This window comes from Allosphingosinicella sp. (assembly GCF_046295735.1).
Lineage (GTDB): Bacteria > Pseudomonadota > Alphaproteobacteria > Sphingomonadales > Sphingomonadaceae > Allosphingosinicella.
This window is the reverse complement of sequence record NZ_JBKBMQ010000008.1, coordinates 53946-107507: the sequence shown is the minus strand read 5'-3', so window position 1 is coordinate 107507 and position 53562 is coordinate 53946. Positions and strand designations below refer to the sequence as shown.

The following is a 53562-nucleotide window of genomic DNA, read 5'->3' as shown; positions in this document are numbered from 1 at the left end:
CGGTCAGGCCGTAAGCGGCGGTGGAGATCATCGCGCCCTCCGCGGCGGACCCATGACCAGCAAGGCGAGCGTCACCGCGATCGACAGCGTCAGCGCGAATTCGATGGCGAGGATCAGCTCCTTCGCCGCGCCGGGCGGGTAGGAGAGGAAGGCGCCGTGCGCGATGCCGTAGAGGCCGGCCATGACGAAGACGGCGGGTCCCAGCACCAGCGCCCAGCGCAGGCCCGCGCTGGAGACGCGCGGCGGCTCGTCGAGCCCCGCCATCATCGCCAGCAGCCAGACCGCCGCGAGCACCGTCCCGCCCTGGAAGGCGCCGCCGGGCGCGCTGGCGCCCGTCCAGACCAGATAGACGCCGATGACCAGCCCAACCGGCGGCAGGAAGCGGCCGAAGGTGGCGAGCACGCCGTCGGGCCGCACATGCTGGCGAAGACCGGGCCGGCCGCCCCACAGATCGTCCGGCGCCAGCGCCCAGACGCCCACTAGGGCGATGAGCAGCACCACCGCCTCCAGCAGCGTGTCCCAGCCGCGGAAGTTCAGCAGCACCGCCGTCACCGGATTGTCGGCGCCGGAGACGGCGAGATTGGCCGCGACCTGTGGCCGCAGACCGACATCGGGGCGCACCAGATCGACCACCACGACGGCGAGGCCGGCTGCGAGCGCGACGCACAGGATCAGGGCGGCCGGGCGGAAATCGAGCCGGTGCGGCGACTTGCCCTCCAGCCGCGCCGCCGCGCCGAGCAGCAGCACGCCGGTGAGGCCGGCGCCGATCGCGGCCTCGGCGAGCGCCACGTCGACCGCGCCGAGCCGCACCCAGGCGATGGCGAGCAGCAGTCCGTAGACGACGAACAAGGCGACGCCCGCGAACAGGTCCCGCCCCGCGATCGCCCCGAGCGCGACCGCGACGATGATGAGGCACAGGAGGATGTCGAACGCCTCGCCCACGTTCATGGCCGCGCCTCCGGCGGCAGGGCGGTGCGGGCGATGAGCTGCGCCACCGTCGCCGCCGCGATCACCGTCAGCAGCCAGACGAGAAGCAGCTTCACCACCGTCCAGCCGTCGCCCGCCTGCAGGACCGCGCCGAGCACGATGAAGCCGAGGCCGAGATTGTCGGCCTTGGTGAGCGCGTGGAGGCGCGAATGGACGTCCGTGAAGCGCAGCAGCCCCACCGTCCCGGCGACGAAGAAGAAGAGGCCGGCCGCGATCAGGACGGCGGAAGCGAGGTCGAGGATCATGCCTCCGTCTCCGGATCGCCGGCGCCGTCGCGGCTCTGGCTCTTGACGAAGCCCACCGCCGCGAAGGCGGCGAGCAAGGCGAGCAGCAGCGCGACGTCGAGCACGCCGGGCTGGCCGTGGACCAGCGACAGGAGGACCAGCATCGCGACGCCCGCGGTGCCGATCAGCTGCGCGCCCATCATCCGGTCGGCCCGCGTCGGCCCCTTGAGGACGCGGGCGAGGCTGGCGGCGATGTTGAGCAGGATCACCATCGCCGCCGCGTAGAAGAACAACGTCATGGCTCCACCGCCTTGCCCAGACGCTCCTCTTCCTCCGCGATCTGCGCGGCGACGGGAAGACCGGCGTCGAGGCAATGGACGAGCAGGCGATCGCCCTCCTCGCCCGCCACCAGGGTACCGGGAAGCAGACTGATCTCGCCGCCCAGCACCACGCGCGGCGCGCCGGCCGGAAGGCGCGGTCGGTAACGAATCCAGCCGGGGCGGAGCGGAAGCTTCGGGTGAAAGGCGCGCCAGGCGACGTCCGCCCCACCGGCCAGCGCCCGGCGGAAGAAGCCGGGCGCGAGCATCAGCAGCCGCAAAAGGCGGAGCGGCCGCTCGGCCGGCGGCGCCAGCCGAACGCTGACCCATACACCGGCGGCCGCGGCGGCGAGCCCGAACGGCAGCCCGCCCGGCGCCGCGCCGGTCAGCACCAGCCACAGGCCGAAGAAGATGGCGAAACGCTTCGCCATCAGCAGCATTTCAGTTCGCATCCGCATCGATTCCGACAACGTGAGCGATGAAGCTTGCGTTCCGGCTTCGCCACCGAGAATCATGCGTAATTTCGATATTTTTGGAATAGTCGTTGACAACCCGGTCCGACTCACATATTTCGATATCATTCGAAATGAGGTTGCGATGAACTCCACCCAGGCCGTCGAAGCGCTCTCCGCCCTCGCGCAGGAGCATCGGCTCGCTCTGTTCCGCTTGCTGGTGCAGGCGGGGGAGGAAGGAATGGCGGCAGGCGCGATCGCCGCGAAGCTCGGCGTTCCGAACAGCTCGCTCTCCTTCCATCTCGCCCAGCTCAACCGCGCCGGCCTCGTCCGGCAGGAGCGGCAGGGCCGGTCGCTCGTCTACCGCGCCGATTATGGCGCGATGAACGGGCTTGTCGCCTACCTCATGGAGAATTGCTGCGCCGGCGCCGACTGCGGCCCCGCGCCAACCGAAGGGAATTGCCGATGAAGCGCCTGCACGTCCATGTCGGGGTGAGCGACCTCGACCGCTCGATCGCTTTCTACTCCACCCTGTTCGGCGCGGCGCCGACGGTGACGAAGCCCGATTACGCCAAGTGGATGCTCGACGATCCGCGCGTCAACTTCGCGATCTCGGCCGCCAACGCGGCGAAGGGGATCGAGCATCTCGGCATCCAGGCGGAAAGCCCGGCGGAGCTCGGCGAGGTCTATGGCCGGCTGAAGGCCGCCGACCGGCCGGTCCTTGAGGAAGGCTGCACCACCTGCTGCTACGCCAGGAGCGAGAAGAGCTGGATCGCCGATCCGGACGGAGTCGTCTGGGAAGCCTTCTTCACCAGCGGCGAGGCCACTTATTATGGCGACAGCCCCGCTCTGTCGGCGGTCTCGGAAACGGCGGCCGACAGCTGTTGCGTCCCGGCGGGAGCGCAGGCGGCCTGACGAAGAAGGGGCGGTCTTCGACAAGTTCAGGCCGAACGGCGTGTGGGTGAACCCCGCACTGGGAGCGCACCCACACCCCCCCACCCGTTCGGCCTGAGCCTGTCGAAGGCCGCGCCTCCTCCCCTTCAACACGTTGCGGCATGGAGCGGAAATGCTTGTCTCGTCACGAAAACCGAACCTCGCCGCCGGCCTCGGCCTGTTCGAAAAGTGGCTGTCGCTGTGGGTGGCGCTCGCCATCCTCGCCGGTCTGCTGCTCGGCAATGTGGCGCCCGGGGTCTTCGCGGCGCTGGCGGCGATCGAATATGCGTCGGTCAATGTCCCCGTCGCGCTGCTGATCTGGGCGATGATCTTCCCGATGATGGTGGCGGTCGATTTTTCGAGCCTGCGCCGCGTCGGCGAGAAGCCCAAGGGGCTGGTCCTCACCGTGGCGGTGAACTGGCTGGTGAAGCCGTTCACCATGGCCGGCCTCGCCGTGCTGTTCTTCGAAACCGTTTTCGCCGGCCTCATCGATCCGGCCGACGCGCAGCAATATATCGCCGGGCTCATCCTGCTCGGCGCCGCGCCCTGCACGGCGATGGTGTTCGTCTGGTCGCAGATGACCAAGGGCGATCCCAATTACACGCTGGTCCAGGTGTCGGTGAACGACGTCATCATGGTCTTCGCCTTCGCGCCGATCGTCGCCTTCCTGCTCGGCGTCACCGATATATCAGTGCCTTGGGAGACGTTGCTTCTATCGGTTCTGCTCTACGTCGTCGTACCGCTGATCGCCGGCGCGCTCACCCGCCGGGCGCTTGTCCGGCGCGGCGGCGCGGTGGAGGAATTCACCGCGGCGCTGAAGCCGCTGTCGGTGATCGGCCTGCTGCTCACCGTCGTCCTCCTGTTCGGTTTTCAGGGACGGGTGATCGTCGAGGATCCGCTACTGATCGCGCTCATCGCGACGCCGATCCTCATCCAGTCCTACGCCATCTTCGCGATCGCTTATGCCGCCGCCTGGGCGTGGCGCGTCTCCTTCCCCGTCGCCGCCCCCTGCGCGTTGATCGGCACGTCCAATTTCTTCGAGCTGGCGGTCGCGGTGGCGATCGGCCTGTTCGGCCTCGGCAGCGGCGCCGCGCTCGCCACCGTGGTCGGTGTCCTGGTCGAGGTGCCGGTGATGCTCTCGCTGGTCGCCTTCGCCAACGCGACGCGGAGCCGCTTCCCGGAGTGACGCCCGCCGGACGTGGAACAGGCGCAGGAGCCGTTCCGACAAGGCGTCCGCGTCGCGCGCGTCGAGATCGACGATGGCGGGGTGGCGCAGCGCGCTCGCGCCCGCCGTGTCGATCCTGATCGTGGCGAGCCGCAGCCACCGCTGCAGCGGCGAGCGGCTGAGCTCCAGCGTCTGGAGCTTTTCGAACGGCACGATCCAAAGCCGTCGCCGCAGCAGCCCGTCGGACACGAACAACGCCCGCTCCCCGATCGCATAATGATGCTTGCGCAGCCTGAGCGCCGCGCCGATCGCGAGCGCGAACAGCACCAAGGCGGGGATGGCGGCGGCGGGCTCGATCACGGCGGCGGCGATCCCCGCCAGCGCGGCGGCGAGCAGGAGCGGCGCGGCCCGCCGGATCAGGGCGCGGCGCGGCATGCCGATGAAGTCGGCGCGCGGCGGAGGCGGCGGAAAGCCCGGTTCGGCCAGGATCGGCAGGATCTCGCCCAGCCGGGCGAACGGCGCCGCGCTCTGCAACCCGCCTTCCTTCCGGTCCGCGCCGAGCGTCTGGAAGGACAGCTGGAACCAGCCGAGCGCGCGCATCAGCAGCCCGCTGTCGATCGCCGCCACCTGGGTGCGCCGGACCGGGATCACCGTTTCGGACAAAGTGAACAGGCCGCGCCGCCGCCTGAGCCCCGTCTCCCCCCGGCTCAAGGTGAAGCCGAAGTCGCGCGCCACCGTCCTCAGCACCCCTGCCACCATCCCCGCCAGCCAAAGCAGGAAGGCGAGGATCAGCGTGATCTGGAGCGTCACCGCTCCCGCCGCCGCTTCGGCCGGAATCCGCCAGCGTTCGGGGTTGTAGAGGTCGAAGCCGAACAATTGCTCCAGATACTGAACCGCGCCGAAGATCACGGCGAGGAAGACGAGCGAGAAGTTGAACAGGCCGGAGAAGAACACCCGCCGCAGCGACATGCGGAACAGCACCGGCTCCTCGCCGACGGTGGCCGCCGCCGGGCCGTCCGCGCCGGCCTTGTGCCAGCCGCGCACGATGTCGCGCATCCGATGGGCGTCGGCCAGCGAGATGGCGTCGAGATCGCCCTCGTCCTCGCCCGATCCGCCGGTTTCGATCCGCACCCGCGCCGTTCCGAACAGGCGGTAGAGGAGGCCCTGCTCGATCGAGATGTCCTGCACCCGATCGAACGGGATCACCCGCCGTTCCCGCTTCAGCACGCCCTGCTCGATCACGATCTCGCCGGGGGCGACGCGATAGGTGAAGCGCCACCAGCCGATCAGCGCCACGACGACGCCGATCCCCATCGCGATCGCCGCGACGGTCAGCACGCGACTCATGTCCTGCCGTTCGATGATCGCGACATAGCCGGCGCCGCCGGCGGCGAATTGCGGGATGAGCTTCAGCGAGCGGCTGATGAGGGTCGCGGGATGGAGCCGCGTCGGCCCGCTTTCGGCCGCGGTCACACCAGGTCCTGGCGGATCTTGGCGCGAATCCGGTCGCGCATCCGTTCGGCCTCGGCGACCGGGAGGCCCGGCAGCGCCACCGCGCTTCCGCGCGTGCCGGCGGTGTGGAGGATGAGGGTGGCGAGCCCGAGCGGCCGCTCGATCGGCCCCTGCGCCACGTCGATATGCTGGACCCGGCCGAACGGCACCGCCGTGCGCAGACGGATCCAGAGGCCGGAGGCGATGTGGAGTTCGTCCTCCTCCTCGCGATAGCCCCAGGCCCGGTAGCGGCGGATCGGAAGCAGGAAGGCGGCGATGAAGGCGATCGCCGCCACCGCGCCGGCCGCGATGCCGGGACCCGGCGCGGCGGGAAGGTCGCGCAGCGGCCCCATGTCCAACGCCGCCGCCGCCGCGGACAGCGCCGCCGCGACCATGGCGGCGCGGATCCGCATCGCCCAGATCTGGTTGGGATGGAGCGGCGTCATCGCCGCCGCCGTTTCGGCGACCCGTCGCTGCCCGTCATCCGCCCCTCCCCGATCGGCGTCCATCCACCGACTATGGGGATGCCGCCGCCGCTCGGCAAGCGCCGCGGCCGGCGAGCAGCTCCGCCAGCGTCACCGGGCGGAAGTCCCACACGTCCACGCCGACATCGATCTGGCGCGTCAGCGGCTTCATGCGTCCGTGGCTGTGGCCGTGGAGGTTGATCGCGCCCTTGTGCTGCCCGTTCCAGGTTCGGAACGGATAATGGCAGAGCACCAGCCGCCGCCCCTCGATCTCCAGCTCCGCATAATCCTGGACGCTGTCCCATCCGGGCGCTGAGGCGGTGCCGGGCGGATCGTTGTTGCCGCGCACCAGATGCTTGCGTCCGGGGAGGCGGGCGAGCAGCGCCGGCACGTCCGCCGCCCGCCGCGCGACGTCGCCCAGGTGCCAGACCTCGTCCTCCGGAGCCACCGCCGCGTTCCAGCGGGCGACCAGCGCCGCGTCCATCTCGGCGACCGACGCGAACGGCCGCCGGCCGATGTTCAGCGTGCGATGGTCGCCGAAATGGGTGTCGCTCGTGAAGAAGACGCGCAACGGCCCGCTATTTGACCTTTCGGTAGACGGTGAAGCCCAGCACGAACAGGATCACGAAGATGATCACCGCCAGCCAGAACAGGATGCGCGCGATCTCGATGAAGGCGCCGGCAAGCCCGCCGAAGCCCAGCACCGCGAGCACCAGCGCGATCACCGCGAAAATCAGGGCCCATCTCAGCATGTCGTCACTCCCTCTCGTTCGGGAAGTGTAACGGACCTGGCGGCCGGAAGGTCCCTGCGCGGCTGCGGCCTAGAAACGGACGCCGACCGATCCGACGATGCCGCCGCGCTGACCCGGCGCGCTCGGCAGGTTGGTGTCCACATAGCGCACGCCGACCTGGGCGACGCCGAGCGCGAAGCGGCCGCCGAGCGACCAGTTGGTGTAGCTGCCGTAGCGGCCCCAGTCCTGCCGACCGGCATGGGCGGTCAGCGTCAGCGGAGTGAGCGGAATGCCCGCCTCCAGTTCGCCGAACAGATAGAGCATGTCCTCGTCCCCGGTCGCGCGCTGCGCCGGGGCCCAGTTGGCGCCGACGGTCGCCTCGACCGGGCCGAGCAGATAGGAGGCGGAGGCATAGGGCTCGAAATAGTTGGTGGCGCCCTCCCCGCCGACGAAGGCGAAATAGCGCACGCCGCCGTCGACGCTCAGCCCGGCGCCGACATCGGTGCCGTAGCCGCCGTACAGCTCCAGCTGGACGTCGCCCAGATCCTGGAGGCGCGGATTGCGGAAGCGGAAATTGTCGATCCCCTTCAGCGTCGTCGCGCGCACGCCGGTATAGATGCCAGTATCGCTCGTGACGGTGAGCGCGCCCTGCAGCGCCGGATCGCCGTCGGAGCGGGAGAGGCCGCGGAAGCGATAGTCGCTCATCAGCGTCGCCTCGGCCGAAATGTCGAGCCCGGTGCCGGGCAGCGGCAAAGCGGCGGCCGGCGCGGCAGCCAGGAGGCCGGTGAGGAACGCGGGCACAATCAACAGCTTCATCGAACAATCCCTTCCGCTACCGCCCCTGCCCGATCCGGGCGCGGCTGGCAAATGTTAGCGCTTCCTTAGGCATGACGCCCCTAGGGTGAAGGCGCGATGACCCACCAGGCCGCCCCCGATCCAACGCCCGGCCGCAACGAGGCCGGCCGCCAGGTCGCCCAGCTGCGCGAGCTGCTGGGCCTGGTCGAGGCGGTGGCCGGACGCGGCGCACCCGAACATGCCGACGGCGCGCTCGACGAGGCGGCGCTGATCAGCGCGGCCTACGAAACCGCCTCGCCGCTCGTGCGCCGGCGCTTCGACGCGCTCGCGGCCGAGACCGCCGCTTGGGCGGCTGCGGGCGTCGAGGCGCTGGTCGCCGCCGAAGCGGCGGGCCCGCGCGGCGCCGCCGCCCGGCTGGCCGACGAGCTCGAAGGCGCGCTTTACGACCTGTCGCGCACCGTCGGGGCCTCTCCCACCGCGCGCTGACGGCGCGGCTTCAGGCCTTGCCCGGCCACTCCTTCACATGGACGTCGCGCTGCGGGAACGGGATCTCGATCCCATGTTCCTTGAACAGCACCCACAGCCGGTTGAGGATTTCCGACTGGACGTTGCCGACGCCGGCTTCAGGGTCCGTGATCCAGACGAGGATCTCATGGTCCACCGAGCTGTCGCCATAGCCGCGCAGCCAGACGTTCGGCTTGGGCACCTTCAGCACGCGCTGCGACGCCACCGCCGCCTCGATCATCAGCCTCTGCGCCAGCGCGATGTCGCTGTCGTAGGAGACGCCCACCGGGATGTGGATGCGGACGTTTTTGCTGGAATAGGACCAGTTCTCGACCTCGCGGGTCATCAGATCCTCGTTCGGGATCAGATGTTCCTTGCCGTCGCGGGTGATGACGGAGACGGCGCGCACGCCGATCTTGCTGACCTGGCCGAAGCTGTCGCCGACCACGATCACGTCGCCCGGCTTGATCGAGCGGTCCATCAGCAGGATGATCCCGGCGAACAGATTGCCCACCGTCTTCTGCAGCCCGAAGCCGACGGCGAGGCCGAGCGCGCCCGAGAAGACGGCGAGCGCGGTGAGATCGATGCCGACCAGATCGATGCCGATGAAGAAGGCGGCGGCGATGATGGCGATGGCGGCGAGCTTCTGGACGAGCAGCTGCTGCGCGGGATCGAGGCTGTCCGCCCGGCGGATCGAATGGCCGACGATGCGATTGAGCAGCCGCACCACCGCATAGAGGGCGAGCAGCATCACAGCGATCTGGATCACGGCCAGCAGGGTGAAGCGCCGGTCGCCCACGGTGAAGCCGATCGAATCGAGCGTGGCCGCGATCGGGCCGAGCCCGCCCAGCGCGTCCGACAGCACGGTCACGAAGACGAAGCCGCCGAGCAGGATGGCGACCCAGGGCGGGAGCTGGATGCCGCGCACGATGTTGACGACCAGCAGCGCGCCGCAGGCCGCCGCGACGAGGCCGAGGATCAGGCTGGCGCCGGGCGGCCAGGGATAGACGCGCAGCGCGATCGCGATCAGCACCCAGACGATGAGGTAGCGGACCATGTCGCACATGCGGCTAGCCAGGCCCTCGGTCCGGTCGCCGGCATGACGCCCCCAGAGATCGGCGAGGCGCGGCCCCGCCGAGCGGCCGACCAGCCAGGCGACGGCCGCTGCGGCGACGACCAGACCCGCGGCGATCCCGGCGGCGATCAGATCGACCGTGGCGGGAATCTCGATCCCCTGTTCGCCGAGCCAGCCTCTCACGGTTCGGCTCCGAAGCGTTCGAGACCGGCGGCGAGGTCGGCGATGAGATCGTCCGGGTCCTCGAGACCAAGATGGAGGCGCACGATCGGCCCTTCCCATTCGGAGCGGGTCGCGCTGCGCAGCGGCCCCGGATCGGCGGGAAGGGCGAGGCTTTCGAAGCCGCCCCAGCTGTAGCCGATGCCGAACAGTTCCAGCCCGTCGATCAGCCGCGCCCGCGCCGCCTCGTCGCCGCCGTTCAGGACGAAGGAGAACAGGCCCGACGCGCCCTTGAAGTCCCGCCGCCAATGTTCGTGGCCGGGGCAATCGGGGAGCGCCGGGTGGAGGACGCGCGCGACCTCGGGCCGGCCCTTCAGCCAATGGGCGACCTTGAGCGCGCTCTCCTCGTGCCGCCGCAGGCGCACGCCGAGGGTGCGCAGGCCCCGGCTGGCGAGGAAGCAATCGTCGGGGCTCGCCGTCTGGCCGAGGCCGCGCCCGGTCTGGTCGAGCCGCTGGAGATGGTCGGCGGTGGCGGTCACCGATCCCATCATCACGTCGCTGTGCCCCACCACATATTTGGTGCAGGCGAGGATCGACAGGTCGACGCCCGCGGCCAGCGCCGGGAAGAGGAGCGGCGTCGCCCAGGTATTGTCCATCAAGGTGACGAGCCCGCGCGCCTTAGCCGCCGTGCACAGGCCGGGCACGTCCTGCACCTCGAAAGTGAGCGAGCCGGGGCTTTCCATGAAGAGGGCGCGGGTCGACGGGCCGATCAGCGCCTCGATCCCCGATCCGATCAGCGGATCGTAATAGACCGTCTCCACTCCGAACCGCTTCAGCACCGTGTCGCAGAAGAAACGGGTGGGACCATAGGCGCTGTCGGTCATCAGCAGCTGATCGCCCGCCTTCAGCACCGACAGGAGCGCCGCGGCCACCGCCGCCGATCCGGACGGGTAGAGCCGGGTGCCGGCCGCGCCGGGCTCGAGCCCGGTCAGCGCCTCGGCCAGCGACCAGTGGGTCGGCGTGCCGTTGCGCCCGTAATGGAGCGTTCCCTCGCGCGGGGGATTGGCGGCCTTCATCGCCGCCACGCTGTCGAACAGGACGGTCGAGGCGCGCCACACCGGCGGGTTGACGATGCCGCTCGTATATTCCGGCCTTCGCCCGGCACCGACCAGCCGCGTGTCGCGTCCCTTCCCGCTCACGCCGCCCCCGTGGCCTTCGGCGTCGTCGGATCGGCGCCCCATTCCGACCAGCTCCCGTCATAGAGCATCACATCCTCCTTGCCGAGGAGATGCGCGCCGAACAGCAGCACCGCGGCGGTGACGCCGGAGCCGCAGGTGGCGATCATCGGCTTGGCGAGATCGACCCCCGCTTCCTCGTACAACCGCCTCAGCTCCTCGCCTTGTTTCCAGCTGCCGTCGGGGCGGAACAGCTCGGACTGGGGCAGGTTCTTCGCGCCCGGAATGTGCCCGGGCTCGACGCCCGGACGCGGCTCCGTCTCCTCGCCGCGGAAGCGGGCGGCGGGCCGGGCATCGACGATCTCATGTTCGGCCGAATGGACGATACCGCTCACATAATCCTTGTCGGCGACTCCCGCGCGGTCGGCGAGCGGGGTGAAATGGCCGTGGCGGACGCGTGGTCGGCCGCTTTCGGTCGGCCGCCCCTCCGCCTGCCACTTCGCCAAGCCGCCGTCGAGCAGCGCCACATAATGGGCGCCGAACAGGCGCAGCATCCACCAGGCGCGCGCCGCGCTGTGGAGCGGCGAATTGTCGTAGACGACGAAGCGGTTGCCGTCGCCGAGGCCCAGCGACTGCATGCGGCTCGCGAATTTGTGCGCGGGCGGCAGCATGTGCGGCAGCCCGCTCGCATCGTCGACCACTTCGTCGAGATCGAGGAAGACCGCGCCCGGTATGTGCGCCGCTTCATATTCGGCGCGCGCGTCCCGACCGGCGCCGGGCAGGAAGATGGTGGCGTCGATCACCCGCAAATCGGGCGCGCCGAGCTCGGAAGCCAGCCATTCGGTCGATACCAGCGAGTCCATCTTCTCTCCCTTCCTCAGGAAATGGGCCGCGCCGCCGCTTGGTTCCCCCTGCGTGCGGGGCGCTTCAGCCGCCGCCTGAGGTAGAATTCGCTGTAATAGGCCGACACGAAGGCCGCGGCCGGCGTCGCGACGATCGCGCCGAGCAGGCCGAAGGCGAGCGCGAAAGCGAGCGTGAAGAAGAGCAGCATGACGGGGTGCAGCTGCATGGTCGTGCCGCGGATGCGCGGCGCGAGGAAGCTCCCCAGGATCTCGTTCATCGCCAGATAGAAGAGCGCGACCCACACGGCCGTCATCGGCGAGATGGTGAGCGCCACCACCACCGGCGGAAAGGCCATAATATAGCCGCCGATCCGGGGGATGAATTCGGCGAAGAAGGCGAGCGCGGCCCAGACGAGCGCGGCCGGCACGTTCATGTAGGACAGATAGACGAACACCAAGACGAACTCGATCGAGCCGATGATGAGGCTCGCCTTGGTCCAGCCGACCACCGCCCGCGCGGCGCGGCGATAGGCGCGCAGACCCGCCGCCCGGTGCCGCAGCGGCAGGCTGCCGAGATAGCCGCGCAGGATCGGGCGCGGCTCCAGCACCACATACATCACCGCGGACAGGAAGATGATCAGCAGGGCGATGGCCCCGAGCAGCGACAGCGAGATGTCGCCGACGCCGCGAAACAGGTTCATCGCGGTGGCGCCGAGCTGCTGTTCCCAGCCGCCGGGCGCGTCGGCCCGCACCACCGCCTGGAGCTCGGGATAGCGGGCGAGCAGCTGGATGAGCTGGTCGTTGATCCGGAAGATGAGGTCGGGAAGACCGTTGAGGAGGAGCACGACCTGGCGCGCGAGCTGCGGAAAGACCAGCCAGCCGAGCAGCACCAGCGTCGCGAAGAAGGCGACCAGCGTCAACGCCGCGGCAAGGCCGCGCCGCATGCCCCGCCCCACCATCCAGTCGACCGGCGCCGACAGCGCGATCGCCACCACCAAGGCGAAGAAGAGGAGGAGGATCGCGGTGACGATCTGCGACAGGAACCACAGGACGACGATCGCCGATCCCGCCGCCAGCATGACCCCCAGCCAGGATCCGGGGGCGGCCCTGCTCGCTCTCGTGGCTTCGCGGTCCATGCCTCTCGTGCGTCTCCCTCAGAACGGATGCTTGCCGGCTCTAGACCAGCGGCGGTCTGCGGCGGCAAGGATTTTCAACGCACGCGCTCCAGCACGCCGAGCCGGGCGAGCGTGTCGAGATAGTCCGCCACCTCCTCGACCGGCGCGGGGCCGACGCTCGCGAACAGGTCGTCGCGGATGCGATGGACGGTCCGCCGCCCGTCGACCAGGTTCAGCGCCTCGTAGCCGAAGCTCGGCCCCTCCGCCTGGGCGGGCGCCCGGGCGAGCAAGGCCGGGCGGGGAAGGCCGGCGCGCTCCAGATGGTCGGAGAGCCAGGAATAGCCGAACGCGTCCATCGGCCCCTGCAGCGACGGGTTGCGACGGTAGACGGCGGCGAACCGCCGGTCGGTGACGGCGGAGACGCCTTCCCACCGGACCGGCGGCAGGCCGGTGGCGAGCGGCGCGCCGGTAAAGCGCGCGACCGAGGCGGCCCGCCCCTCTTCCTGCTCCGCCAGATGCCGACGCAGCAGCCCGGCCTCGCCCGGCGCCATCCGCGCGGTGCGGCGTTCGACCGCCGCCCGCCGCTCCAGCGCCTCCGCCCGCATCGCCGACGCGAGCGCCGGGTCTGCGTCGGTGAGATTGGCGAGGTACCAGGCCGAGGCGGCGGCGATGAACATCGCCCGCTTCATCTTGGTCGGATCGAGATTGGCAGGAACGTCGCGCTGGGTGTGGATGTAGCGGTCCGGCCAGTCGGCGATGTAGACGACCGGCACCCGCCACGTGCCCTCCGCCCAGACCTGATGGTCGCTGCCTTCGTTGAAGCCGCCGATCTCGGCTTGCAGCGCGCGCCGGCTGCCCTCGGCATCGGTCAGCGGATAGGAGGCGCTGCCGCTGCTGGCATAGGCAAGCGTCTCGGCGTTGACGAAGCGCCCGATCGCGAAGGCGACGTCGCCGACGAAGCTCGGCAGCGAGGGCGGTGGGCCGTAGACGCGCAGGATCGACTTGGTGATCTCCGTATCGCCGCCGATCATGTCGAGATGGACGGTCGCGCGGGTGCGCCGGGCCTGGTCCGGCCAGGCGACGAGGAGCGCGATCGTCGCCTCGATCTCCGCGGGCCAGATGAAGCGGATGGTGCGCTCGGGCGGCGGCAGGTCTCCGTCCGCGACCAGCCGGTTGAGGCTCCGCGCGATTTCGAGGATGCCGGCGCAGCCGCTCGCATCGTCGTTCGCGCCGGGGCTCGGATGGTCGAGATGGCACGAAAAGACGATCTCCTCGTCGCGTCGCCGGCCGGGAATGACGGCCGTCGGGATGAGATAGGCGCCGGGCGTGCGCCCCGCCTCCACCCGCGCCGAGAGCCGCACCGCCTCCCCTCTCCCCAACCGCTCGCGCCACGACGCCGCCTGCGCGGGAGAGACCATGAAGGCGAAGGTGCCGGGCTCGGCGAAGCTGTCGAGATGGCCCCAGCGGATGAGGCTCCGGTCCTCGCCCCACCAGGCCGTGCGCTGGTTCTGCGCCCAGGAGACGATGCCGGCCGCGCCGCGCCGCCCGACCGCTTCCGCCTGAACCGCGGAGGGCTGGGCGGAGGTGAGGACGAGCTTGCCGGCGAGATCCTTGCCCGCCATCTCGGCGGGCGTGCCGCCGCCGATGTCGACCAAATCGGCCTCGGCGGCGCCGCTGACGCTGTCCTGCGCGAGGACGATCGGCTGGTCGGCCCAGCTCGCCACCCGCACCCGCCCGCCGTCCGACAGGTCCCACAGCTCGGCGAAGCTCGCATTCCAGGCCTGGCGCGAGCGCTGGGTTCCGTAGAAGATCTGTCCGTCGGCGGGCAGCGAGATCATCTCCACGTCGCTCAGGCCATAGTCGGCGAGGCGCGCCCGCACCGCCTCGGCGGCGGCGTTGAAGCCGTCCGATCCGCGCATACGGTGGTGGAGCGACAGCGCCTGGACGAAACGCAGCGCGCCGCTTCCGGACAGCTCCGACGCGATCGCCTGTCCCTCGACCGGCGGGAGGAGCGGCGGGTGGTTGCCGGCCGGCTGCGACGCCGCTCCGGCGGCCGCCCCGCAGGCGGCGAGCGCCGCAAGCATCTTCAGTCTCATGTCGCGCTCCTTCGCCTGCGGCCGGGCGCCACTATCGGCAAAGCCGCGGCTGTGGACAAGCCGTGCCGCCGCCGCCATGTGTCCGGCATGATTGGCGGCGGCGACGACATCGTACCGGACAGCGAACGGCGCGGGCTGATCGGCGCGCTGCCCGCCCCGGCGCGGCCCTTCGCCTCGCTCATGCGGCTCGACCGGCCGATCGGCGTGTGGCTGCTCTTCTGGCCCTGCGCCTGGGGCGTGGCGCTCGCCGGCCTCGGCCCCAACGGGGTGGTGCTGATCCTCTGGCTGGCGCTCGGCGCCTTCGCGATGCGCAGCGCGGGCTGCGTCTACAACGACATCGTCGATCGCGATCTCGACGCGCGGGTGGAACGCACGCGCCTGCGGCCGCTGGCCAGCCGCCGGGTGTCGGTGCGGTCGGCCTGGGCGCTGCTGTTCGTGCTGTGCCTGATCGGCCTCGAAGTGCTGATCCAGCTCAATCTCGTCGCGCAGCTGATCGCGCTCGGCAGCCTCGCGCTCGTCGCCGCCTACCCGTTCATGAAGCGGATCACCTGGTGGCCGCAGGCCTGGCTCGGCCTCGTCTTCTCCTGGGGCGCGCTGGTCGGATGGGCGGCGGTGGCGGGCACGGTCGGGCCGGCAGCCTTTCTCCTGTACGCCGGCACCGTCTTCTGGGTGATCGGCTACGACACGATCTACGCTCTTCAGGACCGGGAGGACGACGCCCTGGTCGGCGTCAAGAGCTCGGCGCTCGCGCTCGGCCGCCATGCCCGGCTCGGCATCGCGATTTTCTACCTTGTCGCCCTGCTCTTCTGGGCGGGCGCGATCCGCGCGCTGAGGCCGGAGGCGCTGGCGCTCGCCGCGCTCGTTCCCGTGGCGCTGCACCTCGCCTGGCAGGCGCTGGCGCTGCGGCCGGCCGACGGTGCCGACGCCCTCGCCAAGTTCCGCTCGAACCGCTTCGCCGGCCTCCTCATGTTTCTCGCCTGCCTGGTCGTCGGCAACGCCTAAAGCTTTGCTTTTGCGGGTAGGCGGGCTTAAGCGCCTTCCCCCATGCTGACAGTGAAAGATGCCGAAGCCCGCGCGGCCGCCCTGATCGCCATGGCGGCCAAGGCCGGCGCCGACGCGGCCGACGCCCTCTATATCGGCGATGCCTCGACCGGCATCCACGTCCGCTTGGGCGAACTCGAGGATGTCGAGCGTTCCGAGGGCGAGACGATCGGGCTGCGCTTCTTCCTCGGCCGTCGCTCGGCGAGCGTGTCCTCCTCCGACCTGTCCGACGACGCCCTCGCCGCTCTGGTGGAGCGCGCCGCCGCGATGGCGCGCGAGGCGCCGGAGGACCCCTGGGCCGGCCTCGCGCCGGAGGACATGCTGCTGAAGGGCCGCGGCCCGGACGTGGCGGGCGACGACGGCCGCGACCCCTCGCCCGCCGAGCTCAAGGAACGGGCGCTCGCCGCCGAGGACGCGGCCCGCGCCGTCGCCGGCGTCACCAACAGCGAGGGCGCCAATGCCAGCGCCGGCCGCACCGTGGTCGCGCTCGCCACCAGCCACGGCTTCGTCCAGGGCTATTCCAGCAGCAGCTACGGTTCGGCGGCCAGCGTCATCGCCGGCACCGGCGGCGGGATGCAGCGCGATCACGAACATGCCTCCACCCGCCATTATGAGGATCTCGACGACCCCGCCGACATCGGGCGCCGCGCGGCCGAGCGGGCGGTGGCGCGGCTCGATCCGGGCAAGCTGCCCAGCGGCCGCATGCCGGTGGTGTTCGACGAGCGGGTGGGCGCGAGCCTGCTGTCCCATCTGATCGGCGCGATGACCGGCAGCGCGATCGCGCGCAAGACGAGCTTTCTGCTCGGCCGCGAGGACCGCCCCGTGTTCGGCGAAGGCATCACCATCCTCGACGACCCGCATCGCCCGCGCGGCCTGCGGTCCAAGCCCTTCGACGGCGAGGGGCTGCCGACCGCGCCGCGCGCGCTGGTGGAGGCGGGACGGCTGACCGGCTGGCTGCTCGACAGCGCCTCGGCCCGCCAGCTCGGCCTCCGCCCGACCGGCCACGCCACCCGCGGCGTCGGCGGCTCGCCGGGGTCGGGCGCGACCAACGTGCATCTCGCCGCCGGGACGGTGTCGCGGGACGAGCTGATCGCCGACATCGGGCGCGGCCTCTACGTGACCGAGCTGATCGGCCAGGGCGTCAATCCGGTGACCGGCGACTATAGCCGCGGCGCGTCGGGCTTCATCATCGAGAACGGCGCCATCGCCGGCCCGGTGGCGGAGATCACCATCGCCGGAAATCTGGTCGACATGTTCCTCCAGCTGACTCCGGCGAACGACCTCGCCTTCCGCCGCGCGATCAACGTTCCCACCCTGCGCGTCGACGGGATGACCGTCGCCGGTGCTTGAGGCGGTCGCCCGCATCGCCGAGGAGGCGGGCCGCATGGCGGCGGCCCGGCAGAGCGGCGGCTTCCGGCAATGGGAAAAGACGCCCGGTCACCCGGTCTGCGAGGTTGATCTCGACATCGACGCCTTCCTGCGCGAGCGGCTGTCGGCGCTCGATCCCGAGGCGGGCTGGCTGTCCGAAGAGACGCTCGACCAGTCCGACCGGATCGAGCGGCCGCGTTTGTGGGTGGTCGATCCGATCGACGGCACCCGCGACTATCTGCGCGGGCGCGCCGGCTGGGCGGTGTCGGTCGCGCTGGTGGAGCAGCGGGTGCCGGTGATCGGCGTCCTCGCCGCGCCTGCGCGCGACGAGCTGTGGACCGCCGAGCGCGGCCGCGGCGCCTTCCGCAACGGGGCGCGCCTGCGGGTGAGCGGGCGAACCGAACTTGCCGGCGCGCGCGTGCCGACCGACCGGCTGCCGCCCGAGGATGCGGACCTGGCCGCGGTCGCCAAGCCCAATTCGATCGCGCTCCGCATCGCCCTGGTCGCGGCCGGCGAGGCCGATCTCGTCGCGACGCTCAAATGGGGCTTCGAATGGGACATCGCGGCGGCCGCGCTGATCGCCGAGGAAGCGGGCGCGACGGTCAGCGGCGCGCTCGGCCAGCCGCTCGCCTTCAACACCGCCTCGGGCGAAGCCTTCGGCGTCCTCGTCTCCACCCCCGCCATCCACCGCGCCGCGACGGAGCGCCTCCGCGACCGCGCCGAAGCGGTGCTGTAGACGCATCAATCCGGCGGCAGAGTGATCACCTCCGTGAACAAGCCAAATCTCGTGTCAGGGCACAACGTGCTCCTGTAGAAACAGCCGGAGTCGTACCGCGCAGTCACCACGACGGGCGTCGAGCCTTTCAATCCGGCAAACCTGTCCAATCCAGTGTAGATGACGAAGGGACTGCGCTCCGCATAGGCTTCGTCACGCGGTTCGAAGCAAACCACGTAAGACTTTCGGAACCCGTTGTCGTACGGGTATATCTTGATCCTTACCGTCGCTCCGTCCCATTTTTCCGGGTTCTCCATGAGATCGATGATCCTGTCCTCGGACAGATGATCCTGCTGCAGACGGGCAAGGCCGGGCGCGCATGCGGTCAGGCCGATCAGGATCCAAGCCGCACCCAGCCATCTGATCATTTCACCTTCTCCTGCGGCCTTTGGAGAAAGCTATCCGCCACCGATGTTCCCGAAACAAGGCGGACTAAGCGGGACAGCAGGGGATTCGCTACTACCGGACCAGGCGCAGGGCCGGGCGGCGGTCGGCTTCGGGGCCGGGGCGGACTTCGACCTCGGTCTCGGCTTCGCGGCCGCCCCTGACATAGCGCAGCGGCAACCGCCGCCCGACCTCGGTCATGCCGATCGCGTTGCGCAGCTCGGAAGCGGTGGCGGTGCCGCGGCCGCCCGCCGCGACGATCACGTCGCCGGGCTGGAGACCGGCGGCCGCCGCGGGCGAGCCCTGCTCGATCCCGGCGATCAGCACGCCTTCGGCCGGCGCGCCGCGCGGCTGGTTCTCGCCGGGCACGATGTCCGACAGAGCGACGCCGATCCGGCCGCGCCGCACCTCGCCGTGGCGGAGCACCTGTTCCATCACATAGCGGGCGATGTTGGACGGCACCGCGAAGCCGATGCCGACATTGGCGCCGCCGGGGCCGAACAAGGCGCTGTTGATGCCGACGATCTCGCCGTTGAGGCCGATCAGCGGCCCGCCCGAATTGCCGGGGTTGATGGGCGCGTCGGTCTGCACGTAATTCTCGTAGCCCTCGGCGCTGAGGCCGCGGCCGAGCGCGCTGACGATTCCGGCCGTCACCGTCTGGCCGAGGCCGAACGGATTGCCGATCGCCACCACATAGTCGCCGACGTCGAGCTGGTCGGAATCGCCGAGCGGAAGCTCCGACAGATTGTCCGAAGGGATGCGCAGCACCGCGATGTCGGTCGCGGGATCGCTCCCCAGCAGCTGCGCCTGGAAGCGGCGGCGGTCGGTCAGCATCACTTCGATCGCGCGGGCTTCCTGGACGACATGGTGGTTGGTGATGACCAGCCCGCGGCGCGCATCGACGATGACGCCCGATCCGGCCGACAGGCGGGGCCGGAGCGCGCCTTCCGGCACGCCGAAGAAGCGGCGGTACCAGGGGTCGCGCAGCAGGGGGTTCTGCTCGGCGGGCGAGGCCTGCACCACCGCGATGTTGACCACCGCCGGCCCGGCGCGCTCGACCAGCGGCGCGAGCGTCGCCTGATCGGGCGGGCGCACCGCGATCGGCGCGGCGCGAGCCGCCGGCTCCCCGCCCCGCCACAGGCTGAACAGGGCCGCGCCGGCGATCGCGCTCACCAGCACCAGCAGCAGCAAGAGGAGGATGTTCGACCGCCCGCTTGTCTGTCGCCCGTTGCCGAACCGAGGTTGCTTCATCCCGCTCTCATTCTCCGTCATCGTTTCGGCCGCGCCGCCCGGTGCGCGAGAAATAGGCGCGAGAGCGCCGATGATCCAGACGACCGAATGCGCGGGCGTTCGGCGATGTTCCTGCGGCGGCGAGGCAACGCTTTGCGGCCGCGCCGCGTTGGTCGGGAAAATACAGGCAACTTACGGAGAAATCAGTGAAAGCGTTGATGTATGCGTTTCTCGCCTTCCTTGCCGCCGCCGCCGCGCCCGCGACGCCGGTCCTTGCCCAGGATGCCGGAGAGCTTCGCTTCGTCGTCGATCGGTCGGAGCGCAAGCTCTACGTCCGCCGCGGCGATGAAGTGATCCGCACCCACCCTGTCGCGGTCGGCAAGTCCGGCCACGCGACGCCGCTCGGCAGCTGGGCGTTCCACCAGGTCGACATCAATCCGGACTGGACGCCGCCCGACAGCGACTGGTCGCGCGACGCCGAATATACCCCGCCCGGCCATGCCGACAATCCGATGGGCCGCGCGCGGCTGATCTTCAACCGACCCTACAGCATCCACGGCACCGAGGCCGAACATTCGCTCGGCCGGGCGGCGAGCCACGGATCGATCCGCATCGCCAACGACGTGGTGCTGGAGCTGGCGGCGCTGCTGCTTCGGGAAGGCGGCGCCTGGCAGGGCCAGTCCTGGTTCGACGCGATGGTGGCCGATCCCACCGAGATGCACCAGATCACGCTCGACCGGCCGATCCCGATCGAAGTGGTGGAATAAGCTCAGGAGACCCGCGGCACGCCGAGCCGCGGGATCTCGATCTTCGGGCATTTGTTCATCACGACCTTGAGGCCCGCCGCCTCGGCGCGGGCGGCGGCCTCCTCGTTGATGACGCCGATCTGGAGCCAGACCGATTTGGCGCCGGCGGCGATCGCCTCGTCCACCGCCTCGCCCGCCGCCTGGGGACGGCGGAAGATGTCGACCATGTCGATCGGCTCGCCGATCTGGGAGAGCTCCCGGAACACGAATTCGCCGTGGACATGCTCGCCGGTGATCTGGGGATTGACGGGGATCACGCGATAGCCGCGATCCTGCAGATATTTCATCACGCCGTAGCTCGGCCGGTCCGGCCGGTCCGACGCGCCGACCAGGGCGATGGTGCGCGTCTCGCGCAGCAGCTCGGCGATGTCCTCGTCGCGGGTCAGCGGCATGTCGTTCCTCCTTGGCTGGCTTCGCGCCCGACAATGCTCAACTTCCGCTTCGGTTCACTTCCTCGATCAGCCGCACCGCGATCGACCGGAACGCGTCGGCGTCGGCGCCCTCGCCGGCGGCGGGCGGAACGCCTTCGTCCGACGCCCGCCGGATCGAGAGGGTGAGCGGGACCCGGCCCAGGAACGGAATGCCCATCACCTTCGCCGCCGCCTCGGCGCCCCCGGAGCCGAACGGATCGGACACTTCGCCGCAATGCGGGCAGGCATAGCCGGCCATATTTTCGACGAAGCCCAGGATCGGGACGTGGAGCTTGCGGAACAGGTCGATGGCGCGGGTGGCGTCGATCAGCGACAGGTCCTGGGGCGTGGACACGATCACCGCGCCCGCCGGCTTCCATTTCTGCACCAGCGTCATCTGCACGTCGCCGGTGCCGGGCGGGAGATCGACGACCAGCATCTCGGTGTCGCCCCAGTCGCCGTCCATCAGGTTGCCAAGCGCGCTTCCCGTCATCGGGCCGCGCCAGGCGACGGCGGTGCCCGGATCGATCAGCTGGCCGATCGACAGCATGCGGACGCCGAACGTTTCGACCGGCACGATCTTCTTGTCCTCGCCGAGTTCCGGCTTGTCGTGATTGCCCATGATGCGCGGCTGCGAGGGTCCGTAGATGTCGGCGTCGACCAGCCCCACCTTCCGTCCCATCCGCGCCAGGGCGACCGCGACGTTGGCCGAGACGGTGGACTTGCCGACCCCGCCCTTCCCGCTGCCGATGGCGATGATCGTGCGACGCGGCTTTTCCGCCGTCATCGCGATGCGCAGGTCGCGCACGCCCGGCACGCCGACGATCGCCGCCCGCAGCCGGCGTTCCAGCGCCGCGCGCGCGGCGCCGTCCAGCCCCGTCACGTCCAGCACCAGGCTCGCCACGCCGTCGCCGATGCGCGTCGCCGCGATCCGTCCTTCGGCTTCCGGTATTGCGGCCAGCGCGGCGGCCAGGGCCCCTTGATCGTCGCTCATGGCGCGGCAGATAGGGATTGAGGCGCCGCTTGCCACTGTTTTTCCGCGAAGCCGGTTCCTATAAAGGTTCCATGATCAGAATTTTCGGGTGGGGCGGCCGCAGTGATGGCGCCGTCATGAATGAGAATCGCGGCCCCTGGGGCGGCGGTGGCGGCGGATCGGGAGGCGGCGGCGGCAACGGCGGCGGCCCGCGCAATCCTTGGGGACAGCCCCCGCGCAAGCGCCCGGCGGGCGGCAGCGGCAACGTCACTTCGCTCGACGACTTCCTGAAGAAGAGCCGCCAGCGCTTCGGCAGCGGCGGCGGCGGCGGCGGGTTCAACCTGCAGGACGGGCGCCCCTACTGGCTCTACGGCCTCATCGCCTTCGTCCTTCTGTGGCTGGTGATCACCAGCGTGCACCGGATCGGCCCGCAGGAGCGCGGCGTCGTCACCACCTTCGGCAACTATACCGCGACGCTCGGTCCCGGCATCGGCTTTTCTTGGCCGGCGCCGGTCGGCCGCGTGCAGAAGATCGACGTGGAGGAAATCCGCACCATCGACATCGGATCGACCGAGGCGCAGCGCGAAAATCTGATCCTGACCGGCGACCAGAACGTGATCGATCTGGCCTATTCCGTGCGCTGGAACATCGCGACGCCGGAGCTTTTCCTGTTCCAGATCGCCAATCCGGAAGAAACGATCAGCGAAGTCGCCGAAAGCGCGATGCGCGCGGTGGTCGCCCGCGTGTCGCTCGACGACGCGATCGGCGCCGGCCGGTCGGAAATCGAACAGCGCGTCGAACAGACGATGCAGCAGCTGCTCGACGATTATCGCGCCGGCGTGCGGGTCCAGGGCGTCGCGATCAAGCAGTCGGTTCCGCCGGCCGCCGTCAACGACGCCTTCCTCGAAGTGTCGGCCGCGCAGCAGCAGGCGCAATCCTACATGAACGACGCCCGCGCCTACGCGCTCCAGCTCACCGCCAAGGCGCAGGGCGAAGCGGCGGCGTTCGACAAGGTCTATTCCGAATATCGGCTGGCGCCCGAAGTCACCCGCCGCCGCATGTATTATGAAACGATGGAGAGAGTTCTGGCCCGGGTCGATACCACGATCGTCGAGGCGCCCGGCGTGACGCCGTACCTCGCCTTGCCCGAAATCCAGCGCCGCCAGGCCCAGACGCAGGCGCAGCCTCAGCCGCAGCAGGGAGGCCAGCCGCAATGATGAGCCGGGTCGTCAAAAATCCGATCGCGCTCGCGGGCATCGCGATCCTGCTTCTGATCCTGATCGGGAGCACCCTGTCGATCGTGCCGGAGACGAAGCAGGCGGTGATCGTCCGCTTCGGCGAGCCGCAGCGCATCATCAACCGCTACCAGCCGGACACCGAGTTCGGCCGCGCGGGCGCCGGGATCACCGCGCGCATCCCCTTCTTCGAGCAGATCGTCTGGATCGACAAGCGCATCCTGTCGGTCGAGATGGACCGGCAGCAGGTGCTGTCGACCGATCAGCTGCGCCTGCAGGTCGACGCGTTCGCCCGCTACCGCGTGGTCGATCCGCTGCGCATGTACATTTCGGCGGGGTCCGAGGAGCGGGTCAGCGACCAGCTCCGCCCGATCCTCGGCTCGGCGCTCCGCAACGAGCTCGGCCGGCGGCCCTTCGCGGCTTTGCTCAGCCCGGAGCGCGGCCAGATGATGGACAATATCCAGCAGGCGCTGAACCGCGTCGCCGCCCAATATGGCGCGGAGATCGTCGACGTGCGCATCAAGCGCGCCGACCTTCCCGAAGGCACGCCGCTCGAATCCGCCTATCAGCGGATGCAGACGGCGCGTCAGCAGGAAGCGCGCTCGATCCGCGCCCAGGGCCTGAAGCAGGCGCAGATCATCCGCGCCGAAGCCGATGCCGAAGCCGCCGCCACTTATGCCGAAGCGTTCGGCAAGGACCCGGAATTCTACGAATTCTACCGCGCGATGCAGTCCTACGAGGCGAGCTTCGTCAACAACAACCAGGAGGGCCAGGGCGGACGCCCCAGCATCATCCTGTCGCCGGACAACGAATATCTGCGCCAGTTCCGGGGGCGCCGCTGACGGGGGACGTGAGGGCGCGCGGCGCGGGCGGCATTCAATCGCCGTTCAGCCGCGCCGCCTAGCTTCTCCGGCCTGACGGCTCCATCGGAGCCGCTGGTCCGGGAACGGAACATCAAGGAGAGACACCCAAGTGCGTTACGTCTATGGCATCACCGCCGCCCTCCTCCTCGGCGGCAGCGCCGCCACCCTGACCCTCCAGCCCGTCGGCGCGCAGACCGCGCAGAACGAACCCGCCCAGATCCAGGCGGCGGCGCCGCGCGGCGCGCCGATGAGCTTCGCCGATCTCGCCGCCCGGCTGCAGCCGGCGGTGGTGAACATCTCCACCCGCCAGTCGATCCAGATCAGCCGCCAGCGCCAGCTGCCGCCCGGCTTCGAGGAATTCTTCCGCCGCTTCGGCGGCGAGGTGCCGCAGGGCGAAGGCGACGGCACCGTCACCCAGCGCGGCGGCTCGCTCGGCTCCGGCTTCATCATCTCGGCCGACGGCTATATCGTCACCAACAACCATGTGGTCGCGCCCGCGCGCAACAACGCGATCGTCGAATCGATCACCGTGACGCTCGCCGACCGCACCGAATATCAGGCGCGCCTGATCGGCCGCGACACCCAGTCGGACCTCGCCCTCCTCAAGATCGAGCCGCAGGGCAATCTGCCGTTCGTGCGCTTCGGCGATTCGACCCAGACCCGGGTGGGCGAATGGGTGCTGGCGATCGGCAATCCGTTCGGCCTCGGCGGCACGGTGACGGCAGGGATCGTCTCGGCGCTTCACCGCAATATCGGCGCCGGCGCCTATGACCGCTACATCCAGACCGACGCCTCGATCAATTCCGGCAATTCGGGCGGCCCGATGTTCGATCTTCAGGGCAATGTGATCGGCATCAACACCGCGCTCATTTCCCCGACCGGCGGCAATGTCGGCATCGGCTTCGCCATCCCGGCCGAACAGGCGCGGCCGGTGATCGAGGCGCTGCAGCGCGGCCAGCGCGTCCAGCGCGGCTATATCGGCGTCGGCCTCCAGCAGATCGACGAAAGCCTCGCCGCCGCGCTCGGCATCGAACGCAACCGGGGCGAGCTCATCCGCACCGTCACCGCCGGCGGCCCGGCCGCCCGCGCCGGCATCCAGCAGGGCGACGTGGTGATCACCGTCGCCGGCCGGCCGGTCACGCCGGACGAGACGCTCGCCTATATCGTCTCGCAGCAGCGGATCGGGTCGCGCGTGCCGATCGAACTCGTCCGCAACGGGCGGCGGCAGACCGTCACCGTGGCCATCGCCGAGCGGCCGACCGAAGAGGAGCTCGCCCGCATCAACAATGCGGAGGAGGAACAGGAGCTGGTCGAGGCGCCCCGCGACCAGCAGACCACCAGCCAGCGCTCCGCGCGCGAGAGCTTGGGCCTCACCGTCCAGGCGCTGACGCCGGAGATCGCCCGCACCCTGCGGATCACCGAGCCGAACATCCGCGGCGTGGTGGTGGCCGGGGTCGATCCGAACAGCGACGCGGCGGCCAAGGGCCTGCGCACCGGCGACATCATCCTGTCGATCAACCAGCGCGCGACGCCCTCGCCCGAGGAAGCGGCGGCGGCGGTCCAGGCGGCGCGCGATGCCGGCCGCAACACGGTCCTGCTGCTCGTCCGCCGCGGCAACAACGCGCCCATCTATATCGGCGTCGAGCTGATCCGGCGCTGAGGCCCGGCCCGACGCCCAGCCAAATCGCCCCCATCGGCCCGCGCCGGTGGGGGCTTTTCTTTGTCGGAGGACCCACATGGACGATCAGGCCAGCATCTTCATCGGCGCCGACCCGTCGGGCGAGCAGCAGCGTCTGATCCTCGCCCGAGGCAACCGCCACGGCCTGATCGCGGGTGCGACCGGCACCGGCAAGACGGTGACGCTGCAAGGCCTCGCCGAGAGCTTCTCCGCGGCCGGAGTCCCGGTGTTCGTCGCCGACGTCAAAGGCGATCTTGCCGGCATGGCCATGCCGGGCGCGCCGACCCATCCCGCCCATGCGGTGCTCACCGCGCGTGCGGCGGAACTCGGCATCCATGATTTCGCCTATGCCGACAATCCGGTCGTCTTCTGGGATCTGTTCGGCGAGCAGGGGCATCCGATCCGGACCACCATATCCGAAATGGGACCCTTGCTCCTCGCCCGGTTGATGGGGCTCAACGAGACGCAGGAGGGCGTTCTCAACATCGCTTTCCGCGCCGCCGACGAGGAAGGCCTGCTGCTGCTCAACCTCGACGACCTCCAGTCGATGCTGACGTTCTGCGCGGACAATGCCGCCGCCCTCTCCGCCCGCTACGGCAATGTCACCAAGCCCAGCGTCGGCGCGATCCAGCGCCAGCTCCTGCAGCTCGAGGCGCAGGGCGGCGCCCGCTTCTTCGGCGAGCCGGCGCTGCGCATCGAGGATTTCATGGGCACGGACGAACAGGGCCGCGGCCAGGTGAACGTGCTCGCCGCCGACAAGCTGATGGCAAGTCCCAAGCTCTACGCGACCTTCCTCCTCTGGCTCCTGTCCGAACTGTTCGAGGAGCTTCCCGAAGTCGGCGATCCGGACCGGCCCCGGCTCGTCTTCTTTTTCGACGAGGCCCATCTCCTGTTCGATGACGCGCCGCCCGCGCTGGTGGAGAAGGTGGAGCAGGTCGTGCGCCTGATCCGATCCAAAGGGGTCGGCGTCTATTTCGTGACCCAGAACCCGCTCGACATACCGGAAGGCGTGGCGGCGCAGCTCGGCAACCGCGTCCAGCACGCGCTGCGCGCCTTCACGCCCAAGGACCAGAAGGCGGTGCGCGCCGCGGCCGAGACGTTCCGGCCGCGCCCGGGCCTCGACGTCGCGGCGGCGATCACCGAGCTGCGCACCGGCGAGGCGCTGGTGTCGCTGCTGCAGGCGGACGGCGCCCCCTCCCCCGTCGCGCGGACATCGATCAAGCCGCCGCGCTCGCGGCTCGGGCCGCTCAGCGCCAAGGAGCGCGCGATCATCCAGTCCGTCTCCCCGCATGCGGACAAATATGACACGCCCGTCGACCGGGAGAGCGCGCATGAGCGGCTCCGCGACCGCGCGGAGGCGGCTGCGGCCGAAGCCGCGGCGCTGAAGGCCGAAGCGGACCTCGCCAAGCGCCGCGCCGCCGAGGAAAAGGAAGCCGCGCGGATCGAACGCGAGCGCCGCCGCAACCGGCCGCTGCACGAAGAGATGCTCGGCCAGGTCGGCCGCTCGGTCCAGCGCCAGGTCGCCAACCGCATCGCCGGCCAGATCATCCGCGGCGTCCTCGGCGGCCTCTTCCGCGGCCGCTGACGGACCTCAGCCCTTCGGGAGGAAGCGGGCGGCGATGTCCTGGGCGATGCGGGCGGGCTTCAGGGTTTCGGCGTCGAGGCAGCACCAGCTGGAGCGGACCTCGGCGAGCACCTCCTCGCCGCGCTTGATCAGCGTCTGGTAGAAGGCGCGGGCGCCGTGGACCTTTTCCACCACCACCGAGGCGACGACCTCGTCGTCGAGGAAGGCGGGGCGCCGATAGGTGATCTCATGCTTCAGCGCCACCCACAGGTGGCGGGCCACCGCCTCGGCCGGCGCGAGCTTGCGCCAGTGGGCGACCACCGCCTCCTGCACCCATTTCAGGTAGATGGCGTTGTTGACATGACCCATGAAGTCGATGTCGGCGGGCTCGATGCCGATCTTGTGGCTGTGAACGGCGGGGCTCATCGGCTGACAATAATGTCAATAGCTTCGGATTGCGAGCCCTAATAGCCGAAGCCGCGCACGGTCCGGTGCCCTTCCAGCACGTACCGGCGCAATTCGTCGGCGCTCCAGATCCGCTCCACCCCTTCTTCATATTGCTTGACGAGATCGACGATCGCCTGGTTGACCGGCGCCTTGCGGCCGATCGCGCCGGCGAGGCGAACGACTTCGCCGTTCAGATGGTCGATCTCCGTGCGCCGGCCCGCGGCGAAATCGTCGGCCATCGATGAGCGGGCCTTGGCGTCGATCTTCATGACCCGCAGCAGCAGGTTGCGGAACACGAAATCGGGCGCGCCGATCGCATGCGGCAGCAAGGCGGGCGCGATCGGGCCGAGCTTGGCCGGTGCGATCCCGGCGGCCTTCAGCACCTCCAGCGTCTCGATCATCGAGGCGGCGAGCACGCGGCGATAGTCGCGCACCGACAGCTCTTCGAGCAAGGTCTTGCCCGACAAGGCGTTGATCGCATTGTTGAGGTTGAACAACAACTTGCCCCAGGCGATCGGCTTCATGTCGCGGGCGAGGAGGAGATGGGCCGGCGTACCCGCGGTCAGCTCCGATATCCGCTCGGTGACCGGCGTGCCTTCGGCGACGAGGTCGCCCTGCACGCCCTTGTGCCAGCGGCCGCGGCCGAGATGGGCGACGTTGAACGGCACCATGCCCTGCGCCACCTGGAAGCGCGGCAGCGCCTTGCGCAGCGTATCGGCGTTGGAGACCCCGTTCTGGAAACTGATCACGGTGGCGCCCTTGCGGCCGTGGCGGGCGATCTCCCGGGCGGCGCTCTCCGTGTCGATGCTCTTGACGCACAGCGCGATCACGTCGGCATCCTTCAGCGCCTGCGGCCTGGCGGTGAAGCGCACCTCGTCCGGACCGAGCGCGATGCGGCCGCCTTTGTAATCGGTGACGGTGAGGCCGTGCTCCGCGATCTCGGCCCCGATCCGTTCCCGTCCGATCAGGGTGACCGGAAGACCCGCCGCCGACCAGGCGCCGCCGATCCAGCAGCCGATCGATCCGGCGCCGAGCACGGCGATGCTGGGCTGGTCCGCCATCGCTCAGCCCCGGCCGCGATAGGGCGCGACGCCCTGGTCCGGCACCCACAGCCCCTCGGGCGGGGCGCCGGTCTGCCAGAAGACGTCGATCGGCATGCCGCCGCGCGGATACCAATAGCCGCCGATGCGCAGCCAGACGGGCTTCATCTCGCCGGCAAGCCGCTGGCCGATGCCCACCGTCACGTCCTCATGAAAGCCGCAATGGTTGCGGAACGCGCCCAGGAACAGCTTCAGCGACTTCGATTCCACGATCGACTCGCCGGGGGCATAGTCGATCACGATATGGGCGAAATCCGGCTGCCCGGTGACCGGACAGAGCGAGGTGAATTCGGGCGCGGTGAAGCGGACGAGATAGAGGCTGCCCGGCCGCGGATTGGCCGGATAATCGAGCTTCGCCTCTTCGGGAGAGGCCGGCAGCGGGCTCGCCTGGCCGAGATGGGTGAGGTCCATGGCCGCTCTCTAGCGAGCGGAATTTGCGCTGTCATTCCCGACCTCATCGCCTAAAGCGGGGCCATGCGCATCCTCCTCCTCTCGCTCTCGCTGATCCTTTCCGCCTGCGCCGCCGGACCGGCGCCGCAGCCGCCGCTTCCGATCCAGGAACGCGCCGCCGCCTGGTGGCGCCATGTCGAGATCCTCGCCGCCGACGACATGGAAGGCCGACGCGCCGGGACCCCGGGCTACGACCGCGCCGCGGCTTACGTGGTCGAGCAGTTCCGCCGCATCGGCCTCGAACCCGCCGGCAGCGACGGCTTCCTCCAGCAGGTGGAGCTCGAGGAGCAGGTGATCGACAATGCGCGCTCCTCCGCCGCTCTGGTCGCGGACGGCGGGGCGACGCCGCTGCGCCTTCCCGCCGACATGATCGTCGCCGCCCGCACCGGCCCGCGCGCGGCGCGCACCGAGGCGCCGTTGGTGTTCGTCGGCTACGGCCTCCACATTCCCGAAGCCGGCCACGACGACTTCGCCGGCATCGACCTGACGGGCAAGATCGCGGTGGCGGTGAGCGGCGGCCCGACGGAGATTTCCGGGGCGCTCAAGTCGCACGCCCGCGCCGATCGGGCGCGCCTGCTGGCGCAGCGGGGCGCGGCCGGCCTCATCACCATCAGCACGCCGTCCGCGCAGGAATCGCCCTGGGAAAGCGCGATGGCGCGGGCGTCGCAGCCGGCTCTCTATTTCGGCGACCGGGCGCTGCGCGACGTGCCGGACGGCTTCTTCACCGCCTCCTTCAACCCGGCCGAAGGGGAAAAGCTGTTCGCCCGCTCCGGCCGCGCCTTCGCGGAGGTGGCGGCCCTCGCCGACGCCTCGGCGCCGGTGCCCTCCTTCGCGCTCAACCAGCAATTGCGCGCCGAAGTGGCGGCCGAGCGGCGGCGGCTCACCTCGCCCAACATCGTCGCCCGCCTGCCCGGTTCCGACCGGCGGCTGGCGCAGGAGCATGTCGTCCTGACCGCGCATCTCGACGGCCTCGGCGTCGGCGAGCCAGTGAACGGCGATGCGATCCACAACGGCGCGCTCGACAATGCCGACGGCGTCGCCGCCCTGATCGGCATCGCCGAGCGCATGCGGCGGGAGGGCCTGCGCCCGCGCCGCTCGATCCTCTTCCTCATCGTCACGGCGGAGGAATCGGGGTTGCTCGGCGCCCGCTATTTCTCGCGGCGGCCGACGGTGCCGCGCGCGGGGCTGGTCGCCAATCTCAATTACGACATGGGCCTGCCGATCTTTCCTCTGACCAGCGTCATCGCGCTGGGCGCGGAGCAGAGCAGCCTCGGCCGCGACGCGGCGGCGGTGGGCGGGACGATGGGCCTGCCGCTGGCGCCCGATCCCTTCCCCGACAGGAACAGCTTCATCCGTTCCGACCAATATGCCTTCATCGAACAGGGCGTGCCGGCGCTCGCCTTCAAGTTCGGCTTCGCGGCCGGAACGCCGGAGGCGGAGCTGGAGCGCGCCTGGCGCGCCACCCATTATCACCGGCCGAGCGACGACGTCGCGTCCACGCCGGTCCATGCCGAGGATGCGGTCCGCCTCCACGACTTCATCGGGGGCCTCGCGCTGCGGGTCGCCGACGCCCCCGAACGGCCGCGCTGGAACGAGGACAGCTTCTTCCGCCGCTTCGCGGCCGGCCGCTGAGCGGCGTCACATTCGGTTGGAGGTCGCGTCCCGCAGCCATTCGGACGCCCGCCATTCGGCGGTGTGCCAATTGGCCTTGGTCATGCAGAATTTGACCTGGGTGGCGCGCGAACGCACCCGCGACATCGGCGTGTGGTAGACGCGGCAGGTCACCATGTCCGCCGCATTGGCGTCGCCCGCCGCCGCATAGGTCGAACCGTCATGATTGGCGGCGTGGCGCAGCCCGCCGGTCCAGTAGCGATACATGGCGTTGTAGGCACTCTGCGCGAACAGGCTGCGCAGCTCGGACCGGGCGACGACCAGCCGCGCGTCCGGATCGGCGCAAGCGGTGAGATAGGGCCGCATCGCCTCGATCACCTGCCGCTCCTGGCGCGAGCCGGCGGGGGAGCGCATCAGCCGCTCGACATTGACGCTGTCGTTGCGCACCACGCAGTCCGACCAGCGGTAGAGCTGGCTGTTGGCGTCGCCCGGCGGATCGGACTCGACCGGAAGCCCCAGATCGACCAGGGCGTTGCGGTTGCGCGGCTCGAGGCCGAACTGGACGAAATCGGCCGCGAACAGCGCCTGGGCCAGGCCGCCGCGGATCAGCATCGTGCGTTCGGCGAGGAGAGCGGGGCTGGCGCAGCCGGTTTGCGCCGCGATGCGCAGCACCGCCGGATCGGCCGCGTCGCCGCCGATCGGCAGCGCGTTCAGCATCCGGGCGGCGGCGGCGCGATCGCTGCGCACGATGCAGCGCGCGGCGGCATAGACCGCCCCCGCCTCCTGTTCCGCGGCCGCGTCGAGGGATCCGGTACGGACCGCCTGCGCGGCAGTCGCGCCGGAGGCCAGGAGGGTGACGGACAACAAGGCCTTGATCATCGCTCGATCTCCCACTGTCGCCCGGATTAGGCGCTCCGCCTGTTTTCGGCGCAACCCGCAACCATGAGGGGAACCAGCGCGCCGCTGCCGCGCTAAGGGTTCGTCAAAATGGAGATCAACATGTTGAAGAAACTGCTCTTCGCGGTCGGCATCGGCTATCTGTTCCGGCGTTTCAGCGGCGGCCGTCGGAGCGTCGGCACGCGCTACTGAACCGGGCCGGCCCTTTCCGGCGCATCGTCGGGAAGGGCCATGCCGGAAATTGTTGATCGGCGGCCCGGATCGGCTAACCTCTTTTTCGGAAGAGGCCAGGCCGTGCACGCGCTCGAAACGAACAGAACCGCTGACGTCATGCTGTCCTTCGGCGCGGCCTTCGCCGGCGTCGCGCCGATCATCCTTGCGATCGAGGCGGTGGAGTGGTTCGTCACCGGCCACTGGCCGGGCTGGTCGATTGAGGACGGGCTCTTGTTCGTCGGCGTCGAAAAGCCCCTGGCTTATTTCAACCTGACCCAGTTCGCGCTCGATCTCCTCACCGATCTGCCGCTCGCGCTCGGCCTCTATCTGCTCGGCCACCTCCTCTTCACGCTCGCGCTGCGCATCGATCCCTGAGCCGTCGCTCGACAGCCGGGTGCCGGTGCGGCTAGTCCCTGGCCGATGCCCGCCACACCCGCCTGGCCGCCCGAAAGCCTCCCCCGCCTCTACGTGCCCGAGCCTCTGTCCGAGGGGGCGAGGCTGGTGCTGGACGGCCCGCCCGCCAATTATCTGTGCGCGGTGCTGCGGCTGACCGAAGGGGCGGCCGTCAAGCTGTTCGACAATGCGACCGGCGAATGGCGGGCCGAGATCGTGGAGGCCGGCCGCAAGCGGGTGACGCTCGCCGTCTCCGCCCGCTTGCGCCCGCGCGAGCCGGTGCCGGACCTGTGGCTGCTGTTCGCGCCGATCAAGCGCGGGCGGATCGACTGGCTGGTCGAAAAGGCGACCGAGCTCGGCGCGGCCCGGCTGGTGCCGGTCCTCACCCGCCGCACGATCGTCGACAAGCTCAACCTCGACCGGCTGCGCGCCCATGTCGTCGAGGCGGCGGAGCAGTGCGAGCGCACCGCCCTTCCCGAACTGGCCGAGCCGGTGAAGCTTCCCGCCCTCCTCTCCGGCTGGCCGGCGGGCCGCGCCCTCTATTTCGCCGACGAGCAAGGCGGCACGCCGCTCGCCGAGGCGGTGGCCCCCGGCCCCGCCGCGCTCCTCGTCGGACCGGAGGGCGGCTTCACGGCGGAGGAGCGCGCCGCCGTCCGCGCGGTGCCGGAGGCCCGCCCGGTGGCGCTCGGCCCCCGCATCCTGCGCGCGGACACCGCCGCCCTCGCCGCGCTGTCCATCTGGATGGCCACGGCCGGCGACTGGGGCGCCGCGCCGCGCGGATAGGTAGCAACGAGAAACCGGCTGGCAGCCGGCGCGCGCCGCCGCTATGGGCGCGAAATGACCACCCGCACCGACTCCGGCAAGGCGGATCCGCCGATCGAGGGCCGAGACGACATGCTCGCCGTCTTCGCCCAGGGCGAGAAGCCCGCATCCGACTGGCGGATCGGCACCGAGCATGAGAAGTTCGTCTACCGGCGCGACGATCACCGGGCGCCCTCCTATGACGAGCCCGGCGGGATCCGCGACCTGCTGCTGGAGATGGCACAGTTCGGCTGGCGGCCGATCGAGGAGCAGGGCAAGGTCATCGCGCTGGCCGGCCAGGACGGCACCGTCAGCCTGGAGCCGGCCGGGCAGCTCGAACTTTCGGGCGCGCCGCTCGAGCATCTCCACCAGACCTGCGCCGAGGCCGGCCGTCACCTCCAGCAAGTGAAGCAGGTGGGCGAGCGGCTGGGCGTCGGCTTCCTCGGCCTCGGCATGTGGCCGGACAAGAGCCGGTCCGACCTGCCGGTGATGCCCAAGGGCCGCTACGCCATCATGCTCCGCCACATGCCGCGGGTCGGCACGCTGGGCCTCGACATGATGCTGCGGACCTGCACCATCCAGGTCAATCTCGATTACGCGTCCGAAGCGGACATGGCGAAGAAGTTCCGGGTGGGCCTCGCCCTGCAGCCGCTCGCCACCGCCCTGTTCGCCAATTCGCCCTTCACCGAGGGACGGCCGAACGGCTTCCTCTCCTATCGCAGCCACATCTGGTCCGACACCGACCCCCACCGCACGGGCATGCTGCCCTTCGTGTTCGAGGACGGGTTCGGATATGAGCGCTATCTCGATTATGCGCTCGACGTGCCGATGTATTTCGTGTTCCGCGAGGGGCGCTATATCGACGCGGCCGGCCTCTCCTTCCGCGACTTCCTGGAGGGCAGGCTCGAAGTGCTGCCCGGCGAGCGGCCGCGCGTGTCCGACTTCGTCGACCATCTGTCCACCGCCTTCCCCGAGGTGCGGCTCAAGAGCTTTCTCGAGATGCGTGGCGCGGACGGCGGGCCGTGGAACCGCATCTGCGCGCTGCCGGCCTTCTGGGTCGGCCTGCTCTACGACGGCGCGGCGCTCGACGCGGCCTGGGATGCAGTCAAGCATTGGTCGCTGGACGAGCGGCAGCGGCTGCGGGACGAGGTACCGAAGCTCGGCCTCAAGGCGGTGACGCCCGAAGGCGACACGCTGCAGGCGTTCGGCCGCCGCATCCTGGCGATCGCCGAGGCGGGGCTCAACGCCCGCGCCCGCTTCAACGCGGCGGGCGACAACGAATCGGGCTTCCTCGATCCGCTGCGCGACATCCTCGCCAGCGGCAAGAGCCCGGCCGACCGTTTGCTGGAGCGCTATCGCGGCGAATGGGGCGGCGATGTCACCCGCGTCTACGCCGAGGAAAGCTTCTGACCTAGCGGCGGCGGCAGAGGGCCATCGACCAGGGCAGCGGACTGCGCATCTCGACGATGTCGAACCGCCGGCCGATCATCTCGCGAAAGCCCCGGCGGCTCCAATGCTGGATGTGGCCGGGCGTGTTGCCGAGCCGGCGCAGATATTTGCCGCGGGCCATGTTCAGCGCGCGCCAGAGCGGCTCGCGCGGCACGCTGAAGAGGAACCAGCCGGCGTCCTGCGCCGCGATCGCCTGCAGCGCCCGATCGGGATCGGGCAGATGCTCCAGCACTTCGCAGCACAGGATGAGGTCGGCCGCGATCTCGCCCGGCGCGAGATCGTAGACGCTGCGCACGGCGAAGCGCTCGCCATGGCCGGCCGCGCGGCTCGCCGCATTGGCTTCGGCCACCACCTCCGCTTCCACGTCCATGCCGCTCGCGTCGATCCCCCGCCCCAGCAGCCGCAGCGAGAGATGGCCCTCGCCGCACCCGATCTCGAACACATGGCCGGGCGCTGCCCGCGCGACCGAGGCGTCGAACGCGTCGAGGAAGCCGTTCATCAGCAGCCGCGCGATCGGGTTGCGGCTGCCGTATTTGTCGTAGCTGTTGCCGCCGACATTTCCGTAATCCTGAAGATCGGCGGCGGCGGGCATGGGCAACCTCAGCGGACGGGGCGGATGGTCAGCCCGTAGCGATAGTTCATCACCACGTCGATGGACTGGACGCCCTCGCCGACCTGGAAGGACACGTCCTGGTAGCGCGGGCGCAGGCTGCTGACCGACAGGCGCGGGTTGCGGGAGAAGCCGCCGCCGTCATTGGCGGTCATCTTGCCGTCGCCGTCCATGTCGTGCCGCACCGCGATCGCGTAGCGGCCCGGCCCCGGCACCCGCACGCAGACCGGCATGACGCCGTTCGCCGGCACCGGCAGCTCGATCCGCTTCATATATTTGCCGCGTTCCAGCCAGGTGGCGGCATTGTCGCCGTGCAGCTGCACGCGCACCGTTCCGGTCGCGTTCTTGAAGCCGCGGACGTTGACGAGGATGGCGGGACCGCCGCCGCGGCACGCCGCGGCATCGGGGCCGATCGGCGCCTGGGCGGCGGCCGGAGCGGCCGCGGCGAGGGCGGCGGCGCCTGCGAAAAGGACGAAACGAGGGCTCATGAACAAGTCCACCTGTGAAGCTTCGAGGAAGGGGAACCTTCCCCGCATGGCAGGCGGAAACGGCAAGATTATGTCAGGGAACGATTATTTCGCCGGCGTCAGAAATGATTGGACAGCCGCTCGGCCGCACCTGTAGCGGATGCATCTCTGGGACAAGGGCAGTCGATCGAAACGCGCCAATCCTGATGAAGCTCATCATCCAGATCCCCTGCTACAACGAGGAGGAGCAGCTTCCGGTCACGCTGGCCGATCTGCCGCGCGAGGTGCCGGGCGTCGATTGCGTCGAATGGCTGGTGATCAACGACGGCAGCCGCGACGGCACGGTGGCCGCCGCCCGGGCCGCCGGCGTCGACCATATCGTCGACCTGCCGGTCAATATGGGCCTGGCCCATGCCTTCATGGCGGGCCTCGATAAGGCGCTGCAGGAAGGCGCCGATATCATCGTCAACACCGACGCCGACAACCAATATGACGCGCGCGACATCCCGAAGCTGATCCGGCCGATCCTGGAGCGCGAGGCGCAGTTCGTGATCGGCGACCGTCCGATCCCCGACATCCAGCATTTCTCCCGCACCAAGCGCCTCCTGCAGCGGCTGGGCAGCCGCGTCGTGCAGCTGGTGTCGGGCACCCGCATCAAGGACGCGCCATCGGGCTTCCGCGCCCTTTCGCGCGAGGCGGCGCTGCGGATGAACGTGTTCGACACCTACACCTACACGCTGGAATCGATCATCCAGGCGGGCCTGTCGGACATCCGCATCGTATCGGTGCCGATCGGCGTCAACGGTGAGACGCGGCCGTCGCGGCTGGTGAAGTCGATCGGCAATTACGTGCGCCGCTCGATCGGTTCCATCCTCAAGGCCTTCTTCGTCTACAAGCCGGGCAAGACCTTCTTCCTGCTCGGCATTCCGCCCGCCCTGCTCGGCGCCGCGCTCGCGCTGCGCTGGCTGGTCCTCTATTTCGGCGGGACGGAACGGGCGCATGTGCCGAGCCTGGTCGCCGCCGCGGTGTTCCTGATCCTCGCCGCCTTGTTCTGGATCGCGGGGCTGCTGGGCGAATTGTTCGCCATCAACCGTCGCCTCCTCCAGGACATCCAATATCTGCTGCGGCGCAACGGCAGCGGCGGCGCGGCGCATCGCAAGGACGATCATGGCGGGCGCTGATCCGATCCGCGACGCGCTCGCGGCGCTGGCCCTGGCCGAAATCCCCCGCCTGCTGACGCTTCAGGACCGCACGCCGGTCAGCGCGACCTATGGCAGTTTCGACCGTGCCTGGTGGCATTACCGGGTGATGGATTTCCCGAGCGGCATGGCCCAGAAACTGGTGCTGCCGCTCGCGCTCGCCTGGCAGCTGGACCTCCCCGGCAATCGCTGGAAGGGCGATCCGGAGGTGCGCGGCTGGGTGGAAGCCGGCATCCGCTTCGCCGCCCGCTCCGCGCATGGGGACGGAAGCTGCGACGATTATTATCCGTTCGAGCGCGCCTCGGGCGCCGCGGCCTTCGCTTTGCTCGCCTGCCTGGACGCCGCCGAGATCATCGGCCTCGCCGACCCGGAAGTGGACGATTTCCTGAAGCGCCGGGCCGACTGGCTCGCCCGCCACGAGGAGAGCGGGCGGCTGGCGAACCACGAGGCGCTGATCGTCGCCTGCCTCGCCCGCATGGCCGAGCGCTTCGGCGAGGCCTGGGAAACGCCGCTTCGCCGCCGCGCCGAGCGGCTTCTGTCCTGGCAGAGCGGGGAAGGCTGGTTCGACGAATATGGCGGCGCCGATCCCGGCTATCTCACCCTCACCGTCGCGCAGCTGGCCGACGTCGATCGGCGCCGCCCGGACCTCGGGCTGCGCGAACCCTGCCGCGCCGCCATCCGCTTCCTCCATGCCGTCCAACATCCGGACGGCACGCTCGGCGGCGAATATGCGAGCCGCGCGACCGTCAACTTCTTCCCGCATGGGCTGGAGATCGCCGGGGCGTGGGAGCCGCTGGCGCTGGCGATCAACGACCGGGCGCTCCCCCGTCTCGCCCGCGCCGAACAGGCCGCCGTGTCGGACGACAGGCTGTTCGGCCATCACCTTGCCGCTTGGATGCTCGCCTGGCGCGAGTGGCGCGAGGAGCGGCCCGGCCCCGCCCCGCTGCCCGAAGGCCAGGCGCGGTTCGACGAGGCGAAGCTGCTGGTGGACGGGCGCGGCGCGACCCGCCTCTATCTCGGCTGGGGCCGGGGCGGCGCCTTCCGCCTGTTCGAAGGCGAGAGGCTGCGGCTCGCCGACACCGGCATCGCGCTCCGCACCCGTTCCGGCCGGGTCGCCGTCACCCATCTCGACGGGGCCGCCCGCATCGCCGCCGACCGGATCGAGATGGACGGGCAGATGGCATGGGCCAAATCCGCGCGCCTGACGCCGCTCAAATCGGTCGTGCTCCGCCTGCTGATGCTGACGCTCGGCCGCTTCTTTCCCGATCTGGTCCGGCGGCTGCTCCAGCGGCTGCTCGTCACCGGGCGCGACGACGCGCCGTTCCGGTTTCGCCGCATCCTGGACTGGCGGGACGGCGGCTGGACCGTCCGCGACGAGATCCTGCCCGAGCGCGGCTGGGACGATGTCGACCAGGCGGGGATCGGCGGCTTCCAGAGTTCGCTCACGACCGTGATGGCGCGGGTCTGGGAACCCGCCCACGCCCAGCCCTGGACCGACCTTACCGACAGGGTCCGAACCCTCGGGGCACGCGAGCCGCTGATCGTGGAGCGGCGGCCCTGATGCGGCGTCTGGTCGCGCTGGTCGTCAGCCTCGTCCTCCTCGCCGTCATCTGGTGGCAGGTCGACGCGCGGGCGATGGTCGCCGCCATCGGCGCGGCCGATCCGCTGTGGCTCGGCCTCGGGCTCGCCGCGGTGATGCCGCTGACGCTCGGCACCGCCTGGCGCTTCGCCCTGCTCGGCCGCTCCGGCCTCGGCATCGGCACGGCCACGCGCCTCATCCTGTCCTCGTCCACCCTCAACCTCGTCCTCCCCTCCAAGATGGGCGATCTCACCAAGGCATGGGTGCTGGCGCGGCGGCACGGCTGGGAGCCGAAGCGCGCGATCGCCATCGTGGTCATTGAAAAGATGCTCGACATGGCGGCGCTGCTGCTGCTCGGCGGGCTGGCTTTGTTGCGGGTGGCGGACGGCGAGCCGCTGCTGCTCCTCGCCGCCCTCGCCGTCGCGGGGCTGCTCCTGCTCCTCCTCGTCCTGCTGTCGCCGCTTCCGCTGGCGCCATGGGCGATCGGGAGGCTGGCCGGGCTCCTTCCCGCCGGACCGGGCGCAAAGGCGGCCGCCTTCGCCGCGCAGTGGAGGGACGCCGTCGGCTGGTTCTGGAACCGTCCGGCGCGCGCCGCATCGATCGCGGCGCTCTCGCTCGCGCTCTGGGCCGGGCATCTCGCCCAATTCTGGCTGTTCGCCACGGCGCTCGGCCAGGTGCCCTTCATCGACAATATGGCCTTCGCGACGCTGGCGATCCTCGCCGGGCTGATGCCGCTCACCATGGCGGGGATCGGGACGCGCGACGCGGCGATCGTGCTCTTCTACCGCCCCTGGCTCGAGCCTGCGTCCGGCGCCGCGCTGGGCGTGCTGGCGACGCTTCGCTACGTGCTGCCGGCGCTCGCGGGGCTGCTGTTCGTCCGCGACTATTGGCAGCGGCCGCCGCCGCAGGCCGGGAGCTGAAGCTTGGCCCGTCTCCCCCGCATGTCCCCTGAAGGCTTCTGGCGGGCGCTGCTGTTCCTCGGCACGGCGGTCACCCTCGTCATCTACCTCGTTCGCGCGTTCCAGCCGCTCGCGATCCAGGACGATGCCCGCCAGTTCATGCTGTGGATGCCGCGCCTGCGCGATCCGGAGGCGATGCGCGGCGATCTCCTCGCCGATTACTGGCAATCGGTCTCGCCGCCCGTCTACCGGCTGCCGTTCGAATTCTTCGCCCTCTTCGGCGTCGATCCGCTGATCGTCGGCAAGCTCCTGCCCGTGCTGCTGATCGGCGTCTCCGCCTGGGCCGCGTGGCGGATCGCCATGACGCTGACCGGGCGGCCGCTCGCCGCCTTCGTCGCGGCGGCGTTCGTGATGGCGCTCGTGATCCACGAGGATTCGGTCTACACGGCCAGCCCCCGCGCCTTTTCGCCGCCGCTCTTTCTGCTGTTCGTCGACGCGCTGCTGCGCGACCGCATGAAGACGATGCTCGGCAGCATCTTCCTGCTCGCCTCCATCTATCCGACCACCGCGCTGGTGGCGCTCGCCATGCTGGGGCTGTCGCGGATCGAGCGCGTGCCGCGGCTGCGCATCGATCTGTCGCGCCGATCTATCCTGCTGGTCGGCGGCGGCACGCTCGCCATCCTGGTGGCGATCGTCCCCTTCCCGACCCAGACCAGCCGCTGGGAGCCGACGCTCACCATCGAGCAGGCGCTGACCATGCCGAACCTCGCCACCCCCGGCGGGCGCAGCAGCCTGGTGCGGGAGGATGGCGGCATCGGCTGGATCTGTTCGGCGCGGATGGGCTTCGTCCCGGAAATGGTGCCGTGCGGACGCGGCATACCGTTCGCGGAGTTGACCAACATCCTGCTGCTGCTCCCGCTCCTCTGGCTGATCGGCGACGCGCTGCGCCGCCCGGTGATGCCCGGCGGCGGGCGCAATCCCAATGCGCTCTACGCCTGGGCGCTTCTCGCCGCCCTGTTCTGGTATGCGGTCGCGGTCGCCTTCGCGTTCAAGCTTCACCTGCCGAGCCGCTACAGCCAGCGCGTGCTCTCCATCCTCGAATGGCTGGCGATCGGCCAGCTGATCGGCCTGTGGCTCGACCGCCAGGTCCGCGAGCGCGGGCTGCGCGCGCCGGCGGTTGCGGCGGGCGGCGCGATCGCGCTGCTGGTCGCCGTCTCCTTCCTGACGCCGACGCCGGGCCTTCGCCGCCCCGCCGATCCCGGCGCGATGCGCCACATTGCCGCCGCCCCGCCCGACACGCTCGTCGCCGGCGTCAGCGAGGATCTCGATTTCGTGCCGGCGCTCACCGGCCGCGCCGCGCTGGCCACGACAGAGCATGCGATCCCCTATCATATCGGCTATTACCGCCATGTGGACGCGCGCCTGTCGGACAGCCTTCGCGCCGCGGCGACACCGGACGCGGACCGGATGCGGACGATCCTGCGCGTCCACGGCCCGCACCTGTTCGCGGTCGACCGGTCGCTGCTGGAGGAAGGCGCCGTCCCGCCGCGCTATGCCACCATCGTCGCCGCCGCGTCGGCGGAGGCGGAGGCGATGCTGGCGGCGGGTCCGTCGGCGATGCAGCGTCTCGCCGCGGTCTGCGCCGCCTATCGCGGCCCCAGCCTCATCCTGCTCGACGTGAAATGCCTCGTCGGCAGCGACTGAGCGTCAGGCGAGGAAGGTCCCGAAGAAGACCAGGCCGCCGATCCAGAAGGTGACGAACAGCTTCAGATCCTCGGCCATGCTCCCAGCGGCTTGGGCCGACATCCCGCTCGGCAGCGGAAGCGCCTCGGCCGGCGCGAAGCGGCCGGTGCGGCGGACGATGAGCGGCGACAGGCGGTTCATGCCGCCATTAAGATTTAATTTACCATTTGGTTCAAGGCGGACGGCCTGCCCACCGCCCCTTGTCCCAGGATGGGACGATCCGGCGCCGGAAGGTTAACGGCGCGCCGGTCTCACACCATCCGCTTCGGGCTCGAGAAGACCCGCGTCACCTCCGGTTCGAAGCTTTCGAGCGAGTCGGCGTCGAAGGCGGGATCGAAGGCCGGGGCGTCCCATTCGTCGACCAGCTTCACCGCGAAACCGTACCACGGCTCGCCCTCGAATCTCGTCCGAGCTTCCGGGTCCTTGCCGAGATGCTCGTAATAATAACGGCCCTGGAAATCCTGGTGCCAGTAGATCGCCTGATAGACATGTTCGGACACGTAGGGCTTCAGCATCTCCGCCGCGATCGGCCCGTGATTGGGGATGGAGAAGAGCTTGCCCAGATCGTGGCAGAGCGCGGCCACGACTTCCTCGTCCGCGGCGCCGCTCCGGCGCGCGAGCGTGCCGGCCATCAGGCTGTGCTGAAGCTGGTTGGCGCCGAAGCCGACCTCGATCGCCTCCAGCCGGCGCAGGCTCTCCATGATCTGGCGCGGCGCGTCGGTCTTCTGATGCTTGCCATGCTCGGCGGCGATGTGGGCCCAGTCGGCGGCGGTGCCCTGCCTCATGTCGGTGAACATGCCGCGCTTCTACCAGAAGCGCGACGGCGGGTGAAGAACGGGCGGCGGATCGTTACGGCTGCGGCAGGCGCGGGGACACTTCTGATACAATCGGGGGTTAGCTCCGCGACCGACGAAGTTCCGGAGTTGCTTGCCGTATGACGCTTACACGCCCGTTCCTGTTCGGCCTCGCCGCGGCGGGGCTGCCCTTCTTCCCCTTGTCCGCGGCCGAGCTCCAGCCGGTGTCGCCCGATCCGGTGGAGGAAGCGGAGCGGGATCTGGCGAACGAGGAAGCGGGCACGATCATCGTCACCGCCGCCCGGCTGCGCGGCGCGGTGGTGAGCAACATCCCGCCCGAAATCCAGCTCGGCGAAGAGGAAATCCAGGCGCTGGGCGCGAGCAGCCTCGCCGAGCTGCTGCAGGCGCTGTCGCCGCAGACGGCGAGCGCGCGCGGACGGGGCGGCGAGCGGCCGGTCATCCTGCTCAACGGCCGGCGCATCTCCGGCTTCTCCGAAATCCGCAACCTGCCGCCCGAAGCGATCGAGCGGGTCGACATCCTCGCCGAGGAAGTGGCGCTCCGCTACGGCTATCGGGCCGACCAGCGGGTGGTGAACTTCGTCCTCAAGGAGAATTTTCAGGCGGTTACCGCCGAGGTGCAGGCCGGAGCGGCCACCGCCGGCGGACGCGGCAGCTATGCCGCCGATCTCGGCATCGTCCAGATCCAGGGCACCGGGCGCTGGAACGTCGATTTCGAATATCGGCAGGACAGCTTCCTGTTCGAAAGCGAGCGCGACCTGATCCAGGGCGCTCCGGCCCGTCCGTTCGACCTGGTCGGCAACGTCACCGCCCCGGTCGCGGGGGCGGAGATCGACCCGGCCCTGAGCGCCGTCGCGGGCCGGCCGGTGACGGTGGCGCCCGTCCCGACCGGCGCCGCGAACGCCGCGCCGGGCCTCGCCGCCTTCGCCGGCGATCCGCGCGCGACCGACCTCGGGCCGTTCCGCACCCTCCTCCCCGCCACCCGCCAGATGTCGCTGGGCGGCGCCGTCAACCGGATGGTGACCGAGGCGATATCGGGCACACTCACCGCGCGAATCAGCCACAATGACAGCGAAAGCCGCTTCGGCCTTCCCTCGGCCACGCTGACGCTGCCCGCCGGCAACCCCTTCTCGCCCTTCGCGGGCGATGTGCTCCTCAACCGCTATTTCGATGCTCCCCGGCCGCTGACGCGGGAAAGCTCCACCCAATCGGGCCAGATCGGCCTCGCCCTCAACGGAACGGCGGCGCCGTGGCGCTGGTCCTTCACCGGCAATTACGAACGGGCGAGCAACCGCACCGGCACCGATCGCGGGATCGACCTGGGCGGCGTGCAGGAGCGGCTGAACCTCAACGATCCTGCGCTGAACCCGTTCGGCGCCCTTCCCCCCGGGCTGCTGTTCGTGGGAGGCCGCGACCGCGCCTGGACCGACACGGAGACGGCGAGCGCCGAGGCGACCGCGAGCGGCCCGCTCCTCACCCTTCCCGCCGGGCCGCTCACCGCCAGCTTCCAGGCGGGCCTGTCGCATCGCGGCCTCGACAGCCGGACCGAGCGGCGCGGCATCGCCGAGGAGCGGGAATTGTCCCGCCGCCGCGCCAACGCCCAGGCCAGCCTCGACCTGCCGATCGCCAGCCGGCGCGAGAACGTCCTCGCCGGGATCGGCAACCTGTCGCTCAACGTCAATGCCGCGGTGGAGCATCTCTCGGATTTCGGCACGCTCCGCGTGCTCGGCGGCGGGGTGAACTGGTCGCCGATCGAGGCGCTGAGCTTCATCGTCTCGCTGACCGACGAGGACGGCGCCCCCACCATGCAGCAGCTCGGCGATCCGACGCTCGCCACGCCCAACGTGCGGGTGTTCGACCTGCTGCGCGGCGAGACGGTGGACATCACCCGCATCGACGGCGGCAATCCCGGCCTGCTGGCGGACAATCGCCGCGTCTTCCGGATCAACGCCACCGGCCGGCCGCTCGGCGGGCGCGACCTCACCCTTTCCGCCAACTACACCCGCACCCGGACGCTGAACCCGATCGCCTCCTTCCCCACCGCTACGCCGGAGATCGAGGCGGCCTTTCCGGAACGATTCGCGCGCGGCGCGGACGGACGGCTGCTCCAGATCGATTCCCGTCCGCTGAACTTCGCCCGATCCGATCGCGAGGAACTGCGCTGGGGCGTCAACTTCTCGCGCCAGATCGGGAGCCCCCCTGCCCTGCCGCAGCGCGGTCCGGGCGGCGGCGGATGGCGCGGAGCGGGCGGCGGCGGCGGCGCGCCGGCCGAAGGGCGACGGCCGCGCGGCGAAGGCGGAGCCGAGGGCGAGGCGCCACGGCAGCGTCCCCCACACGCGGAAGGCGAGGCGCCGCGGCAGCGCCCGCCCGCCACGGACGGCGAAGCGCCACGCGAGCGCCCTGCCGGCGCGCGCCCCGGCGGCGGCGGCGGCGGCTTCGGCGGGATGATGGGCGGCCGCGGCGGCGGCGGCACGCGCCTGCAGCTGGCGCTCTATCACGACTGGCGCTTCCGCGACGAGATCCTGATCCGGGACGGGCTGCCGCCGCTCAACCTGCTCGGCGGATCGGCGGTCGGCAACCGTGGCGGACGGCCGCGGCACGAGCTCGAGTTCCAGGGCGGCATCTTCCATCGCGGCCTGGGCGCGCGGATCACCGCCAACTGGCAGCAGGGCACGTTCGTGCGCGGCGGGCCGGACGGCTTCGGCGGGACGCGCGGCGACCTGTTCTTCTCCGACCTCGCGACCGTCAACCTGCGCCTGTTCGCCAATCTGGGCGAGCAGCGCGCGCTGGTGGCCCGCGCCCCCTTTCTCGCCAACAGCCGGCTGACCCTGTCGGTCGACAATCTGTTCGACGCCCGCCCCCGCGTCACCGACGCGGCCGGCACGACGCCGCTCGGCTACCAGCCCGCTTATCTCGATCCGCTCGGCCGGTCGGTCAGGATCGGCTTCCGCAAGCAATTCTTCTGAGGCGACAAGGCGCTCAGACGCGGCGCGCCACCACCTCGCCCTCGATCAGGCGCGTCTCGGGATGATGCTTGTCGAGCCATTTCAGGATGATGCGCAGGTTCCGCCGGTTGGACCGGAACAGGATGTCGAACGCGTCGCCGACCAGCGGCACGGCGCCGAGCACCGTGTCGACCGCGACATTGCCGCCCATGCGCACCAGCTGGAACTTCGACATGCCGAGATTGCGCGCCTCCCAGATCAGCCAGCTGCCCATCGCCGCGCCGATCAGGTCGCCGATCACCGGCACCAGGCCGACGATCGCGTCGAGGCCGATCCGGCGATTGGTGCCCGGAATGACGAACATGCCTTCCAGCAGCCTCTCCATCGCCACCAGGCGCGCGCGCACCGAGGCGGGATCGCGCCCGACCGGGAGCTGGGCGGCGAAGGCGTCGATCCGGCCCGGGTCGGTCATTGCGCCTCCTGCACCAGCTCGATGGCGCCATGCCGGGCGAACGGATTGGCGCGGAAGCCCGTGATGCGCGCCGACGCGAGCGACCAGCGCACCGGCGCCGCGATCGCGATGTAGAGGACTTCGTCGGCCATCAGCCGGTCGGCCTCGGCGAACAAAGCCCGTCGCTCCTGCGGATCGCGCATCGCCCGCGCCTCGTCGAGGCGCGCGTCGGCTTCGGGCAGGCAGAGGAACGGCCGGTCGCAGGTGAAATTGCGCAGATACCAGCTCGCCAGCGCCACCGGAGCGACGGCGTCGAGGAAGACGATATCCGCCGTGGCGCCGGGCGCCACCCGCTCCGCCTCCACGCCGATCGCGCGCCAGTCGCGGCGCAGATAAGCGAAGATCATCCGGTAGCCCGGCCCCTCCGGCATCGCCACGCGCACCGGCAGCGGCGCCTCGCCCGCCTCGGCCGCGACGGCGCGGGCGGCGAGTTCCCGGCGCATCGCCATCGGCTGGGCGGCCCATTCCAGCTCCGCCGGCTGCGGGAAATCCTCCGCGCCGGGCGGCAGCAGAGTCAGCCGGGGCTGCAGCCCGCGCACGCCGAGCGACGTCACCAGCGCGTCGCGGTCGATCGCCATGGCGAGGGCGCGTCGCACCTCCACCGACGCCGCGGGGCCCGGGGCGCGGGTGAAGGCGAGGCCGAACAGGCCAGCCGCCGGATCGAATTGCAAGGCGGCCGCCGGGAGATTGGCGGCGCGCACGAGCGGCAGGTCGCCCGCCGTCCCCCCGGTCACGAGGTCGGCTCCCCCCGCGGCGAAACGCGCGATCGCCCGCCCCGCCCGCTCGCCGCGCAGCACGATGCCGGGCTCGCCCGCCTCCGGATCCTCCTCCTCCTCGCCGATCGGCACCGGGGTGAGGCTCACCGCGCCATCCTCCAGCCGCTCCACCCGATAGGGTCCCGTCCCGACGCCGCCGCGCACGATCGCAAGCTCGGGCTGGGCGAGCAGTTGCAGGAAGTGGGGGCGCGGGCCGACCAGGCTGATCTCCAGAACTTCGTCGGTCATCGCCACGATCTCGTCGATCATGCCGAGCATCGGCTTCAGCGGGTTGCGGCTCGCCGGGCTCATCGCGGCGCGCAGCCGCTGCACAACCTGCTCCGCCGTCACCCGCTCCCCGTTCGCCCAGCGGGTGCGGTGGATGCGGAAGGTGTAGCGCAGCCCGTCGTCGGACACGATCCAGCTGCGGGCGAGGCCCGGCTCGATCTCGCCGGCGGCGTCGAAGCGCACCAGCCCCTGCGCCGCTGCGTCGATCAGGAAGGCGCGGGGCGGATCAAGCGGCTCGAGATTGGGATTGACCATCTCCGCGGCGCCGCCGATCGCGCTCACCGTCAGCGGCCCGCTCGCCGGCTCCCGGCAACCGGGAAGCACCGCCAGTGCGGCGGCCGCCGCCATTCCCGCCAATGTCGCTCGAATCCGCATCGCGGCCATCGATAGACCAGCGGCGCGCCGCGGCGAAGGGGCTTGCCGTTCGCCGCAAAGCCGCGCCGGACGCAGCTCCTTGTTTACCACATTTTAACCAGTGCTGGATTAGGTGCTTAGGATGGACCGGAAAAGCCCCATGAGCGAGCAGGGAAAACCGCATTTCACCAACCGCAGGTCCCAGCGGGTGCGTGTCGACGGCACGGCGACGATGCGCGCGCAGAACTGGTACAATGTGGAAGTGAAGGTGTGCGACGTTTCCGCCTGCGGCTTCATGGCGGAATGCGTGGAGCCGGTCCGGATCGGCAGCTACGTGTCGCTCGACGTGCCCGGCATCGGTCCCGTCCACGCCCAGGTGCGCTGGCAGATCGGGCGGCGGATGGGCGGGATGTTCCTCGATCCGATCAGCCTGCAGCGCTGCGAATGGACCGCCACCCAGGCGGAGCCGCCGGTCGCGGCCTGACCCGGTTCAAAGTCCTTCGGGACGGCAACGGGACGGCGGCGGCGCCGCGTCGGCGCTCCAGCTCAAGCGATAGGTGACGAGCAGGCCGTCATGATCGGCCAGCGGCGCGCCGCGCCAGGGCTCGTCGAACATCGCCTCGATCCGGATCGGGCGGATCCGCACCCTCTCGCCCTGGTCGAAGCCCTGCAGGTCCTGCGTGTCCATCCAGGGTTCGTCGCCGTCCCACGACATCTTGATCTGGCAGTCCCGCGCGACGACCAGGCACCAATGGTGGACGATCGGCCAGGGTTTGCGGTCGAAGAAGTGCACCATCCGGTCCGGCGCTTCGGCCATGTTGAAATCGCCGCCGAAGATCAGCGGATTGGCGGGATCGCGATAGCGGTCGATGAACTCGGCGCCGCGATCGGTCTGCAGGCGATGGGCGGCAAGGCTCCGCTCCTCCGGCACGCCGGTCGAGCGCCGGGAATTGAGGTGCGTATTGAAGATGTCCACCGGCGCCGGCACGCCCGGCAGCCAGACGCGCACCATCATCACGCCCTTGTTGGCCAGGCAGTCGTAGCCGGCGCATTCACGGCGGTGGAACGGCTCCGTCCAGTGGGCGAGGATCGGAAAATCGCTGGCGGCGGCGAGGCCGCTGGACAGGAAGGTGCCGAACCGCTCGCCCCTGCGGAAACTGCGCCGGCCGGGAAGGCGCGGCGCCTCCTCCGCCATCTCCGCTCGGGAAAGGCGCTCGCTCCGCGTGGGCCCGCGCACATAATTGGGATAGCCGGCCTCGACCGGGATGCGCGCCGCGCGGCGGGTGAAGGCTTCCTGGAGAAGGACGACCTGCGGCGCGCGCCCTTCGGCGCGCAGCTGGGCGAGCTGGCGCGCGATCTCGTCCAGCCGGTAGCCTCGGTTCGAACGGGCCGGCCAGGGAAGCCCCTCGACATTGTAGATGAGGACGCTGAGCGTCGTCATATGCTCGCCGGTCGCGGGATCGACGACGATGTCGGGCATGGCGTCCGACGCCACGCAGCGCTCCGCGCGGGGCCCGGGCATTCCCGCGCAGCCGGCAAGCAGCAGCGCGGCGCCCAACGCCGCCATTCCTCGTCCGATCCTGCCCCTGCCCGTCTTCATCGCGGCTCCGCCATATCGCATTTTTCCTGTGCAACCATCGTCTTCCCGGCGGGTTCAGTTCGGCAAGGCAAATGAAGGTCGCGGGGCGGGATGATGGAGACCCGCTATGTTCGCATTGATGCTCGCTCTGACGCTGGCTCAGACGAGTCCGGCCGCTCCCGCGGAAGCCGCGCAGGCTCCCGTTCCCACGCAGGCTCAGGCCGCCCAGGGCTGGAATGTCGCCGCCACGCCGCAGGTCTGCGCGGTGCATACCGCCTTCCGCAGCGGCACAGTACTGTCGGTGTTCGCTCTGCAGGGGCAGGAAGGGATCGCGTTCCTGATCCAGAACCCCTCCTGGCAGACGCTCGAGGACGGCGCGGTCTACAGGCTCAACATCCGCTTCGACGAAGGCGAGGCCTGGCCGGTGGAAGCGATCGCCCGGCTCGAAATCGACGAGGACGGCCCCGGCCTTCTGTTCGCCGTCAAGCCGGACGATCTGCGCAGCGGGCGCAGCTTCCTCGACCGCTTCGCCTCGGCCCGCGGCATGCGCATCTCGAACGGCGAGACGCGCGTCGATACGCTGGCGCTGACCGGCAACCACGGCGCGACCGTCGCGCTGGCGCAGTGCCTCAGCCAGCTGTGGGACGGCGGCGCGGGCCTCCACGAAGCGTCCGAGCGTCCGTTCGCGGACGTGAGCGACGCGCCGGGCGTGCGCATTTAAGCTAGAACGAGCTTCTGCGATCCACACGGTTCGGCCCGCTGCCGCCGCGGCGGGCGAGCAGGAACAGGGTCGTCGGCCAGAACAGGGTGTTGACGAGATCGAGCAGCGACCAGTCGAGCCGCCAGCCGCTGTCGGTCAGGAAATCGACGATCTCGTTCGCCACCGCGAAGACCGCGACCGCCGCCAGCGGCCAGGGCGAGCGCATGCGCCGCTTCAACAGCAAAGCGGCCACGACGAAGATGGCCAGCCCGAAATGAACGTGGAGGAGGTCCTCGCCCGCGCCGGTGAAGTCGATCAGGAATTGCTTGGCGTCGCGGTAGAGTTGCAAGCTGTGGTCCGTTCCCCGCTGCAGGTGCGGCTGGTGCGGACGGCGGGACTCGAACCCGCACGCCCCGAGGGGCAGAAGATTTTAAGTCTCCGGCGTCTACCTGTTCCGCCACGTCCGCATGGCCGCCGCCATGCCACGAACCGCGGCGCTCCGCAAAGGCGCGCCGCACCGCCGGGGCGGAGCGTGACCGTCGTCAGACGTTCAGCCGCTCGCGCATTTCCTTGCCGGGCTTGAAATAGGGGACGCGCTTGGCGGACACGTCCACCGCCTCGCCGGTGCGCGGATTGCGGCCCTTGCGCGCCTCGCGCTCGCGAGTCGAAAAGGCGCCGAAGCCGCGCAGTTCGACGCGGCCGCCCTGCTGCAGCTGGCCGGTGATGGAATCGAAGAAGGCGGCCACCACGCGCTCGATCTCCTTCACGGTCAGATCGGGATGGTCTTCGCAAAGCTTCTGGACAAGTTCGGAACGGATCATGGCGGGCTCCCCCCCAAATCTTCAGAAACGACCGGTTTTTGCCGGTTCGTGGAAAAGCCGCGTCACCCCCTTGCGGCCGTCTATCCTGGATCAATCGCACCGAATCGGTGCGAACGCAATATGAGGGAGCGGGAATTTTGCTGCGCTTGTAACGCCCTAGGCCGCCGCCGCGGCGGTTTGTAACGGCAACGGGCGCGCCTTTCCGGAGAAAGACGCGCCCGCGCGATCAGGATATGAGCGGAAGGAGCCTCAGCTCTGCTTCTGCTTCAGCGCCTCGCCGAGGATGTCGCCGAGCGACGCGCCCGAGTCGGACGAGCCGTACTGCTGCACGGCCTGCTTCTCTTCGGCGATCTGCAGCGCCTTGATCGAGAAGTTCGGCTTCTTCGAGCGATCGAAGCCGATCACCATCGCGTCGAACTTCTGGCCGGCCTGGAAGCGCTCCGGACGCTGCTCGTCGCGGTCGCGGCCGAGATCGGTGCGCTTGATGAAGCCGGTCGCGCCGTCTTCGCCCACCTGCACCTCGAGGCCGCCGTCGCGGACTTCGAGAACGGTGACGGTGACGACCTCGTTCTTCTTGACGCCGCCCGACGCGCTGCCGCCGACCGCGACGCCGCCGCGCTCGAGCTGCTTCATGCCGAGGCTGATGCGCTCCTTCTCGACGTCGACGTCGAGCACCACCGCGCGGACGGTCTCGCCCTTGTGGTGGAGGTTGAGCGCCTCTTCGCCCGACACGCCCCAGGCGATGTCGGACATGTGGACCATGCCGTCCACATCGCCTTCCAGGCCGACGAACAGGCCGAATTCGGTGGCGTTCTTGACCTCGCCCTCGACTTCGGTGCCGACCGGGTGCTTCTCGGCGAAGGCCGCCCACGGATTTTCCTGCGCCTGCTTCAGGCCCAGGCTGATGCGGCGCTTGTCCTCATCGACCTCGAGGATGGCGACGTCCACTTCCTGCGAGGTGGAGACGATCTTGCCCGGATGGACGTTCTTCTTGGTCCAGCTCATTTCGGACACGTGGACCAGGCCCTCGATGCCCGCCTCGAGCTCGACGAAGGCGCCATATTCGGTGATGTTGGTCACCCGGCCGCGGAACACGCCGCCGACCGGATATTTGGCCGACGCGCCTTCCCACGGATCGCTTTCCAGCTGCTTCATGCCGAGGCTGATGCGCTGGGTCTCGCGGTTGATGCGGATGATCTGGACGCGCACCGTGTCGCCGATGTTGATGACTTCGGACGGGTGGCCGACGCGCTTGTAGCTGATGTCGGTGACGTGGAGCAGGCCGTCGATGCCGCCCAGATCCACGAAGGCGCCATAATCGGTGATGTTCTTGACGACGCCGTCGACCACCTGGCCCTCGGTGAGGCTCTGGATGAGACCCGAACGCTGCTCGGCGCGGGTTTCCTCGAGGATCGCGCGGCGGGACACGACGATATTGCCGCGGCGGCGGTCCATCTTCAGAATCTGGAAGGGCTGCGGGATGTCCATCAGCGGACCGACGTCGCGGACCGGACGGATGTCGACCTGGCTGCCCGGAAGGAAGGCCACGGCGCCGCCGAGATCGACGGTGAAGCCGCCCTTCACGCGGCCGAAGATCACGCCCTCGACGCGCTCGCCGGCCTCATGCTGCTTTTCCAGCTTGTCCCAGGCGGCTTCGCGGCGCGCGCGGTCGCGCGACAGCATCGCTTCGCCCTGGTGGTTCTCGACGCGATCGACATAGACTTCGACTTCGTCGCCGATCTTGAGGTCGGCCTTCTGGCCCGGCGCGGCGAATTCGCGCAGCGCGACGCGGCCTTCGGACTTCAGGCCGACGTCGATCACCGCCATGTCGTTCTCGATGCCGGTGACCTTGCCCTTGACGACGCGGCCCTCGAAGCCTTCGTCTTCGCCGCCCAGGGTCTCGTTCAGGAGTTTCGCGAAATCGTCGCGCGTGGGAAATGCCGTGGTGGCCATAGAAAAGTTCGTCCTTCGTATCTGTTTTGCCGGCCGCCGGTTGTCTCCGACGGTCTTGTGACCCGACCCCCGCGGCGGCCCCATGCCGGTCGCGGGCGTCCTGGCGGGCGGAGATCTGCCGTGAAAGCATGGCGGCCGATGGCCGTTTCGACATATGACAATAGCGCGCCGGGGCCCGGCTACCGCCGCCCCGCACGCGCGCATCATGTCCTTGCTTCCACGGGCGAACCGCCCGGCGGACTCGCGCGCCTATAAGGGAAGGCGGCTATCGACCGCAAGGACTAGTTGCCCGGAGGCATGGCGCCTCCGAGCCTTCGGACGAGACCGCGTCTCGCCCGGGGCTCAGCGCCGCCGCTTGCCGCCGGGCTGGTAATCCTCGCCGGGGACCGCGCCGCCGGGGCCGGCATCATGCTCGCGCTTCCAGTCGCGATACTTCTTCGCGCCGTAGAGGCCCATCGCCACCATGCCGAACGGCGTGAAGGCGCGGCGCACCAGCCACGGCGCGGCGGCGCCGATCACCATGCCCTTGAGGCCGCTGTTGCGCCCCGCGATCCTCCGCCCGACGGCCGCGCCGATCATCTTGGTCAACATGCCCTGATCTCCGAATGAAATGTCTTGCCGTTACAGCGCCGGACCGAGCATCTTGGTTCCGGGCCGCGGGAGATCAAGGGCTATGGGCCACAGGCAATTCATCGAGCGGCTGGTGATCGCGATCGGCGTGCTCGGCTTCGCGGCTTTGCTCTGGCACCTGCGCGGCCTCGTCATCCTGGTCTTCGGCGCGGTGCTGGTCGCCGTGATCCTCAGCATCGTCGCCGAGCCGGTGCGGGAGCGGCTGCGGCTGCCGTCCGGGCTCGCGTTGCTCGTCGCGATCCTGATCGTGCTCGGCGGCTTCCTCGGCGCCTTCTGGATGTTCGGCGCCCAGGTGGCGGCGCAGGCGAGCCAGCTCGGCGAGATGGTGCCCGCCGCCTGGGAAGCCGCGCTCGCCATGTTCGACCGCTGGGGCATCGGCGACATGGTGCGCCGCGGGGTGGACGAAATCGCGGTCGGCAGCGGCATGATCAGCAATCTGGGGGGCATCGCGCTATCGGTCGGCGCGGGGATCACCGACGCGGTGCTGATCATCGTCGGCGGGATCTATCTCGCCGCCCAGCCGGCGCTCTATCGCGAAGGTCTGATCAAGCTGTTCCCGCCGCGGGCCCGCCCGCTCGCCGGCGAGGCGATCGGCGACAGCGGGCGCGCGCTCCGGCTGTGGCTGATCGGCCAGCTGGTGTCGATGACGCTGGTGGGACTGCTCACCGGACTCGGCCTGTGGCTGCTCGGCGTGCCGTCCGCGCTCGCGCTCGGCATCATCGCAGGCATCCTCGAATTCGTGCCCTATGTGGGGCCGATCGCGGCCTCCTTCCCGGCGATCCTGGTCGCGCTGGCGGTCAGCCCCGAACTCGCGCTGTGGACCGCGCTGCTCTACCTCCTCGTCCAGCAGGCGGAGGGCAACCTCATCCAGCCGCTGGTCCAGCAGCGGGCGGTGGACCTTCCGCCCGCCCTCCTTCTGTTCGCCCTGGTGGCGAGCGGCGCGCTGTTCGGCATCGTGGGCGTGCTGGTCGCGGCGCCGCTCACCGTCGTGCTCTACGTGCTGGTGAAGCGGCTCTACGTGCGCGAGGCGCTGCACACGCCGACCACCCTCCCCGGCGAGGAGACCGGCTAGAGGAACAGCTCCGCCGCCGCCTCGACGATCGCGTCGGCGTCGAGGCGATATTCGCGGTAGAGGTCCGGCAGGTTGCCGGTCTGGCCGAAGCGATCGACGCCGAGCGGGCTCACCCGCTGGCCGCGAACGCCGCCGAGCCACGACAAGGCCGCCGGCGAACCGTCGAGGATGGTGACGAGGCCGGCCTGCGGCGCCAGCCGGCCGAGCAGCCGCTCGACATGGCTTTCCGCCGCTTCGCCGCCCCGCCAGCGCGCCGCCCGCGCCGCGCTCCAGCCGCGATGGAGCAGGTCGGGCGAGGTGACGGCGAGGAGGCCGAGGCCGGGCACGTCGTCCTTCAACGCGTCCCAGGCGGCGAGCGCCTCGGGCGCGATCGCGCCGCAATAGACGAGCGCCGCCTCGGCGCCCTCGCCCGGCGCCTTCAGCCAGTAGCCG

The 53562-nt window shown here is 70.1% G+C and carries 58 protein-coding genes, 1 tRNA gene and 1 pseudogene (2 of these 60 running past the window's edge); 24 read left to right on the top strand and 36 right to left on the bottom strand.

The features are described 5' to 3' along the window. The 5 genes in view from ACK4K7_RS09240 to ACK4K7_RS09220 are tightly spaced (each overlapping or abutting the next) and all read right to left on the bottom strand, a layout consistent with a single transcriptional unit that may run on beyond the window. Positions 1-31 carry the beginning of an NADH-quinone oxidoreductase subunit K gene (locus ACK4K7_RS09240; RefSeq protein ID WP_431865401.1) on the bottom strand. Its footprint begins 287 nt before the window's first position, so the window shows 31 of its 318 coding nt (coding positions 1-31); it begins with the start codon at positions 29-31; its stop codon lies off the left edge, out of view. Beyond that, positions 28-948, bottom strand: a complete 921-nt coding sequence (locus ACK4K7_RS09235; protein ID WP_431865399.1) for a hydrogenase subunit MbhD domain-containing protein — start codon at positions 946-948, stop codon at positions 28-30. The genes ACK4K7_RS09240 and ACK4K7_RS09235 overlap by 4 nt, the downstream gene beginning before the upstream one ends. Beyond that, complete coding sequence (locus ACK4K7_RS09230; protein ID WP_431865397.1) at positions 945-1232, bottom strand: cation:proton antiporter; 288 nt, start codon at positions 1230-1232, stop codon at positions 945-947. Before ACK4K7_RS09230 ends, ACK4K7_RS09235 begins: the two co-directional genes overlap by 4 nt. After that, complete coding sequence (locus ACK4K7_RS09225) at positions 1229-1510, bottom strand: monovalent cation/H+ antiporter complex subunit F (protein ID WP_431865396.1); 282 nt, start codon at positions 1508-1510, stop codon at positions 1229-1231. The genes ACK4K7_RS09230 and ACK4K7_RS09225 overlap by 4 nt, the downstream gene beginning before the upstream one ends. Next, positions 1507-1959: a Na+/H+ antiporter subunit E gene (locus ACK4K7_RS09220; RefSeq protein WP_431865395.1), complete on the bottom strand. Its 453-nt coding sequence runs from the start codon at positions 1957-1959 to the stop codon at positions 1507-1509. Before ACK4K7_RS09220 ends, ACK4K7_RS09225 begins: the two co-directional genes overlap by 4 nt. A 166-nt stretch (positions 1960-2125) precedes the next feature. On the opposite strand from ACK4K7_RS09220, the gene ACK4K7_RS09215 reads away from it, so the two are divergent. From ACK4K7_RS09215 to arsB, 3 genes are all read left to right on the top strand, one after another. Further along, positions 2126-2449, top strand: coding sequence for an ArsR/SmtB family transcription factor (locus ACK4K7_RS09215; protein ID WP_431865394.1), 324 nt, complete (start codon positions 2126-2128; stop codon positions 2447-2449). Beyond that, positions 2446-2895 (top strand): ArsI/CadI family heavy metal resistance metalloenzyme, encoded by a 450-nt coding sequence (locus tag ACK4K7_RS09210; protein ID WP_431865393.1) that lies wholly within the window; start codon positions 2446-2448, stop codon positions 2893-2895. The genes ACK4K7_RS09215 and ACK4K7_RS09210 overlap by 4 nt, the downstream gene beginning before the upstream one ends. A 151-nt stretch (positions 2896-3046) precedes the next feature. Further along, the gene (gene arsB / locus ACK4K7_RS09205; RefSeq protein WP_431865392.1) at positions 3047-4099 is read left to right on the top strand and encodes an ACR3 family arsenite efflux transporter; all 1053 of its coding nucleotides are present in this window, start codon (positions 3047-3049) and stop codon (positions 4097-4099) included. Positions 4100-4144: 45 nt separating this feature from the next. Here the strand turns inward: arsB and ACK4K7_RS09200 are convergent. From ACK4K7_RS09200 to ACK4K7_RS09180, 5 genes and pseudogenes are all read right to left on the bottom strand, one after another. Continuing rightward, positions 4145-5392, bottom strand: a pseudogene (locus tag ACK4K7_RS09200) (PH domain-containing protein); the annotation flags it as partial. Between the two features lie 155 nt (positions 5393-5547). Next, a complete protein-coding gene (locus ACK4K7_RS09195; RefSeq protein ID WP_431865390.1) occupies positions 5548-6078 on the bottom strand; it encodes a PH domain-containing protein in 531 nt (176 codons plus the stop codon). Positions 6079-6085: 7 nt separating this feature from the next. Then, positions 6086-6604, bottom strand: a complete 519-nt coding sequence (locus ACK4K7_RS09190; RefSeq protein WP_431865388.1) for a metallophosphoesterase family protein — start codon at positions 6602-6604, stop codon at positions 6086-6088. A gap of 7 nt (positions 6605-6611) precedes the next feature. Beyond that, positions 6612-6785 carry a DUF1328 domain-containing protein gene (locus ACK4K7_RS09185; RefSeq protein WP_431865387.1) on the bottom strand — a complete coding sequence of 58 codons (174 nt, stop codon included), beginning with the start codon at positions 6783-6785 and terminating at the stop codon, positions 6612-6614. Positions 6786-6854: 69 nt separating this feature from the next. Beyond that, positions 6855-7580 carry a TorF family putative porin gene (locus tag ACK4K7_RS09180; RefSeq protein ID WP_431865386.1) on the bottom strand — a complete coding sequence of 242 codons (726 nt, stop codon included), beginning with the start codon at positions 7578-7580 and terminating at the stop codon, positions 6855-6857. A 96-nt stretch (positions 7581-7676) separates the two neighbouring features. Here ACK4K7_RS09180 and ACK4K7_RS09175 point away from each other — a divergent pair, with 96 nt between their 5' ends. Beyond that, positions 7677-8045 carry a hypothetical protein gene (locus ACK4K7_RS09175; protein WP_431865384.1) on the top strand — a complete coding sequence of 123 codons (369 nt, stop codon included), beginning with the start codon at positions 7677-7679 and terminating at the stop codon, positions 8043-8045. Positions 8046-8055: 10 nt separating this feature from the next. On the opposite strand, the gene ACK4K7_RS09170 is transcribed toward ACK4K7_RS09175, so the two are convergent. The 5 genes from ACK4K7_RS09170 to ACK4K7_RS09150 form a co-directional block, all read right to left on the bottom strand. Continuing rightward, entirely contained in the window at positions 8056-9321 is a 1266-nt protein-coding gene (locus ACK4K7_RS09170) for a mechanosensitive ion channel domain-containing protein (protein WP_431865382.1), read from the bottom strand. Then, positions 9318-10538 carry a cystathionine beta-lyase gene (gene metC / locus ACK4K7_RS09165; RefSeq protein ID WP_431865380.1) on the bottom strand — a complete coding sequence of 407 codons (1221 nt, stop codon included), beginning with the start codon at positions 10536-10538 and terminating at the stop codon, positions 9318-9320. Before metC ends, ACK4K7_RS09170 begins: the two co-directional genes overlap by 4 nt. Continuing rightward, positions 10493-11335: a 3-mercaptopyruvate sulfurtransferase gene (gene sseA, locus ACK4K7_RS09160; RefSeq protein WP_431865378.1), complete on the bottom strand. Its 843-nt coding sequence runs from the start codon at positions 11333-11335 to the stop codon at positions 10493-10495. Before sseA ends, metC begins: the two co-directional genes overlap by 46 nt. 14 nt (positions 11336-11349) lie before the next feature. Continuing rightward, positions 11350-12450 (bottom strand): AI-2E family transporter, encoded by a 1101-nt coding sequence (locus ACK4K7_RS09155; protein ID WP_431865377.1) that lies wholly within the window; start codon positions 12448-12450, stop codon positions 11350-11352. 74 nt (positions 12451-12524) lie between these two features. Then, positions 12525-14525, bottom strand: a complete 2001-nt coding sequence (locus tag ACK4K7_RS09150; RefSeq protein ID WP_431865375.1) for a M28 family peptidase — start codon at positions 14523-14525, stop codon at positions 12525-12527. An 87-nt stretch (positions 14526-14612) separates the two neighbouring features. Between ACK4K7_RS09150 and ubiA the strand changes: the two genes are divergently transcribed. Genes ubiA through ACK4K7_RS09135 form a run of 3 tightly spaced genes read left to right on the top strand, consistent with a single transcriptional unit; the run spans position 14613 to position 17670 of the window. Beyond that, the gene (gene ubiA / locus ACK4K7_RS09145) at positions 14613-15527 is read left to right on the top strand and encodes a 4-hydroxybenzoate octaprenyltransferase (RefSeq protein WP_431865533.1); all 915 of its coding nucleotides are present in this window, start codon (positions 14613-14615) and stop codon (positions 15525-15527) included. 42 nt (positions 15528-15569) lie between these two features. Then, the gene (locus tag ACK4K7_RS09140; RefSeq protein WP_431865373.1) at positions 15570-16916 is read left to right on the top strand and encodes a TldD/PmbA family protein; all 1347 of its coding nucleotides are present in this window, start codon (positions 15570-15572) and stop codon (positions 16914-16916) included. A 34-nt stretch (positions 16917-16950) separates the two neighbouring features. Further along, a complete protein-coding gene (locus ACK4K7_RS09135; RefSeq protein ID WP_431865531.1) occupies positions 16951-17670 on the top strand; it encodes an inositol monophosphatase family protein in 720 nt (239 codons plus the stop codon). Positions 17671-17675: 5 nt separating this feature from the next. Here ACK4K7_RS09135 and ACK4K7_RS09130 read toward each other — a convergent pair whose 3' ends face one another. Further along, on the bottom strand, positions 17676-18077 hold the full coding sequence (locus ACK4K7_RS09130) for a hypothetical protein (RefSeq protein WP_431865371.1): 402 nt from the start codon (positions 18075-18077) through the stop codon (positions 17676-17678). Between the two features lie 91 nt (positions 18078-18168). Further along, a complete protein-coding gene (locus ACK4K7_RS09125) occupies positions 18169-19344 on the bottom strand; it encodes a trypsin-like peptidase domain-containing protein (RefSeq protein ID WP_431865369.1) in 1176 nt (391 codons plus the stop codon). 185 nt (positions 19345-19529) lie between these two features. Between ACK4K7_RS09125 and ACK4K7_RS09120 the strand changes: the two genes are divergently transcribed. Next, a complete protein-coding gene (locus ACK4K7_RS09120; RefSeq protein WP_431865368.1) occupies positions 19530-20090 on the top strand; it encodes a L,D-transpeptidase in 561 nt (186 codons plus the stop codon). 2 nt (positions 20091-20092) lie between these two features. On the opposite strand, the gene ACK4K7_RS09115 is transcribed toward ACK4K7_RS09120, so the two are convergent. Both ACK4K7_RS09115 and ACK4K7_RS09110 read right to left on the bottom strand, forming a co-directional pair. Next, positions 20093-20521: a CoA-binding protein gene (locus ACK4K7_RS09115; RefSeq protein ID WP_431865366.1), complete on the bottom strand. Its 429-nt coding sequence runs from the start codon at positions 20519-20521 to the stop codon at positions 20093-20095. Between the two features lie 37 nt (positions 20522-20558). Continuing rightward, on the bottom strand, positions 20559-21326 hold the full coding sequence (locus tag ACK4K7_RS09110) for an Mrp/NBP35 family ATP-binding protein (RefSeq protein ID WP_431865529.1): 768 nt from the start codon (positions 21324-21326) through the stop codon (positions 20559-20561). A gap of 278 nt (positions 21327-21604) precedes the next feature. On the opposite strand from ACK4K7_RS09110, the gene hflK reads away from it, so the two are divergent. The 4 genes from hflK to ACK4K7_RS09090 all read left to right on the top strand — a co-directional run bounded on the left by hflK (position 21605) and on the right by ACK4K7_RS09090 (position 26873). Continuing rightward, entirely contained in the window at positions 21605-22729 is a 1125-nt protein-coding gene (gene hflK / locus ACK4K7_RS09105; RefSeq protein WP_431865365.1) for an FtsH protease activity modulator HflK, read from the top strand. After that, positions 22729-23589, top strand: a complete 861-nt coding sequence (gene hflC, locus ACK4K7_RS09100; RefSeq protein WP_431865528.1) for a protease modulator HflC — start codon at positions 22729-22731, stop codon at positions 23587-23589. Before hflK ends, hflC begins: the two co-directional genes overlap by 1 nt. Before the next feature lie 130 nt (positions 23590-23719). Then, complete coding sequence (locus tag ACK4K7_RS09095; RefSeq protein WP_431865363.1) at positions 23720-25270, top strand: Do family serine endopeptidase; 1551 nt, start codon at positions 23720-23722, stop codon at positions 25268-25270. 76 nt (positions 25271-25346) lie between these two features. Continuing rightward, positions 25347-26873, top strand: a complete 1527-nt coding sequence (locus ACK4K7_RS09090) for a helicase HerA-like domain-containing protein (RefSeq protein WP_431865361.1) — start codon at positions 25347-25349, stop codon at positions 26871-26873. Positions 26874-26879: 6 nt separating this feature from the next. Here the strand turns inward: ACK4K7_RS09090 and ACK4K7_RS09085 are convergent, their stop codons facing one another. The 3 genes from ACK4K7_RS09085 to queF are packed head-to-tail and all read right to left on the bottom strand — an operon-like array spanning position 26880 to position 28810. Next, the gene (locus ACK4K7_RS09085) at positions 26880-27278 is read right to left on the bottom strand and encodes an acyl-CoA thioesterase (protein WP_431865359.1); all 399 of its coding nucleotides are present in this window, start codon (positions 27276-27278) and stop codon (positions 26880-26882) included. A gap of 38 nt (positions 27279-27316) precedes the next feature. Beyond that, the gene (locus tag ACK4K7_RS09080; RefSeq protein WP_431865357.1) at positions 27317-28360 is read right to left on the bottom strand and encodes a 2-dehydropantoate 2-reductase; all 1044 of its coding nucleotides are present in this window, start codon (positions 28358-28360) and stop codon (positions 27317-27319) included. A gap of 3 nt (positions 28361-28363) precedes the next feature. Continuing rightward, positions 28364-28810, bottom strand: a complete 447-nt coding sequence (gene queF, locus ACK4K7_RS09075) for a preQ(1) synthase (protein WP_431865356.1) — start codon at positions 28808-28810, stop codon at positions 28364-28366. Positions 28811-28873: 63 nt separating this feature from the next. Here queF and ACK4K7_RS09070 point away from each other — a divergent pair, with 63 nt between their 5' ends. Beyond that, positions 28874-30481 (top strand): M28 family metallopeptidase, encoded by a 1608-nt coding sequence (locus tag ACK4K7_RS09070; protein WP_431865354.1) that lies wholly within the window; start codon positions 28874-28876, stop codon positions 30479-30481. A 6-nt stretch (positions 30482-30487) separates the two neighbouring features. Here the strand turns inward: ACK4K7_RS09070 and ACK4K7_RS09065 are convergent, their stop codons facing one another. Further along, entirely contained in the window at positions 30488-31339 is an 852-nt protein-coding gene (locus tag ACK4K7_RS09065; protein ID WP_431865352.1) for a hypothetical protein, read from the bottom strand. Between the two features lie 312 nt (positions 31340-31651). On the opposite strand from ACK4K7_RS09065, the gene ACK4K7_RS09060 reads away from it, so the two are divergent. From ACK4K7_RS09060 to ACK4K7_RS09050, 3 genes are read left to right on the top strand one after another with little or no spacing between them, the layout of a single operon-like run. Beyond that, a complete protein-coding gene (locus tag ACK4K7_RS09060) occupies positions 31652-31945 on the top strand; it encodes a hypothetical protein (RefSeq protein ID WP_431865350.1) in 294 nt (97 codons plus the stop codon). Positions 31946-31990: 45 nt separating this feature from the next. Continuing rightward, positions 31991-32746, top strand: coding sequence for a 16S rRNA (uracil(1498)-N(3))-methyltransferase (locus ACK4K7_RS09055; RefSeq protein ID WP_431865349.1), 756 nt, complete (start codon positions 31991-31993; stop codon positions 32744-32746). Between the two features lie 54 nt (positions 32747-32800). Then, positions 32801-34174, top strand: coding sequence for a glutamate--cysteine ligase (locus tag ACK4K7_RS09050; protein ID WP_431865347.1), 1374 nt, complete (start codon positions 32801-32803; stop codon positions 34172-34174). Position 34175: 1 nt separating this feature from the next. On the opposite strand, the gene ACK4K7_RS09045 is transcribed toward ACK4K7_RS09050, so the two are convergent. Both ACK4K7_RS09045 and ACK4K7_RS09040 read right to left on the bottom strand, forming a co-directional pair. Continuing rightward, entirely contained in the window at positions 34176-34805 is a 630-nt protein-coding gene (locus ACK4K7_RS09045) for a class I SAM-dependent methyltransferase (protein ID WP_431865345.1), read from the bottom strand. Positions 34806-34813: 8 nt separating this feature from the next. After that, a complete protein-coding gene (locus tag ACK4K7_RS09040) occupies positions 34814-35311 on the bottom strand; it encodes a DUF2141 domain-containing protein (RefSeq protein ID WP_431865343.1) in 498 nt (165 codons plus the stop codon). A gap of 185 nt (positions 35312-35496) precedes the next feature. On the opposite strand from ACK4K7_RS09040, the gene ACK4K7_RS09035 reads away from it, so the two are divergent. The 4 genes from ACK4K7_RS09035 to ACK4K7_RS09020 are packed head-to-tail and all read left to right on the top strand — an operon-like array spanning position 35497 to position 40671. Further along, complete coding sequence (locus ACK4K7_RS09035) at positions 35497-36471, top strand: glycosyltransferase family 2 protein (protein ID WP_431865341.1); 975 nt, start codon at positions 35497-35499, stop codon at positions 36469-36471. Then, positions 36458-38050: a hypothetical protein gene (locus ACK4K7_RS09030; protein ID WP_431865340.1), complete on the top strand. Its 1593-nt coding sequence runs from the start codon at positions 36458-36460 to the stop codon at positions 38048-38050. The genes ACK4K7_RS09035 and ACK4K7_RS09030 overlap by 14 nt, the downstream gene beginning before the upstream one ends. Further along, the gene (locus ACK4K7_RS09025; RefSeq protein ID WP_431865339.1) at positions 38050-38988 is read left to right on the top strand and encodes a lysylphosphatidylglycerol synthase domain-containing protein; all 939 of its coding nucleotides are present in this window, start codon (positions 38050-38052) and stop codon (positions 38986-38988) included. The genes ACK4K7_RS09030 and ACK4K7_RS09025 overlap by 1 nt, the downstream gene beginning before the upstream one ends. A 3-nt stretch (positions 38989-38991) precedes the next feature. Then, positions 38992-40671 (top strand): hypothetical protein, encoded by a 1680-nt coding sequence (locus tag ACK4K7_RS09020; protein ID WP_431865337.1) that lies wholly within the window; start codon positions 38992-38994, stop codon positions 40669-40671. Between the two features lie 3 nt (positions 40672-40674). Here the strand turns inward: ACK4K7_RS09020 and ACK4K7_RS09015 are convergent, their stop codons facing one another. Together ACK4K7_RS09015 and ACK4K7_RS09010 are read right to left on the bottom strand one after the other, a co-directional pair. Next, complete coding sequence (locus ACK4K7_RS09015) at positions 40675-40851, bottom strand: hypothetical protein (protein WP_431865335.1); 177 nt, start codon at positions 40849-40851, stop codon at positions 40675-40677. Positions 40852-40961: 110 nt separating this feature from the next. Next, a complete protein-coding gene (locus tag ACK4K7_RS09010) occupies positions 40962-41507 on the bottom strand; it encodes an HD domain-containing protein (RefSeq protein WP_431865334.1) in 546 nt (181 codons plus the stop codon). Positions 41508-41644: 137 nt separating this feature from the next. On the opposite strand from ACK4K7_RS09010, the gene ACK4K7_RS09005 reads away from it, so the two are divergent. Beyond that, a complete protein-coding gene (locus ACK4K7_RS09005) occupies positions 41645-44488 on the top strand; it encodes a TonB-dependent receptor plug domain-containing protein (RefSeq protein ID WP_431865332.1) in 2844 nt (947 codons plus the stop codon). 13 nt (positions 44489-44501) lie between these two features. Here ACK4K7_RS09005 and ACK4K7_RS09000 read toward each other — a convergent pair whose 3' ends face one another. Next, positions 44502-44939 (bottom strand): DUF4112 domain-containing protein, encoded by a 438-nt coding sequence (locus ACK4K7_RS09000; protein ID WP_431865331.1) that lies wholly within the window; start codon positions 44937-44939, stop codon positions 44502-44504. Then, entirely contained in the window at positions 44936-46396 is a 1461-nt protein-coding gene (locus ACK4K7_RS08995; protein ID WP_431865330.1) for an ABC transporter substrate-binding protein, read from the bottom strand. Before ACK4K7_RS08995 ends, ACK4K7_RS09000 begins: the two co-directional genes overlap by 4 nt. A gap of 139 nt (positions 46397-46535) precedes the next feature. On the opposite strand from ACK4K7_RS08995, the gene ACK4K7_RS08990 reads away from it, so the two are divergent. Then, positions 46536-46859, top strand: coding sequence for a PilZ domain-containing protein (locus ACK4K7_RS08990; RefSeq protein WP_431865329.1), 324 nt, complete (start codon positions 46536-46538; stop codon positions 46857-46859). 6 nt (positions 46860-46865) lie between these two features. On the opposite strand, the gene ACK4K7_RS08985 is transcribed toward ACK4K7_RS08990, so the two are convergent. Next, positions 46866-47975, bottom strand: a complete 1110-nt coding sequence (locus tag ACK4K7_RS08985) for an endonuclease/exonuclease/phosphatase family protein (protein ID WP_431865328.1) — start codon at positions 47973-47975, stop codon at positions 46866-46868. Positions 47976-48081: 106 nt separating this feature from the next. Here ACK4K7_RS08985 and ACK4K7_RS08980 point away from each other — a divergent pair, with 106 nt between their 5' ends. Beyond that, positions 48082-48675: a hypothetical protein gene (locus ACK4K7_RS08980; RefSeq protein ID WP_431865326.1), complete on the top strand. Its 594-nt coding sequence runs from the start codon at positions 48082-48084 to the stop codon at positions 48673-48675. A 1-nt stretch (position 48676) separates the two neighbouring features. Here ACK4K7_RS08980 and ACK4K7_RS08975 read toward each other — a convergent pair whose 3' ends face one another. From ACK4K7_RS08975 to ACK4K7_RS08955, 5 genes are all read right to left on the bottom strand, one after another. Continuing rightward, positions 48677-49003, bottom strand: a complete 327-nt coding sequence (locus ACK4K7_RS08975; RefSeq protein ID WP_431865325.1) for a hypothetical protein — start codon at positions 49001-49003, stop codon at positions 48677-48679. A gap of 31 nt (positions 49004-49034) precedes the next feature. Beyond that, positions 49035-49121, bottom strand: a tRNA-Leu gene (locus ACK4K7_RS08970). A 75-nt stretch (positions 49122-49196) separates the two neighbouring features. After that, a complete protein-coding gene (locus ACK4K7_RS08965) occupies positions 49197-49475 on the bottom strand; it encodes an integration host factor subunit beta (protein WP_431865323.1) in 279 nt (92 codons plus the stop codon). A gap of 249 nt (positions 49476-49724) precedes the next feature. After that, complete coding sequence (gene rpsA, locus ACK4K7_RS08960) at positions 49725-51428, bottom strand: 30S ribosomal protein S1 (RefSeq protein ID WP_431865321.1); 1704 nt, start codon at positions 51426-51428, stop codon at positions 49725-49727. A gap of 342 nt (positions 51429-51770) precedes the next feature. Then, the gene (locus ACK4K7_RS08955) at positions 51771-52019 is read right to left on the bottom strand and encodes a hypothetical protein (RefSeq protein ID WP_431865320.1); all 249 of its coding nucleotides are present in this window, start codon (positions 52017-52019) and stop codon (positions 51771-51773) included. Between the two features lie 82 nt (positions 52020-52101). Here ACK4K7_RS08955 and ACK4K7_RS08950 point away from each other — a divergent pair, with 82 nt between their 5' ends. Continuing rightward, the gene (locus ACK4K7_RS08950) at positions 52102-53130 is read left to right on the top strand and encodes an AI-2E family transporter (protein WP_431865318.1); all 1029 of its coding nucleotides are present in this window, start codon (positions 52102-52104) and stop codon (positions 53128-53130) included. Here ACK4K7_RS08950 and ACK4K7_RS08945 read toward each other — a convergent pair. Beyond that, positions 53127-53562: the end of a transketolase gene (locus ACK4K7_RS08945; RefSeq protein ID WP_431865316.1), read on the bottom strand. Its footprint extends 1880 nt past the window's final position; the window shows 436 of its 2316 coding nt (coding positions 1881-2316); the start codon falls outside the window, past its right edge; it ends in the stop codon at positions 53127-53129. The two genes, ACK4K7_RS08950 and ACK4K7_RS08945, sit on opposite strands and share 4 nt — an antisense overlap.

Excerpts from the sequence above, each read along its gene's own strand:
- hflK (WP_431865365.1), top strand. The coding sequence starts at position 21,605 with ATGATCAGAATTTTCGGGTGGGGCGGCCGCAGTGATGGCGCCGTCATG.
- ACK4K7_RS09030 (WP_431865340.1), top strand. The coding sequence starts at position 36,458 with ATGGCGGGCGCTGATCCGATCCGCGACGCGCTCGCGGCGCTGGCCCTG.
- rpsA (WP_431865321.1), bottom strand. The coding sequence starts at position 51,428 with ATGGCCACCACGGCATTTCCCACGCGCGACGATTTCGCGAAACTCCTG.
- ACK4K7_RS09175 (WP_431865384.1), top strand. The coding sequence starts at position 7,677 with ATGACCCACCAGGCCGCCCCCGATCCAACGCCCGGCCGCAACGAGGCC.
- ACK4K7_RS09220 (WP_431865395.1), bottom strand. The coding sequence starts at position 1,959 with ATGGCGAAGCGTTTCGCCATCTTCTTCGGCCTGTGGCTGGTGCTGACC.
- ACK4K7_RS09115 (WP_431865366.1), bottom strand. The coding sequence starts at position 20,521 with ATGCCGCTGACCCGCGACGAGGACATCGCCGAGCTGCTGCGCGAGACG.
- ACK4K7_RS09055 (WP_431865349.1), top strand. The coding sequence starts at position 31,991 with ATGCCCGCCACACCCGCCTGGCCGCCCGAAAGCCTCCCCCGCCTCTAC.
- arsB (WP_431865392.1), top strand. The coding sequence starts at position 3,047 with ATGCTTGTCTCGTCACGAAAACCGAACCTCGCCGCCGGCCTCGGCCTG.
- ACK4K7_RS09010 (WP_431865334.1), bottom strand. The coding sequence starts at position 41,507 with ATGTTCACCGACATGAGGCAGGGCACCGCCGCCGACTGGGCCCACATC.
- hflC (WP_431865528.1), top strand. The coding sequence starts at position 22,729 with ATGAGCCGGGTCGTCAAAAATCCGATCGCGCTCGCGGGCATCGCGATC.
- ACK4K7_RS09215 (WP_431865394.1), top strand. The coding sequence starts at position 2,126 with ATGAACTCCACCCAGGCCGTCGAAGCGCTCTCCGCCCTCGCGCAGGAG.
- ACK4K7_RS08985 (WP_431865328.1), bottom strand. The coding sequence starts at position 47,975 with ATGAAGACGGGCAGGGGCAGGATCGGACGAGGAATGGCGGCGTTGGGC.
- ACK4K7_RS09040 (WP_431865343.1), bottom strand. The coding sequence starts at position 35,311 with ATGAGCCCTCGTTTCGTCCTTTTCGCAGGCGCCGCCGCCCTCGCCGCG.
- ACK4K7_RS09085 (WP_431865359.1), bottom strand. The coding sequence starts at position 27,278 with ATGAGCCCCGCCGTTCACAGCCACAAGATCGGCATCGAGCCCGCCGAC.
- ACK4K7_RS09135 (WP_431865531.1), top strand. The coding sequence starts at position 16,951 with ATGGCGGCGGCCCGGCAGAGCGGCGGCTTCCGGCAATGGGAAAAGACG.
- ACK4K7_RS09025 (WP_431865339.1), top strand. The coding sequence starts at position 38,050 with ATGCGGCGTCTGGTCGCGCTGGTCGTCAGCCTCGTCCTCCTCGCCGTC.
- ACK4K7_RS09125 (WP_431865369.1), bottom strand. The coding sequence starts at position 19,344 with ATGAAGCAACCTCGGTTCGGCAACGGGCGACAGACAAGCGGGCGGTCG.
- ACK4K7_RS09130 (WP_431865371.1), bottom strand. The coding sequence starts at position 18,077 with ATGATCAGATGGCTGGGTGCGGCTTGGATCCTGATCGGCCTGACCGCA.
- queF (WP_431865356.1), bottom strand. The coding sequence starts at position 28,810 with ATGGACCTCACCCATCTCGGCCAGGCGAGCCCGCTGCCGGCCTCTCCC.
- ACK4K7_RS09155 (WP_431865377.1), bottom strand. The coding sequence starts at position 12,450 with ATGGACCGCGAAGCCACGAGAGCGAGCAGGGCCGCCCCCGGATCCTGG.
- ACK4K7_RS09110 (WP_431865529.1), bottom strand. The coding sequence starts at position 21,326 with ATGACGGCGGAAAAGCCGCGTCGCACGATCATCGCCATCGGCAGCGGG.
- ACK4K7_RS09005 (WP_431865332.1), top strand. The coding sequence starts at position 41,645 with ATGACGCTTACACGCCCGTTCCTGTTCGGCCTCGCCGCGGCGGGGCTG.
- ACK4K7_RS09090 (WP_431865361.1), top strand. The coding sequence starts at position 25,347 with ATGGACGATCAGGCCAGCATCTTCATCGGCGCCGACCCGTCGGGCGAG.
- ACK4K7_RS09015 (WP_431865335.1), bottom strand. The coding sequence starts at position 40,851 with ATGAACCGCCTGTCGCCGCTCATCGTCCGCCGCACCGGCCGCTTCGCG.
- sseA (WP_431865378.1), bottom strand. The coding sequence starts at position 11,335 with ATGGACTCGCTGGTATCGACCGAATGGCTGGCTTCCGAGCTCGGCGCG.
- ACK4K7_RS09140 (WP_431865373.1), top strand. The coding sequence starts at position 15,570 with ATGCTGACAGTGAAAGATGCCGAAGCCCGCGCGGCCGCCCTGATCGCC.
- ACK4K7_RS09065 (WP_431865352.1), bottom strand. The coding sequence starts at position 31,339 with ATGATCAAGGCCTTGTTGTCCGTCACCCTCCTGGCCTCCGGCGCGACT.
- ACK4K7_RS08955 (WP_431865320.1), bottom strand. The coding sequence starts at position 52,019 with ATGTTGACCAAGATGATCGGCGCGGCCGTCGGGCGGAGGATCGCGGGG.
- metC (WP_431865380.1), bottom strand. The coding sequence starts at position 10,538 with ATGGGGCGCCGATCCGACGACGCCGAAGGCCACGGGGGCGGCGTGAGC.
- ACK4K7_RS08995 (WP_431865330.1), bottom strand. The coding sequence starts at position 46,396 with ATGCGGATTCGAGCGACATTGGCGGGAATGGCGGCGGCCGCCGCACTG.
- ACK4K7_RS08950 (WP_431865318.1), top strand. The coding sequence starts at position 52,102 with ATGGGCCACAGGCAATTCATCGAGCGGCTGGTGATCGCGATCGGCGTG.
- ACK4K7_RS08990 (WP_431865329.1), top strand. The coding sequence starts at position 46,536 with ATGAGCGAGCAGGGAAAACCGCATTTCACCAACCGCAGGTCCCAGCGG.
- ACK4K7_RS09045 (WP_431865345.1), bottom strand. The coding sequence starts at position 34,805 with ATGCCCGCCGCCGCCGATCTTCAGGATTACGGAAATGTCGGCGGCAAC.
- ACK4K7_RS09210 (WP_431865393.1), top strand. The coding sequence starts at position 2,446 with ATGAAGCGCCTGCACGTCCATGTCGGGGTGAGCGACCTCGACCGCTCG.
- ACK4K7_RS09000 (WP_431865331.1), bottom strand. The coding sequence starts at position 44,939 with ATGACCGACCCGGGCCGGATCGACGCCTTCGCCGCCCAGCTCCCGGTC.
- ACK4K7_RS09050 (WP_431865347.1), top strand. The coding sequence starts at position 32,801 with ATGACCACCCGCACCGACTCCGGCAAGGCGGATCCGCCGATCGAGGGC.
- ACK4K7_RS08980 (WP_431865326.1), top strand. The coding sequence starts at position 48,082 with ATGTTCGCATTGATGCTCGCTCTGACGCTGGCTCAGACGAGTCCGGCC.
- ACK4K7_RS09070 (WP_431865354.1), top strand. The coding sequence starts at position 28,874 with ATGCGCATCCTCCTCCTCTCGCTCTCGCTGATCCTTTCCGCCTGCGCC.
- ACK4K7_RS09080 (WP_431865357.1), bottom strand. The coding sequence starts at position 28,360 with ATGGCGGACCAGCCCAGCATCGCCGTGCTCGGCGCCGGATCGATCGGC.
- ACK4K7_RS09230 (WP_431865397.1), bottom strand. The coding sequence starts at position 1,232 with ATGATCCTCGACCTCGCTTCCGCCGTCCTGATCGCGGCCGGCCTCTTC.
- ACK4K7_RS09195 (WP_431865390.1), bottom strand. The coding sequence starts at position 6,078 with ATGGACGCCGATCGGGGAGGGGCGGATGACGGGCAGCGACGGGTCGCC.
- ACK4K7_RS09180 (WP_431865386.1), bottom strand. The coding sequence starts at position 7,580 with ATGAAGCTGTTGATTGTGCCCGCGTTCCTCACCGGCCTCCTGGCTGCC.
- ACK4K7_RS09235 (WP_431865399.1), bottom strand. The coding sequence starts at position 948 with ATGAACGTGGGCGAGGCGTTCGACATCCTCCTGTGCCTCATCATCGTC.
- ACK4K7_RS09185 (WP_431865387.1), bottom strand. The coding sequence starts at position 6,785 with ATGCTGAGATGGGCCCTGATTTTCGCGGTGATCGCGCTGGTGCTCGCG.
- ACK4K7_RS08965 (WP_431865323.1), bottom strand. The coding sequence starts at position 49,475 with ATGATCCGTTCCGAACTTGTCCAGAAGCTTTGCGAAGACCATCCCGAT.
- ACK4K7_RS09150 (WP_431865375.1), bottom strand. The coding sequence starts at position 14,525 with ATGAGACTGAAGATGCTTGCGGCGCTCGCCGCCTGCGGGGCGGCCGCC.
- ACK4K7_RS09035 (WP_431865341.1), top strand. The coding sequence starts at position 35,497 with ATGAAGCTCATCATCCAGATCCCCTGCTACAACGAGGAGGAGCAGCTT.
- ACK4K7_RS09225 (WP_431865396.1), bottom strand. The coding sequence starts at position 1,510 with ATGACGTTGTTCTTCTACGCGGCGGCGATGGTGATCCTGCTCAACATC.
- ubiA (WP_431865533.1), top strand. The coding sequence starts at position 14,613 with ATGATTGGCGGCGGCGACGACATCGTACCGGACAGCGAACGGCGCGGG.